The sequence below is a fragment of the Bradyrhizobium sp. SZCCHNPS1003 genome (assembly GCF_032381555.1).
In the GTDB taxonomy this organism is placed as follows: Bacteria; Pseudomonadota; Alphaproteobacteria; order Rhizobiales; family Xanthobacteraceae; genus Bradyrhizobium.
Window position 1 is genome coordinate 1 of record NZ_JAUHIU010000029.1, and the last position, 47,307, is coordinate 47,307.

Here is a 47,307-nt window from a genome sequence, read left to right on the forward strand (position 1 = left end):
GCTCTCCACCGAACCGGTCGAAAACTTTGAATCACATCCAGAAATCGCTTGGAATCGCTTTCGGGCATCCCGTAGCCGCAAGGGGGAGGGGAGCTCACCGTCTCGGGGCGAGAGATCCCGTCCCAACTACACCAATGGACCTGCCCTACCCCAGCTTCCACCCCGCCTCCTGCGCGAAGCGCTGGAAGAATTCCGGCTCGTAGGCCTGCTCCGGCGACTGGCGGACGCGCAGGTCCAGCAGCTTGGCGTCCTCGCCCACCAGAATCCGCCACTGCTCGGCCTTGACGCCGTCGAGGATGATCTTGGCGGCCTGCGCCGCCGTGGTCGGGGCGTCCTCGAGGAAGCTGCGGGCGCGCTCGCGGGCGGCAGCCTGGATGTCGGCGTCGCTCATGGCGGCGACGTCGATGCCCATGCCCTGCATGCGCTGGCGGGCCAGGATGATCTCGGTCTCGCTGAGCTCGTCGGACTCGGTGCCGCTCTGCACCTTGCGCGAGTTGGAGACGATCGAGGTGCCGATATGGCCGGGCATCACCACGGAGCATTTGATGTGCGGCGCGTTGAGGCGGAGGTCGTTGATCAGCGCTTCCGTAAAACCCTTCACCGCGAACTTCGCGGCGCTGTAGGCGGTGTGCGAGACGCCCATGCCGACCGAGGCCCAGAAGCCGTTGACGCTCGAGGTGTTGACGATATGCGCCTCGTCCGCCTTCAGCAGCATCGGCAGGAAGGTGCGGACGCCGAGATAGACGCCGCCCCAGCAGATGTTGAAGGTGCGCTCCCACTGCTCGCGGCTGTTGGTGAACAGGCTGCCGCCGCCGCCGATGCCGGCATTGTTGAACAGCAGATGGATCTTGTCGGTGGCCTGCTGCTCGGCGAGCTCGTCGCGAAAGCGTTGGAGCTGCGCTTCGATCGAGACGTCGGCGACATGGGTGGTGACGCGCAGGCCCTGCGGCAGCTTCTCGGCCTCGCACAGCCGCTTCGTTTCGGCCATCGCCTCGACCGAGACGTCGCACATCGCGACGTTGCAGCCCTCGGCCACGAGCTGGCGGGCAAGCTCGCGGCCCATGCCCGTGCCGCCTCCGGTGATCACGGCGATCCTGCCGGCGAAATCCTTCATCAGATGCTCTTCCTTCCCTGCTGCGGGCGCAGCCCTGCCGCCCGGCCACTTCCTCGTTCTCTTCGCGGAACGCGTCCCGAGCTTAGGTCGTTTCGCGGGCCTGACCAGAGGGGATGTCGGGGATTTGCGTTGCAGCGCATGCAACGAAGATTTCAGCTTGGGGTTGAACCTTTCCAAGGGGTGTCCGACTTATCCCACGGGGAGGCAGGCTCGAGGAGGTTCGCATGGCGTACCAACAGGGGCACTGGCAGGAGGAAGGCTGGTGCGACACGATGGTCGATCCCGCGGGATCGGACGACGGCGCCTATGTGACGGGCTGGACGATCAGCGGGCTCGCTGTGATCGGCACCATCGTCGCGGTCTGGCTGCTCGGGATCTGAGACCCCAGACAGTCTGCAGCAGATATGAAAAGGGCTCGCTCACCGGCGAACAGCCTGCGGAGGACGATTGCGCCACCGCTCCTCCTCACTGCGACATTCGTTCTGCCTCGCTTTGAGCTGGCGGCCGCCGCCGCGTCGCAGCCTCCGGCTCGCGGGCACGGTTGGCGCCGGTCCCACGCGGCCGAACTCATTGCATACAATTGAAGTCGATTGATTATTTTATAGGCTGAAACCGAGCAGGGAATTCGTCTGCCTAAGCTCCGATCATCTGCAAAATGGCGCCATTTCAACGACTTGGTGCGCCTGCCTGCCCGCGCGCCGCTGGCACAAAGCTTGCGATCACTCCCTTTCGAGGCTCCGCCGTGCCGGTGAAGCCGTGATGACAGCGCGGGCGGATCGACCCGCCGAGGGAGCTCACCAATGGACTTTGGCAGGATTTCACGACGGCATCTGTTGCAGGGTGGCGCGGCGCTGACGCTCGGCGCAGCCGCCGGCCTGCGGCCGGCCTTCGCGGCGGAGACGACGATCGGCTTCATCTATGTCGGCTCGCGCGACGACTACGGCTACAACCAGGCGCATGCGCAAGGTGCAGCGGCGCTGAAGAAGCTGCCTGGGCTGAAGGTCATCGAAGAGGAGAAGGTGCCGGAGACCGACGCGGTCGAGAAGACGATCGAGTCGATGATCAATCTCGACGGCGCCACGCTGCTGTTCCCGACGTCGTTCGGCTACTACAATCCGCACATGATCAAGATGGCCGCGAAGTATCCGAAGCTGCGCTTCGAGCACTGCGGCGGCCTGTGGAGCGAGAAGGACCCGAAGAACGCCGGCTCCTATTTCGGCTATATCGACGAGGCGCAATACATCGCCGGCATCGTCGCCGGTTATACGAGCAAGAGCGGCAAGCTCGGCTTCGTCGCGGCCAAGCCGATCCCGCAGGTCCTGCGCAACATCAACGCCTTCACGCTCGGCGCGCAGCTCGCGAACCCGAAGGCCACCACGCAGGTGATCTTCACCGGCGACTGGTCGATGCCGGTCAAGGAGGCCGAGGCGACCAACAGCCTGATCGACCAGGGCGTCGACGTGCTGACCTGCCATGTCGACGGCCCCAAGACGATGGTGGAGAACGCCGCGCGCCGCGGCGCCTTCGTCACCGGCTATCACGTCAACCAGTCGCCGCTGGCGCCCAAGGCGTATCTGACCGGCGCGGAATGGAATTGGGAGGCGCTGTATCCGAAATTCGTCAAGATGCTCCAGGCTGGCGAGAGCATCCCGAACTTCTATCGCGGCGGCCTCAAGGAAGAGGTCGTAAAGATCTCGCCCTATGGCGAAGCGGTGTCGGAAGCCGCCCGCAAGCACGCCGACGAGATCAAGGCGAAATTCCTTGGTGAGGGCTACACCATCTTCAAGGGCCCGATCAAGGACAACAAGGGCAACACCGTGATCACCGCCGGGACCGAGCGCGGCCAGAAGGATCCTGAGCTTGAGAAGATGGACTACCTGGTCGAGGGCGTGATCGGAGCCACGTCGTGACATCAGAGGCGGCCGATCCGGTTGATGCGGCCGCCATCGCGCCGGCCGCCGACGCAGGTTTCCTGCAACGTTACGGCGGGAGCATCGAGTACATATTGATCCCGGGCGCGGCGCTTGTCGCCGCGCTCATCGTGTTCGGCATCTTCGTCGCGCTGTTCGGCAAGAACCCGCTCGATCTCTACTGGTACATGTATTACGGCGCCTTCGGCACCTGGTTCTCCTGGCAGAACACGCTGACGCGGGCCGCTCCCTTGATCCTGACGGCGCTGTGCACCGCCCTGCCCGCGCAATTGGGCATGGTGATCATCGGCGGCGAAGGCGCGCTGCTGATCGGCGCGCTGTCGGCGACCTCGGCGGCCCTGGCGCTGCAGGGCCTGCCGCCGCTCGCGGTGCAGATCGCGATGGTGATCGCCGGCATGACCGGCGGCGGTTTGTGGATCCTGCTGTCCGGGGCCTTGCGGCAGTATCGCGGTGTCAACGAGACGATCTCGAGCCTGCTGCTGGTCTACATCGCGCTCGCGATCCTCAATCATCTCGTCGAAGGTGCGATGCGCGATCCGGCGAGCCTCAACAAGCCGTCGACGCGTGAGATCGGCGCGGCCAACATGATCGGCAGCATTCCCGGCACCGACGTGCATTGGGGCCTGGTGTTCGGCCTGATCACCGCCATCGCGGCCTATGTGCTGATCTACCACACCACCTTCGGCTTTGCCGCGCGCGTCGCCGGCGGCAACATCCGCGCCGCCAAGATCGTCGGTCTGTCGGTCGGCAAATTGATCCTCACCGTCTGCTTCCTCGCCGGCGCCTGCGCCGGGCTGGCCGGCATGGTCGAGGTCGCCGCCGTGCAGGGCCGCACCAACGCCAATCTCGCCGTCGGCTACGGCTTCACCGGCATCCTGGTCGCGTTCCTGGCGCGGCAGAATCCGCTCGCCATCATTCCGGTCGCGATCCTGCTCGGCGGCATCAATGCGTCGGGCGGCCTGCTGCAGCGCCGGCTCGGCCTGCCCGACGCCTCGGTGCTGGTGCTGCAGGGCATCATCTTCATCTCGGTGCTGGCAAGCGACGCGCTCTACGGCCGCATCGGTTTCCTCAAGGGAAAGTCCTGATCCATGGCTGACGGCAACATCGGACTCTGGACCGTGCCGCTCGCCGTGCTCGGCGGCGCCATCCGCGTCTCCACACCGTTCCTGTTCGTCAGTCTCGGCGAATGCATCACCGAGCGCTCGGGCCGCATCAATCTCGGCCTCGAAGGCACGCTGGTGATGGGGGCGATGAGCGCCTATGGCATCTCCTATCTCACGGGATCGCCGTGGGCAGGCGTGCTCGCCGCCGGCCTGACCGGCGCGCTGTTAGGAGCCCTGCATGCCGGCATCTGCTCGCTGCCCCGGGTCAACGACGTCGCAGTCGGAATTTCCCTGATGCTATTCGGCACCGGGCTCGCCTTCTTCCTCGGCAAGCCGCTGATCGAGCCGACAGCGGCAAGGTTGCCGGCGATCGATTTCGGCTGGTGGAGCGACGTGCCTCAAGTGCGTGCCGCGCTTCGCATCAACGTGCTGTTCCTGCTCGGCGTCATCCTGGCGCCGCTGCTGCTATGGGCGTTCAGGACCACGCGCTGGGGCCTGCTGATCCGCACCGCCGGCGAGAGCGCCGATGCAGCGCGCGCGATGGGCCACTCGGTGCTGATGATCCGGCTGCGCGCCACCATGGCCGGCGGCTTCCTCGCCGGCATCGGCGGCTCGTTCCTGTCGCTGTTCTATCCCGGCAGCTGGAATGAGGGCCTGTCGTCCGGCCAGGGCATCACCGCGGTGGCGCTGGTGATCTTCGCGCGCTGGGACCCGATGCTGTGCCTGTGGGCCTCGCTGGCGTTTGGCGGCGCCGCCGCACTCGGACCGGCGCTGCAATCGGTCGGCGTCACCTCCGGCTATCACCTGTTCAACGCCGCGCCCTACATCCTGACGCTACTGATCATGATCATCACCTGCTCGCCAAAGCGCACCCTCAGCGGCGCCCCGGCCGAATTGTCCATCACCCGCTAGTCCAGAGGCCCGCCATGACCGCGCGCACCATCCGCTCCGAGCCCTATGCCTGGCCCTACAACGGCGATCTCCGTCCAGAGAACACGGCACTGATCGTGATCGACATGCAGACCGATTTCTGCGGCGTCGGCGGCTATGTCGACAAGATGGGCTATGACCTCTCCTTGACCCGCGCCCCCATCGAGCCGATCAAGACGCTGCTGACGGTGATGCGTGCGCAGGGCTTCTGCATCATCCACACCCGGGAGGGCCACCGCACCGATCTCTCCGACCTGCCCGCCAACAAGCGCTGGCGCTCGCAGCAGATCGGCGCCGGCATTGGCGACCCCGGCCCCTGCGGCCGCATCCTGGTGCGCGGCGAGCCGGGCTGGGAGATCATTCCCGAGCTGGCGCCGCTGCCCGGCGAGATCGTGATCGACAAGCCCGGCAAGGGCTCGTTCTGCGCCACCGATCTGGAGCTGATCCTGCGCCTCAAGGGCATCCAGAACATCGTGCTGACCGGCATCACGACCGACGTCTGCGTCCACACCACGATGCGCGAGGCCAACGACCGCGGCTTCGAATGCGTGCTGCTGTCGGACTGCTGCGGCGCCACCGACAAGGGCAATCACGACCACGCGCTGAAGATGATCAAGATGCAGGGCGGCGTGTTCGGCGCAGTCGCGACATCGTCGGCGCTGATCGAGGCGCTGTCGTGATCGGCGACGATCCGACGCCTGCGGGGGCATTCGGGGTCGAAGCGATCGCGATGACGATGCGCTTCGGCGCGTTCACCGCGCTCGACAATGTCGAGCTGAAAGTGAAGCCCGGCTCGTTCCACGCGCTGCTCGGCGAGAACGGCGCCGGCAAGTCGACCTTGGTCAAATGCATCATGGGCTACTACCGCCCAACCGAGGGCGACGTGCTGATCGGTGAGCGCGAACGGGAGATCAACAATCCCAAGGACGCGCATGCGCTCGGCCTCGGCATGGTCTACCAGCACTTCACGCTGGTACCGGCGATGACGGTGGCCGAGAACCTGGTGCTGGCGCGTGACGACATACCGGCGGTGGTCAACTGGGCCAAGGAGAGGAAGGAGCTGGAGGCCTTCTTGGCGCGCATGCCGTTCCGCGTGCCGCTCGACGCCAAGGTGTCGGACATCTCCGCCGGCGAGCGGCAGAAATGCGAGATCCTCAAGCAGCTCTATCTCAAGCGGCGCTTCCTGATCCTGGACGAGCCGACCTCGGTGCTGACGCCGGGCGAGGCGGATGAAGTCCTGGGCATGCTGCGCAAGATGGTCGAGGCCGGCGAGCTGACCATTTTGATGATCACCCACACATTCCGCGAGGTGATGGCGTTCGCCGATGAGGTCACGATCCTCAGGCGCGGCAAGCTCGCCGGCCGCGGCAAGGTGTCGGAGCTGACACCGGACGACATGGCGCGGATGATGATCGGCGCCGAGCAGCTCACCGTACAGCCGGCGCGCTCCGGCGAGGCCGGCGTGGTCAGGCTCGAGGTCGACAAGCTGGTGGCACGCGACGATGCCGGCGGAGTGGCCGTGCATGATCTGTCGCTGACCGTGCGCGCCGGCGAGATCGTCGGCATCGCCGGCGTCTCCGGCAACGGCCAGCGCCAGCTGGTCGAGGTGCTTGCCGGCCAGCGTGAGGCCGAGAGCGGCGCTGTCCGTGTCTCCGGCCAATCCTATTCCGCGAGCCGCGAGGAGATGCGGCGCCACAAGATGTCGCTGCTGCCCGAGGAGCCGCTGAGGAACGCCTGCGTCGGCGGCATGAGCGTCGCCGACAACATCGCGCTGCGCGAGTTCGACCGCGCTCCGTTCGCCCGCGGCGGCTGGTGGCTGAACAAGTCCGCCTTCCGAAAGGACGCGACCGCCAAGATCAACCGCTACAAGATCAAGACCCGCACGCCGGATACGCCGATCTCGGCACTGTCGGGCGGCAACGTGCAGCGCGCCGTCCTGGCGCGCGAGCTCGGCCACGACGTCGAAGTACTGATCGCCGCCAATCCGTGCTTCGGCCTCGACTTCGCGGCGGTGGCGCAGATCCATGCCGAGATCATGGCCGCCCGCAACCGCGGCGCCGCGGTGCTGCTGGTCAGCGAGGATCTCGACGAGCTGCTCGAACTCTCCGACCGCCTGGTCGTGATTTTCCACGGCCAGCTCGTCTACGAGACCCGCGTCGGCGAAGCCGACCTGACCGAGATCGGCCGCCACATGGCGGGACATTGAGCCGCACGCGGATAAACGACCTCAACGTGTTGACGACTAATTCATCCCGCCGCGGTAACATGACCCTCGGCGGGTTTTTTTCGGCTTTTGATACGCCGCGCCTGTCGGCATTTTCGTTATTGTGTTTCAAACCCTTGGATGGCAGGTCGATCTCATGAAGACCTATTTCATCGGCGGCGGCATCGGCTCGCTCTCGGGCGCAGCATTCATGATCCGCGACGGCGGCATCCCCGGTCAGGACATCACCATTTTCGAGAAGCGCCTGCCCTATGGCGGCAGCCTCGACGGCACCAGGCTTGCCGACGGCTCCTACTCCATGCGCGGCGGACGCATGCTGACGACCGAACAATACGAATGCACCTGGGACCTGCTGTCGACGATTCCCAGCTACTCACGGCCCGAGGAGAACATCCTCGGCGAAACCGTCGCCTTCAACGAGCTCCACGTCACGCACGCGCAGGCGCGGCTGGTCGATGCCAACCGGCACAAGATCGACGTCTCCACCATGGGATTCTCGATGCAGGATCGCATCGAGCTGACGAGGCTCACGGAGACTTCCGAGGAGAAGCTCGGCAATTCGCTGATCTCGGACTGGCTGTCGCCGCCGTTCTTCACCACCAATTTCTGGTACATGTGGCAGACGACCTTCGCCTTCCAGACCTGGCACAGCGCCGTCGAGTTCAGGCGCTATCTGCGGCGCTTCATGAACGAATTCCCGATGATGAATACGCTCGGCGGCGTCAAGCGGACCGTCTACAACCAGTATGACTCGATCGTGCTGCCGCTGGTGCGCTGGCTCGAGGGTCGCGGCGTCAACTTCGTCGGCGGCGCCGACGTCGAGGACATCGAGATCGTCACCACGGACGGCCGCCACCGCGCGAGCCGGCTCGTGCTCAATCAGGACGGCGCACGCCGCAGCATCGATCTCGCGAGCGACGATCTCGTGTTCTACACCGCGGGCTCGATGACCGACGCGACCAGCCTCGGCAGCCATGACAGCGCGCCGAAGCCGCTTACCAAAGCCGACAGCCATGGCTGGACCTTGTGGGAGAAGCTCGCGGCCGGCCGGCCCGAGTTCGGCAATCCCGCCGTGTTCAACGCGTGCATTCCGGAGTCGAGCTTCGAATCCTTCACGGTGACCTGCCGCAATCCACGTTTCTTCGACGCGATGCAGGCCTTCAGCGGCAACGTCGCCGGCACCGGCGGGCTCGTGACCTTCACCGACTCGAACTGGCGCATGTCGATCGTGCTCTATACCCAGCCGTACTTTCCGAATCAGCCTGACGACATCCAGATCTTCTGGGGCTACGGCCTGTTTCCCGATCGCGTCGGCAATTTCGTGCCCAGGCCGATGTCCGAGTGCAGCGGCGCCGAGATCCTGAAAGAACTATGCGGGCACCTGCGCTTTCCGCTCTCGGTGTTCGCCGACGCGAGCTGCGTGCCGTGCTGGATGCCGTACATCATGAGCATGTTCATGCCGCGCAGCTATGGCGACCGGCCGCTGCCCGTGCCGCTCACCTCGCAGAATCTCGCCTTCATCGGCCAATATGTCGAGCTGCCCGAAGACGCCGTTTTCACGATCGAATATTCGGTGCGCGCGGCCATGCATGCGGTCTATCAGCTCTTGAAGATCGACCGTGCCATTCCGCCAGTCACGCCGTATGACAAATCGCTGAAGGTTTTGCTGCAATCGGTGGTGAAATCATTCGCCTGACCGCACGCGCGCGATCGTGATCTCCGCACGCGTCTGCAGTTGATCTGAATCAGTTCCGCCAGGGAATACAGCGGCTAAGCCCCGGATCGCAACAGACGATCCGGGTGAACCATCATGAAGGCGTATTTCATCGGCAGCGGCATCGGCGCATTGGCCGGCGCGGCATTCCTGATCCGTGACGGCGGCGTCGCGGGACACGACATCACCATCTACGAGAAACATCTGCCCTATGGCGGCAGTCTCGATGGCGCGCGGCTGCCCGACGGTTCCTATTCGCTGCGCGGCGGCCGCATGCTGACGACCGATCACTACGAATGCACCTGGGACCTGCTCTCCACCATCCCCAATGCCGGCGATCCCGGCCGCACCGTGCGCGACGAGACGCTCGCCTTCAACGAGGCCCATGTCGCGCATTCGCAGGCGCGCCTCGTCGATCGCAACCGGCACAAGGTCGACGTCTCCACCATGGGCTTTACGATGCAGGATCGGCTCGAGCTCGTCAGGCTGACCGAGGCCTCCGAGGACAAGCTCGGCAACTCCCGCATCACCGACTGGCTGTCGCCGCCGTTCTTCACCACGAATTTCTGGTTCATGTGGCAGACGACGTTCGCATTCCAGCCCTGGCACAGCGCGGTCGAGTTCAAGCGCTATCTGCATCGCTTCATGAACGAGTTTCCGCGCATCGAGACGCTGGCCGGCGTCAAGCGCACCGTGTTCAATCAGTACGACGCGATCGTGGTGCCGCTCGTCAAATGGCTGGAGGGCCATGACGTGAATTTCGCCGGCGGCGTCGATGTCACCGACATCGAGATCGCGACGGAAGCCGGCAAGCACGTCGTCAAGCGCTTGACCCTCGATCGCAACGGCAAGCCGGAGACGGTCGTGGTAGCAACCGACGATCTGGTCTTCCTGCAAAACGGCTCGATGACGGATGCGACCAGCCTGGGCACGCAGGATGCGCCGCCGCCGCGGCTCACCAAGCAGGACAGCCAGGGCTGGACGCTGTGGGAGAAGATCGCAAGGGGACGCCCGGAGTTCGGCAATCCCGCCGCGTTCAACTCATCGATCCCCGAATCCTGCTGGGAATCCTTCACCGTCACCTGCCGCAATCCGCGCTTCTTCGACGCGATGGAAGCGTTCACCGGCAATGTCGCCGGCACCGGCGGGCTCGTTACCTTCACCGAGTCCAACTGGCTGATGTCGCTCGTGCTGTATCACCAGCCGCATTTCGCCGGCCAGCCTGCGGACGTGCAGGTGTTCTGGGGCTACGCGCTGCATCCCGACCGCATCGGCAACTTCGTGCCGAAGGCGATGGCCGATTGCGGCGGCGCCGACATTCTCAAGGAACTGTGCGGCCATCTCAACTTCGACCTTTCGGTGTTCGACAACGCGACCTGCGTGCCATGCCGCCTGCCCTACATCACCAGCATGTTCATGCCGCGCAACACCAGCGACCGCCCGCTGCCGGTGCCGGCGAATTCGAAGAATCTCGCCTTCGTCAGCCAGTTCGTCGAGATTCCCGACGACGTCGTGTTCACGGTGGAATATTCGGTGCGCGCGGCGCAGATGGCGGTCTATCAGCTGCTCGGCATCACCCGGGCGATTCCGCCGATCACCCGCCACGACAAGTCATTCCGCGTGCTGATCGAGACGGTGGAAAAGGCCTTCGCATAGCGCTGTGGCCCTTCGCATCTGCAAAAACGCGCGCCCGGATCAGGCTCGATCCGGGCGCTTTCCATCTCGCGAGGCAGAGTGCGCCTCTATGCTTGCGTGAGCTATCAGTAGCCGAGCAGTGCGAGACCGACCCAGCTGACGGCAAACAGCGACACCACCGAGGTTGCAGCGGCGAAAACGGACAGCGAAACTTTCAAAGTCCTGAGGACCATACGCGCCTCCTTCAACGACAATGAACAGCACATCGAGGTGAACCCCGATGTCAGCCTGAAATTTCCTGAAACCCGACTCCGCGACGAGCCGAACACAGGATTGGTGCGCGCGTGCGCGCAAAGGTTCAATGTCAGGGTGTGTGCCCCGACTGAGCTGCTTGATCGTTAACGACATGGCCGGATCGCGGTTCCCCGACGAGAACTGGAACCGCTCCAAGGTCGGCCCGCTCCCCCGAGCTCTGCATCCGGGACTCGAGGGTTGAGATGGCTCTTGGCTACACGTTTTAGGAAGGGGCAGGCCGTCAGGGGCTATTTGAGCGGCAGGAACAGGTCCGCAGCCGTCTCGTGCTCGGGAACCTCCGGGAAGAAGTTCAGCCGCTGGCAATAGATCGGGAAGTCACGCGCCTCCTCGCCGCTGGCCGGAAGCCAGTCGCGATAGAGAAACAGCGCGGCCGGCTCCAGATTGTGGGTGTTGCCGACGACGCGCAGCACGGCGCAGCGTCCGCCGGGGATCTCGCCGATCCTGATTGTCGCGTCATCGGTCTCGACCGGCTGATCGGTCCCGACACAGAGATCCACGCTGTAATCGGCAGGCGACGCAGGGCGCCGCTCGGAGCGCCAGACCGTGAAGGTCGGATTGGTCCTGGGGTGCAGGCCGGCAGCCTTGCGCCAGGCGATGAAGCGCTGGATCGTGGCGCCGAGCGTCGCCGGGTCGCCGCGATGCTCCATGATCGCCACCGGCGTGGTCGGCACCTCGCGAATCGTCACGTCGTCAGGGGTATAGGTCGTCCGCATCAGCTTGCTCCTTGCTTCGTCGAAAGGCCCGAAGGCCGCAAGCCACGGCTCCCAGTCGGGAGATTTCCGGAACGATGACGGCGATTGCCCGAACCGTTGCCGAAAGGCGCGGGCGAAGGCGTCCGGTGCATCGTAGCCGGCATCCATCGCGACCTCCGTGACGGTTTGGGCATCGCTGTAGGCCAGCTGATAGGACGCCCGCTTCATGCGGGCGAGCTGGATGTAGCGATGCACGGACAGCCCGAACGTCGCCGTGAACTGCCGGTGGAAATGATATTTCGAGTAGGCCGCGATGCTGCTCAGCGCGTCCAGGTCCAGATCATCGTCCAGATGCCGGTCGATGTGATCCAGGACCCGCTGCATCCGGGCATGGTAGTTCTGCAGCGCCGCCTTCATCGTTCAGTACTCCGTGGCCGCAGCAGCTAAGCGCGCTCAACGCTGACGCGCTCGACCGATCTTGCGGCTTTGTCACGGGGGCAAAACCAGCACGAAGGATCGGGTCACCTCTTGTCGGCCTGGTCCTTTCTGCTCGCGCATATCTTCACGAAGACTGGATAAGCGGCGCCTGTTCCATGCTCATACAAATTGAAAATGTAGCGGCCCGGCTTGTCCGTGTAGATGATCCGATCATCCGCCTCGCGGTAGCCATCCTTGAGGAAACCATCAGGACCGTTCACCCAGACCTGCGCGCCACTATAGACAACCGCCTCCATCCCACCTTTCTCGTTCAATTGCTGCTCGACAATCCCGACGGTCAGAGCTTGGCCGCCGGCAAAGTTGCCGTAAAATCGCGTATCCAATCCTTGGTAGGACCAGCATTGTGAGCCTGGCTGCATATTGATTTGAACGTCGGCCTTCGCCGCCGACAGGAAGCCGACCAACACTGCACCGGCTGAGAGCAGTCTCGTCATCTTGCACATCTCGAAACGCGTTCTTTCTATCGCATATGCGCTGTCGCAAGTTCCGCGCTCGCATAGATGGCGCCGCGCTTGAGCTCCGGCGCGGCCGTCGCATTACGGATCGACCGCTGTCACGATCCAGAACGATGCCGGCACCACGACGCGCGGCCCCTTGGCGTAGCGCGCCAGCGCCTTCCTCACGGCAGCGATCGCGGCCTCCGTGGCCTCGGACGGCTGCCCGGCCACGGCGCGGCCGGCGGGCCCGATCGTGAGCGCCGTCTGCACCGCGCTGTCGAGGCCGGCGCCTGCGCCGAAGTCGAGCGCGATGTCGTGGCGTTCCAGCCGAATGCGCCGCAGCCCGGCATCGGTCATGACCTTCTCGATCCACTCGGCGGCTCCGAACGCGAAATCGTCCGGCGCGTGCGGCGGCAATCCCGGCAACTTCGGCACGTGGTCATAGGCCGCCTGCAGCGGCTCCAGCGCCCACGGGTTGTCGCGCAGCTCGCCCCAGCAGGCGAAGGCGACGCGCCCCTCCGAGTGCAGCGCATTGCGGATGTTGAGCACGGCGCGCACCGGATTGGCGAAGTACATGACGCCGAGGCGCGAGATCATGAGATCGGCGCTCGCGGCCTTGAAGTGATGCACCATGGCGTCGCCCTGCACGAAGCTCACCGGCGCATCGGCGGGGGCGAACTCGTGGGCCGCGGTCAGCATGGCTGCGGACACGTCGAGGCCAAGCACGCTGCCGCCGGGGCCGACCTTCTCGGCCGCCGCGATCAAGGTCGCCCCGCAACCGCAGCCGATGTCGAGCACCCGCTCGCCCGCCTGGATCGCCGCACGCTCCAGCAGCGCCTCCTGCACCGGCGCCAGTAGCGCATCGATCTCGGCGCGGCGCGCGACCCAGCGCCCGCCGCCCGCACCGTTCCAGAAGGCGATCTGCTCGGCGTTCTCGAAATGCCCAAAGGAGATGTCGGCGACGGCGGCGTCCATGACGGAAGTCTCGGCAACAAAGTTCACAAATGAAACGAGCCGGATCGAACAGCGTCCAGCGGCCCAATTCGGGAGTTTAGGGGGCGGTCTGCGGCTTGAAAAGCCAGTCTCACGGACGAAGCGGCCGCGGCAGGGCCACGCTGAAACGCATCGGCCGATGTCAAATGTGGCGATTCGAGAAAATGGTCGGAGCGGCGGGATTCGAACCCACGACCCCTAGTCCCCCAGACTAGTGCGCTAACCGGGCTGCGCCACGCTCCGATGGCCGATCGTGTAGCCGTGATCGGGATGGGATGCAAGGCACGGCGGACGGGTTTCGTTGGCGCGCTGGATAGAGCGGAGGTCGGGGACCCCCACCCCCAACCCCTCCCCACAAGGGGGAGGGGAGCGCAGCCGACTCGTGGCGCCGCTGCGGCTCCGAACTGGCAAATGGCTTGGCGCCGTCGGCTCATCCTGTGTTTAGGGCAGCAGGCGCCCCTCACACCTCTTTCATGGCGCGATCGAGCAGCGCGCGGCAGTCGAGCAGCTCCTTGAGCACGCCCTGGAGCTTGTCGCGCTCCTCCGGCTTCATGCCGGCGCGGGCGGGCGGGCCGACCCGGAAGGTGTCGAGGATGTCGTCCTCGGTATCGACGAAGCGGAAGTCGATACCCTCCTCGTCGGAGGCCTCCTCCTCGTCCTCCGATTCGACCTCGGCCTCGCCGATCGGCTCCTCCTCCATGAGGGCCTGGCCGAGCGTCTCCTCCATCGCCCCGAACGAGACCGCGGCAGAGCTGTCGGCCAGTCCCTGGACCGACTTGACGCCGTGCTCCTTCAGGATCCGCTGCACCCCCTTGATGGTGTAGCCTTCGCCATAGAGCAGGCGCCGGATGCCCTTGAGCAGGTCGACGTCGTCGGGCCGGTAATAGCGCCGGCCCCCGCTCCGCTTCATCGGCTTGATCTGGGCGAACCGGGTCTCCCAAAACCGCAGCACGTGCTGCGGAATGTCGAGCTCCTGCGCGACCTCGCTGATCGTCCGAAACGCATCCGGCGCCTTGTCCAAATGCCCGTTCCCCTTCGATCGTGCTGACAAGAAAGTGGCAGACTACGCTGAATAGATTGGACGAACTGTACGCGGAACGAACGATACGCGTTTGTCACGGCCCTGCCGACAATGCGGCGGGGCGACGGCCCCGGCCCTATTCCGGCTCGGCGCCGAACTCGGCGCTGGCCTCGCCGTTCATCTTGCCGCTGCCCTGTTGGCCGTTGATGCGCTGCTTCAGGATCGCGGACGGCTTGAACACCATGACTCGCCGCGGCGAGATCGGCACTTCCGTGCCGGTCTTGGGGTTTCGTCCGATGCGCTGCCCCTTCTTGCGCACCATGAACGACCCGAAGGACGATAGCTTGACCGTCTCGCCGCGCTCAAGGCAGTCGGTGATCTCTTTCAAGACCAGCTCGACGAATGCAGACGACTCCGTCCGCGACAGCCCCACCTTCTGGTAGACTGCCTCGCAGAGATCGACGCGTGTGACTGTTTTTCCGGTTCCCGCCATCGCCTGCCCCAAACTCACGGCGAATAATTCGCTCCGGAAATTAAGAGGTTAAGCGGCGGTGGTCAACAGCAGCGTGAATAGAAGTACAGGCCGTAGTGCCGATCTCTGGGCGTAATCCCGCCGCACGGCAGGCTCACCAGCGCACCAGGGCCGAGCCCCAGGTGAAGCCGCCGCCCATCGCCTCCAGCAAAACCACGTCGCCCTTCTTGATGCGGCCGTCCTTGACGGCCACGTCCAGCGCCAGCGGGATCGAGGCAGCGGAGGTATTTCCATGCAGATCGACCGTCAAGACCACCTTCTCCGGCGCGATGTGCAGCTTGTGCGCCGAAGCGTCGATGATTCGCTTGTTGGCCTGGTGCGGCACGAACCAGTCGATGGTCTCGGCCGACAGGCCGGTGGCATCGAAGGCGTCGACGATCACGTCGGTGATCATGCCGACCGCGTGCTTGAACACCTCGCGGCCCTCCATCCGCAGATGCCCGACGGTCTGGGTCGAGGACGGACCGCCGTCGACATAGAGCTTGGCCTTGTGGCGACCGTCGGAGCGCAGATGCGTGGTCAATACGCCGCGATCGGCCGACGTGCCGCCCTGCTCCTGGGCGTCCAGGATCAACGCGCCCGCGCCGTCACCGAACAGCACGCAGGTGGTGCGGTCGTTCCAGTCGAGGATGCGCGAGAAGGTCTCGGCGCCGATCACGAGCGCACGCTTGAACGAGCGGCTGCGGAGGAAATTGTCGGCGGTGGCGAGCGCAAAGACGAAGCCCGAGCAGACCGCCTGCAGGTCGAACGCCGCGCCATGGTGGATGCCGAGTTCGTTCTGGACCGCGACCGCGGTCGCCGGAAAGGTGTTGTCCGGCGTCGAGGTGCCGAGCACGATCAGGTCGATCGACTGCGGATCGACGTCGGCCGCCGCAAGGGCGGCCCGGGCCGCGTTGATCGCCAGATGTGAGGTGAACTCGCCGTCGGCTGCGACATGGCGCTCACGGATGCCGGTGCGCTGGACGATCCACTCGTCCGAGGTCTCGATGCGGCTTGCCAGCTCGGCATTGGTCACGACCCGCTGCGGGAGGTAGGAGCCACAGCCGAGCACGACCGAACGAATTGTCACGAGACAGCCTCCTGGGCGACGGGTTCGGACGCCGGCGCGCCTCCGTCGGGATTGAGTGTTTGATTGATCTTGGTCAGGAGATCGTAGCGGGCCATCTCATAGCCAACCCTGACCGCCGAGGCAAAGCCCTCGGCATCGGTTCCGCCGTGGCTCTTGACCACCATGCCCTTGAGGCCGAGCACCACGCTGCCGTTGGATTTGCGCGGGTCGAGCCGGGCCCGCAAAGCGGCAAAGGCGCCGCGGGCCAACAGATAGCCGATCCGGGCAAGCCAGCTCGCCTGGATCGCGCCGCGCAGGAAATCCGTGACCTGGCGGACGGTGCCCTCGGCCGTCTTCAAAGCGATGTTGCCGCTGAAGCCCTCGGTCACGACCACGTCGGCCGCACCCTTGCCAATGCCGTCGCCCTCGACGAAGCCGATATAGTCGAGCTGCGGCAGGTTCATCGCGCGCAGCTGCTCGGCCGCCTCGCGGATCTCCTCATGGCCCTTGATCTCCTCGACGCCGATGTTGAGAAGGCCGACGGTCGGCCGCGGCTTGTTGAACAGCACGCTCGCCAGCGCGCCGCCCATCACGGCCAGCGCGACGAGATGGTGGGCATCGCCGCCGATCGTCGCACCGAGGTCGAGCACGACCGATTCGCCGCGCGCGGTCGGCCAGATCGCGGCCAGAGCCGGCCGGTCGATCCCGTCCAGCGTGCGCAGGCAGAAGCGCGCCATCGCCACCAGCGCGCCGGTGTTGCCGGCGGATACGGCGACGTCGGCCTCCCCCTTCTTGACTGCCTCGAGCGCGAGCCACATCGACGAGGTCTTTCGGCCGCGCCGGAGCGCCTGGCTCGGCTTGTCCTCCATGCTGACGGCGACGTCGGTGTGGATGACCCGCGAGACGGCCTTCAGCCGCGGATGCCGGTCGAGTTCGGGTACGATCTTGGCGCTATCGCCGAACAGCAGAAACTCCGCATCCGGATGGCGGCTCAGTGCGATCGCAGCACCGGGAATGACGATGGCCGCGCCGAAATCCCCGCCCATGGCGTCCAGCGCGATTCGAACCTTTTGAGGCATGACGTCCCGGAAACCTGATCTCGAGCTTTGTCTCGTCTTGGCCGTGACTTGGTTGGCCGTGTTTGGCGGTCGTTCAGAGGCATTGCGCGGCCGATGGACCGGCCAGAGGCCGTCCGGGCCTTTTCGTCGCACCCCGACCCGGGCGCGACAATAGCGTCTCTCCGTGTCGAAACAACCTCCCGGGGGCAATGCAATTTGCAACCGCCACGCGGTCCGGGGCCAGCACGGACCCGTCTTTGCCATCGAAATCAGCAGCTTGAGAGGATTTCGAGAGGCTTTGTGACAGGATCGACCGCTTCCGGCCTGCACAACGGCGCGTCAATCCTCACCCGTTTTCTTCGCTTTGACGGCGCCCGGGGCGGCGGCATCTGCCGATTTCAGCGCCTTCAGCGCCGCGAAGGGATGGTCCTCCGGCTCGGCGGCTGCCGCCGTCGGCTGCTCGAACACGGCACCCGGCTTGCGCGGATAGGGATCGATCCCCAGGAACAGCGCGTCGGCGGCAAGCCGGCCGAGGTCGATCTGCCCGCCAATGATCGGCTCCGGCGGATCAGCCGTCTCCACCTCGCTGTTGGGATCGTCCTCGACCAGATCGGCAAGCTCGGGAATCTGCTCCGGCGGGGCGAACATCTGGTCGATCGGCTCGTCGATCTCGATCTCGATCGGATCGAGCGTGACGACGCAGGTCTGACCGATCCGGGCCCGCACCCGGCCCTCGACATGCACCTTGCCGTCGCGCTTCTGGACGACGTCGAACGAGGCATGGGCCGAGATGACCTCGCGCAGCTCGGCAAGCGCGGCGAGCGCGCGGCGCGTGGCTTCGTCGGCCTCGATCTCGCGATGCAGGCCGGCCTCCGGAATCTGCGCCACGATCACCGGCGGCGCCCGCCAGGGATCCTTCGCCGGATCTCGCCCCGTCTGTCGCGATGTGTCTGTGTCTCTGCTCATCTCGCTAGTCCTGCTGCACCGGCTGCGGGAAGCTCCAGCCGGCGCCGAGCAGCCTGTTGTCGTCGAGAGCGGCGAGGTGCGCGGCCACCCGCGCCGCATAGGCGGCAAGTCCGGCTGCGCTGTCCGGATGCTCCCCGTTCAAGATATTCTTCTGCAGCGCCTCCGCCAGCCGGGCCTCGCTCTCGGACCAGGCGAGGTCATAGGCGGCGGTGCGGCCATAGAATGCCTCGCCGAACTTCTGCATCCGCTTCGGCACGGTGAGATCCCCCACCCCCATCTCGCGCAGATTGTCGTCCATGTCGTCGCAGAAGCGGTCGAATAGCGCCTGCGATAGCTCCGACCCCACCCCGCGCAGCCGCCGCAGCACCAGCCAGAGGTGCAGAATCAGCAGATCGAGCCGTCCCTCGACCGTGTCGGGGACATTCAAGTGTCTATAAAACAACGGGTCTCGGGTTTGTGCCACGATCGTGCCATAGATCGGCTCGATGGTCCCGCGCGGGGACGGTCGGGATTTGCTGAGAAGGTTGAATGGCCAGAGCATGACGGTTCCGCGGTCGAGTTTCCCTGACCCTGTTCGGGGGCATGTTGCAATCCGCAAGTTTGCCCGGTACGTCAACGCCCTGCCCGACGCAAGGGGACGGGATCCGATCTGAAGAAGATGACCCAGACAATGCGAACGACTGCCCGCCTGCTCTCCCGCGGCCTGAGCACCCGACTGCGCACCGCCGGCGCGATCGCGCTGACCTGCCTAGCGCTGGCCGCCTGCACCGGCGAGCAGTTCCAGAAGGGCTACATCATGCCCCCCGGCGCGCTGGAGCAGATCCCGATCGGCGCCAGCCAGGACCAGGTGCTGATCGTGATGGGCACGCCGTCGACGGTGGCGACGCTCGAGGGCGAGGTATTCTACTACATCTCCCAGCGCGCCGAGCGCCCTGTCGCCTTCATGAACCAGAAGGTGGTCGATCAGCGCGTCATCGCGATCTATTTCGACAAGAACCGCCAGGTCCGGCGGCTCGCCAATTACGGCATGAAGGACGGCAAGATCTTCGACTTCGTCAGCCGCACCACGCCGACCTCCGGCCAGGAGCTCAGCTACCTGACACCGCTGTTCAAGCTGCTCAGCTTCAACTGATCCCGACACGATCGCCGCAGCCCGGAATGTGATTCCGGGCCACGGCACAAAGCCGGACCGCTGCGCTGAATTGCGCAGCTCGCGCGCAATTGGCCTGCTTGCTCTGGCGCTGCAATCTTCCCTACCCTGCTGCAAAACAAGAGCAGGGAGGAATCATTGGCTCATTGCATCGCGCTGTCGCGCCGCAGGCTTCTGTCCGGAGCCGCAGCGCTGTCGACCGCCGCCATTCTGCCGCGCACGAGTCTCGCCGACTGGCGTCCGACCGAGACGATCAAGCTGATCGTGCCCGCCGCGCCCGGCGGCAGCACCGACGTGATGGGACGGCTGCTGGCCGCGCATCTGCAGACGGTTTGGGGACAATCGGCGGTGGTCGAGAATCGCTCCGGCGGTGGCGGCACGATCGGCACCGCCGAGGTCGCGCGTAACACCAAGGGGGACGGGTACACGATCCTGATCGGCAATCCCGGTCCCAACGCGATCGCCTATTCGATCTTCCGCAACCTCGCCTACAAGCCGGATCAGCTGCAGGCGGTGTCCAACATGATCCGCATCCCGAACATCGTCTCGGCGCATCCGTCGACCGGGATCAAGTCGATCCCCGAGCTGATCGCCTACCTCAAGGCCAATCCCGACAAGCTCAACTACGGCTCGTCAGGCGTCGGCCAGAGCCCGCATCTCACCGGCGCCTGGTTCCTGCAGCTCACCGGGTTGAAGATGACGCACATCCCGTTCCGCGGCGCCGGCCCCGCGCTGCAGGCCGCGCTCGCCGGCGACATCCAGATCCTGTTCGACAATCTGTTTCCGTCGCTGCCGCAGGTGCAGGACGGCAAGCTGACCGGCCTGTGCGTGACGACGCCGGAGCGCAGCGCCAATGCGCCCGACCTGCCGACGATGCGCGAAAGCGCGCCGGAGCTGGCCAAGTTCGACGTGTCGTCCTGGTTCGGCGTGTTCCTGCCCAAGGCCTGCCCGCCGGAGATCGTCAGCACGCTCAACCTGCAGGTCAAGGCGATGCTGGAGCGCGAGGACATCGCTAAGAACATCGCGGCCATGGGCGCCCGCGCCGACTACGGCACGCCGCAGCAGTTCGGCGACTTCGTCCAGGCCGAGACAGCCAAGTTCGCGTCGATCATCCAGAAGGAAGGCCTGCAGATGGACGTGAAGTAGCCCCTGGGCCCGGCGGCGCCGCGTCTCGGTGGAGCATTGGAATAGGGTTCGTGGTGTAACGGCACCTTAAGCGGGATGGTGCGATAGATGGCGGCCGCGCGTCCTTGATCTGGTTGCGAGATACCATCAGCCGATGCCGGGCCGACGACCTCGCGTGGATGCGGTCCGATCACCGTCCGAGGGGCAGGCGCCGGCGATGTCCATCGCATGAGCCGTGCCTTGCCCAACAGCGTTCTCCACCAGCTCGAAGACATTCTCGCCAGCCGATACGTGTCGCGGCGCGCCGAGATCCTGGAGCGCGTCACCGACCTGTTCGTCGTGGGCTCGGGCAAGTTCACCGAAGAACATGTCGATCTGTTCGACCACGTGCTGTTCAAGCTGCTCGACAACGTCGCCATTGCGGCGCGGGCGCAGCTCGGCAGCCGGCTCGCGATGCTGCCTGACGCACCGCCGCGGCTGCTCCGTCTGCTCGCCAGCGACGAGACGATCGCGGTGGCAGGTTCCGTGCTGCGCCAGAGCGAACGGCTCGACGACGAGACCCTGGTCGCGACCGCGCAGACCCGGGGCCAGGAGCATCTGCTCGCGATCTCCGACCGCAAGATCCTCACGGAATCCGTCACCGACGTTCTGGTCGATCGCGGCAATCAGGCCGTCGTTTCGAACACCGCCAACAATGGCGGCGCGCGCTTCTCCGATCACGGCTTCTCCGGCCTGGTGACGAAGGCATCCGAAGATCCCGGCCTCGCCTTGAAGCTCTGGAGCCGACCCGACAGCCCACGCGAGGTGCTTGGTCCGGCTGTTCGTCGAAGCCTCCGACGCGGTGCGCAGCCAGCTCGCCAGCGCTGATGCGGCGCGGGCCGAGATCGTCGAGCTCGCCGTGGCGCAGGCTTCGGATCATCTGCAGGCCGCCGCGCGGACGCGCTCGGCCGATTTCGTCACCGCCAAGGACTATGTCGAGCTGCTGCACGCGACCGGCCAGCTCCACGAGGCGCAGCTGCACGGCTTCGCCAAGGAAGGCAGCTTCGACAAGGTCACGCTGGCGCTGTCCCTGATGTGCAAGCTGCCGCTCGACGTGGTCGAGCGCGCCTTCGTGCGCAACCAGCCAGATCAGCTCCTGGTGCTCGCCAAGGCGTTCGACCTGTCCTGGGTCACCACCACGACGCTGCTGTTCATGCAGGCGCATGCCAGCGGCAGCGCACGCCCACAGCTCGACCAGCATCTGGCGAGCTTCTCGCAAATGCAGCCGCGAACCGCGCAGAGCACGCTGCAGTCGTATCGGACGCGGCAGCGCGCGGCGGAATAGATGGCGTCACGACACAACGAGAGACAATGAAAGACCCCGCGGCTCGCGCCGCGGGGTTTTTATTGGTCAGGACATCGCCCCGCTCAGTGCGCGAGGATCGCCAGCAGCAGCAGGGCCACGATGTTGGTGATCTTGATCATCGGGTTCACCGCGGGGCCGGCCGTGTCCTTGTAGGGGTCGCCGACAGTGTCACCCGTCACCGCCGCCTTGTGAGCATCCGACCCCTTGCCGCCGTAGTGGCCGTCCTCGATGTACTTCTTGGCGTTGTCCCAGGCGCCGCCGCCCGAGGTCATCGAGATCGCGACGAACAGGCCGGTGACGATGACGCCGAGCAGCATGGCGCCGACGGCCGAGAACGCCGCCGACTTGCCGGCTGCGCCGCCGCCCGCGATGGCGTAGATCAGGAAGTACACGACGATTGGCGACAGCACCGGCAGCAGCGAGGGGATGATCATCTCCTTGATCGCCGCCTTGGTCAGCAGGTCAACCGCCTTACCGTAGTCAGGCTTGTCGGTGCCCTGCATGATGCCCGGCTTCTCGCGGAACTGACGCCGCACCTCCTCGACGATCGCGCCGGCCGCACGGCCGACCGCGGTCATGCCCATCGCGCCGAACAGATACGGCAGCAGGCCGCCGAACAGCAGACCAACCACGACATAAGGGTTGTTCAGCGAGAAGTCCGGCTTGATCCCCGCGAAATAGGGATGGTGCGCCGAATCCGCGATGAAGAACTGGAGGTCCTGGTTATAGGCCGCGAACAGCACCAGCGCGCCGAGACCGGCCGAGCCGATCGCGTAGCCCTTGGTGACCGCCTTGGTAGTGTTGCCGACCGCGTCGAGCGCGTCGGTCGACTTGCGGACCTCCTTCGGCAGACCGGCCATCTCGGCGATGCCGCCGGCATTGTCGGTGACCGGGCCGAAGGCGTCGAGCGCGACGATCATGCCGGCCAAAGCGAGCATGGTCGTGGTGGCGATCGCGATGCCGAACAGGCCGGCCAGGCTATAAGTGACCAGGATGCCGGCGATGATGACGATCGCGGGCAGCGCGGTCGATTCCATCGAGATGGCGAGACCCTGGATGACGTTGGTGCCGTGACCGGTCACCGAGGCCGCCGCAATCGACTTCACCGGGCGGAAGTCGGTGCCGGTGTAGTATTCGGTGATCCAGATGATGAGGCCGGTGACGACCAGGCCGACCACGCCGCACATGAACAGCGCCGTGCCGGTGTAGTCGACGCCGTCGAGCTTGCCGAAGCCGATCAGCCAGGCGATGGCCAGCGCCACGCCACCGAGCGAGAGGACGCCGGTCGCAATCAGGCCCTTGTAGAGCGCGCCCATGATCGACTGGCTGGCGCCGAGCTTGACGAAGAAGGTGCCTGCGATCGAGGTGATGATGCAGATGCCGCCGATGGCGAGCGGCAGGGTCATCATGTTGGTCAACAGCGACGACTTGGCGAAGAAGATGGCCGCCAGGACCATGGTGGCGACCGCGGTCACCGCGTAGGTCTCGAACAGGTCGGCGGCCATGCCGGCGCAGTCACCGACGTTGTCGCCGACGTTGTCGGCGATGGTCGCGGGGTTGCGCGGATCGTCCTCCGGGATGCCGGCTTCGACCTTGCCGACGAGATCACCGCCGACGTCGGCGCCCTTGGTGAAGATGCCGCCGCCGAGACGGGCGAAGATCGAGATCAGCGAGGCACCGAAGCCGAGCGCGACCAGCGCGTCGATCACGGTGCGGCTGTCCGGCGCGAGCTTCATGAAGCCGGTCAGGATGCCGAAATAGATGGTGACACCGAGCAGCGCGAGACCGGCCACGAGCAGACCGGTGATGGCGCCGGCCTTGAAGGCGAGTTCGAGGCCGCCGGCGAGCGAGGTGATGGCCGCCTGTGCCGTGCGGACGTTGGCGCGCACCGACACGTTCATGCCGATGAAGCCGGCCGCGCCGGAGAGGATCGCGCCGATCGCAAAGCCGATCGCGACGAGCATTCCGAGGAAATACGCAAGGAGCACGAAGATCACGACACCGACGATTCCGATCGTCATGTATTGGCGGCGAAGATAGGCCTGCGCGCCCTCACGCACGGCCGCCGCGATTTCCTGCATGCGCGCATTGCCGGCGTCCGCGCTGAGCACCGATTGTGTGGCCCAGATCGCATAGACGATCGACAGCGCTCCGCAGAGCACGATCACCCATAAAGCTGACATTTAGTTTCCTCGGCTCTTTGCTTTTTCTAACTACGTCACGCCGCGATGGTGCGACGCACGCCCCCTGTCAGGCCGCCCCGGGCGGAGCCGCCTCGAACATCATGAAGCTTGCCAAAATCGCCATGATGACGCAACGCCGCGACGCCTGAACCGCTCCAAATTCAGACGCTTCTTTGGTCGCATTGTGCGGTGCAAATAGGTGTCAGAAGTGGCTGAAGGACAAGCGCGTCAGTGTGACGGGACGGCCCTGCCCGTCCAGGAAGCGCGGGGCTCGCGTTCCTTCGACCATGGCGCCGATGTCGGTAACGGCTACGCCCGCCGTCTCGGCTGCAGCACGGAACGCTGCGCATTGCGCTGCGGGAACAGTGCAGAGGATCTCGTAATCGTCGCCGCCGGAGATCATGCTTTCAAGCTGCGCGGCCCCGACAGCGAGCAGCTTCGCCGCTGCCGGCGATCGTGGAATGTGTGACAGCGCGATGTCGGCGCTCACGGAAGAGGCGGCGCAGAGCTTGATCAGGTCGCCCGCGAGGCCATCGGAGACGTCCATCGAGGCGGTCGCGTAGTCTCTCACGGCCGCGGCCAGCGCATTGCGTGGCTGCGGCGTGCGATAACGACCGATCAGCATATCCCGCGCGGCGGGATCGTCGGCCAGCGCCGCGGCCTCCGCTGTGCCCGTCAGGATGCGCAGGCCGAGCGCGGCATCACCGATCGTTCCCGTGACCATCACCCGGTCGCCGGGACGCGCCCCGAAGCGATGCACCATCCGGCCCCTAGGCACCCGCCCCCAGGCTGCGATCGAGATCATCACGGGACCCGGCGTCGACACGGTGTCGCCACCGAGCAGCGGACAGCCGAACGCAGCCGCGTCCTCGCCGAGGCCACGCGCGAACTCCGACAGCCACGCCTCGTCCTTCTCGCGCAGCGCCAGCGTCAGGACGAAGCCGGTGGGCACGGCGCCCTTGGCGGCGAGATCGGACAGGTTCACCCGCAGCGCCTTGCGCGCGATGGTGTCGGGGGGATCGTTGGCGAGATAATGGACGCCTTCGACGATGGCGTCGGTCTTGACGACGATGTCGTCACCATTGGCCGGAATGATCGCGGCATCGTCGATGAGGCCGAAGGCGCCGGGGTCGGTCGCCAGCGGCTTGAAATAGCGAGCGATCAGGGAGTCTTCGCCGGAGGGGTTGTGGGTCACGCGCTCGTCCCCCACACTTTGCACACTCTGCTGTCATCGCCCGGCTCGCCGCCTTCGCTAAAGCTGCGGCGCGCCCTCGCATCAGTCGCTGCGTCGAAGCCGTAAGGCGAAGACGGGACCGGGCGATCCAGTACGCCGCAGCCCTTCCGTATCCCTTGAACGTCTCTGGAATACGGGATCACCCGCCGTCGCGGGTGATGACAGTCGAGGAAAGAGACTGGCATCGCGCCGGTTCGCAGCGATCGTGCTCCGGCGCCCCCCATCGCTACTTCGGCCCCATCTCGTCGGCTCGGTATTGCCGGGCGAGTTGCTCCAGCACGGCGTTGACCATGCCGGTCTCGTCGCGCTCGACGAAGGCATGGGCGATGTCGACATATTCGGACACGACGACCCGCGCCGGAATGTCCTTGCGCCGCTCCAGCTCATAGGCGCCGGCACGCAGCACCGCGCGCAAGATCGCCTCGATCCGCTGCAGCGGCCAGCCGCGCTCCAGCGCCGTATCGAGCACGGGATCGATCTTGGTCTGGTCGCGCACCACGCCGGAGACGATGTCGCGGAAGAAGGCGGCCTCGGCCGGCAGATACTGCTCGCCCTCGACCTCGTTGCCGAGCCAGTGGCTCTCGAACTCGGCCAGCACGTCGTTGATGCCGGCGCCGGCGATGTCCATCTGGTAGAGCGCCTGCACGGCGGCAAGCCGCGCCGCGCCGCGCCGGTTGGCCTTCCGATCGTTTGCTCTGACCGGGCCCTTGAACGGTTTGTTGCTGCTCTCGGCCATCTCAGCCTCGCGCCAGACGGCGTTTGATGCGCAGCACGGCGAGCGCGGCCCGCGCAGCATCGCCGCCCTTGTTCATTTCCGAGACGCGGGCGCGCGCCCAGGCCTGGTCCTCGGTGTTGACCGTCAGGATGCCGTTGCCGAGCGGTAGGCCGCGCGCCACCGACAGGTCCATCAGCGCCCGCGAGGACTCCTGCGACACGATCTCGAAATGGATGGTGTCGCCGCGGATGACGCAACCGAGCGCGATCGCCGCATCATAGGGCTTGCCGTTCTTGGCGGCCGCATCGAGCGCAATGGCAATGGTCGCCGGAATCTCCAACGATCCGGTGACCGTGAGAACATCATAGCCCACGCCCGCCGCCTTCAGCTCGGCGGTGGCGCCCTCCAGCAGGGCATCCTGAAGGTCGTCGTAGAAGCGGGCCTCGACGATCAGCGCCCGGGCGCCGGAGATGTCGGTCTGGTCTTTGAGCGGCGCGCGCCGTGCGTCTGCCATGGTTCTGTTTCCATTGTCTTCAGGTGCCTCGTCCCAAGGGAGCGGCCATCCGGCCGCCTCGCGAAGGGCGAGATGAAATCGGCCTCATGCAGCGAGACGACACATCAGCGCCTCCTCGCAATCAGGGCTGGCCTTGTAGGCGCCAGCGCCCGCAAAGCCAAGACGGAAAGCCCCCTTCGAGGCTACTTCATTTCCGTAAGGCGCGCGGCATAGCGCGCCATCAGGTCGACCTCGATATTGACCTCGCTGCCGGCCTGCCAGGACGACAGCGTGGTGACCGACAGCGTATGCGGAATGATCAGCACCGAGAAGGCCAGTTCGTCGACGGTGTTGACCGTGAGCGAGACGCCGTCGAGGGTGACTGAGCCCTTGGTGGCGATGAAGCGCGCCAGATCCCGCGTTGTCTTCAGCACGAACCGCGCCATATCAGGCAGGTCGTCGCGGCTGACGATGGTCGCGATGCCGTCGACATGACCCGAGACGATGTGACCGCCGAGTTCGTCGCCGATCTTCAGCGCCCGCTCCAGGTTCAGCTTCGTTCCGACGCGCCAGTGCTTGGCCGTGGTCAGCGCCAGCGTCTCCGCGGCGGCATCGACCTCGAACCAGGTCTTGCCGTCGGTGAGGCCCGACTGCACGACCGTGAGGCAGACGCCGTTGTTGGCGATGGACGCGCCATCGGCGATCGTGGCCTGGTCGTAGCTGCAGGCGATGCGCAGCCGGTGCAGCTTGCCCTCGGTCCGCGGCGTCAGGCTGACGATCTCGCCGATGTCGGTGACGATGCCGGTAAACATTACGCGCGCTCGTAAATCGTAAGGGTGTCGGGATCGAGCGTTTCGCTAGCACGAACGCGATAGGCCGGCGACTGCGTGATTGCGGTCAGCGGCAATGCATCCAGCGCAGCGATCCCGTCCGCTCCGATCTCCCCGGGACCACGCAGCAGCCAGATTTCATCGACCAGGCCACTTGCCATGAAAGATGATGCGACGCGGCTGCCGCCTTCGATCATCAAACGGGTGATGCCCTTCTCGGCGAGCGCCTTGAGCACGGCGGGTGGCTCCAGTGCCGACGGTGCGACCTGCGGCGGCAGGCGGATCACCTGCGCGCCGGCGGCCCCCAGCTTGGTCGCTGCGGCGGGCTCCGCCACCTCAGAGGCAACGAGCCAAAGCGGCGTCGTCCGCGCTGACTGCACCAGACGGCTGGCGGTCGGGAGGCGCAGGACGGGGTCGAGCACGACACGGACCGGCGAGCGGGATTCCATGCCGGGCAGCCGGCAGGTCAGCAGCGGATCGTCGGCGATCGCGGTGCGCACGCCGATCAGGATCGCGTCGCTCTGGGCACGCAACACATGCACGCGCGTCCGCGCCGCTTCGCCGGTGATCGCGACCGGCGTGTTGCCCGCGGCTGCAATCTTGTCGTCGGCCGAGACGGCAAGCTTCAGGATCACATGCGGCCGCCCGTCGCGGATGCGTCGGAAATGACCCGAATGGTCGCGCTTGGCGTCCGCCGAGCAGAGGCCGACCTCGACCTGGATGCCGGCAGCGCGGAGCTTCGCATGTCCCTGCCCTGCGACCTCCGGATTGGGATCCTCGATCGCCGAGACGACGCGGCTGATTCCGGCTGCGATAACCGCGTCCACGCAAGGCGGCGACTTGCCGACATGCGAGCACGGCTCCAGCGTCACGTAGAGCGTGGCGCCTTTGGCTGCCTCCCCGGCACGGCGCAGCGCCTCGGGCTCGCCATGAGGACGTCCACCGGGCTGGGTCCAGCCGCGGCCGACGATCACGCCGTCCTTGACCACCACGGCACCGACGGCGGGATTGGGCCAGGTCCGCCCCAACCCGCGGCGGCCGAGCGTCAGCGCCAGCTGCATGAAGCGGCGGTCGGCGTCTTTCTGAGCCTTCAGCTTCTCGCCGACCTGATCGACCAGAACCCGGAAGATCATTTGCGGACCGGCGCGAGGCGCGGTGCTTCGTCCTCCGCCGAGAGCTCGCCGAGCACGGCCTCGAAATCCTTGGCCTCGCGGAAATTGCGGTAGACCGAGGCGAAGCGGACATAGGCCACGTCGTCGAGATCGCGCAGATGCTCCATCACGATCTCGCCGATCGCCTCCGAGGACACCTCCGACTCACCGCCGCTCTCGAGCTCGCGCACGATCGCCGAGACCATCTTCTCGACCCGCTCCGGATCGACCGAGCGCTTGCGCAAGGAGATCTGCACCGAGCGCATCAGCTTGTCGCGGTCGAACGGCACGCGGCGGCCGTTGCGCTTGATCACGGTCAGTTCGCGCAGCTGCACCCGCTCGAAGGTCGTGAAGCGGAAATTGCAGGTGACGCAGACCCGCCGCCGCCGGATCACCGAGGAATCCTCGGTGGGGCGGGAGTCCTTCACCTGCGTATCGAGGCTGTTGCAGCTCGGGCAGCGCATTGTGGCTTCAAGCCTTACTGATAGATCGGGAACCGGTCGGTCAGCGCCTTGACCTTCTCCTTGACCGCAGCTTCCACCAGCGGCGCGCTGCCGTCCGGGGCCTGCGCGATCGCGTTGAGCACCTCGGCGATCAGGCTGCCGACCTGCTGGAATTCGGCGACGCCGAAGCCGCGGGTGGTCGCCGCGGGGGTGCCGAGGCGCAGGCCCGAGGTGACGAACGGCTTCTCGGGGTCGAACGGGATGCCGTTCTTGTTGCAGGTGATGCCGGCGCGGACCAGCGCCTTCTCCGAAACGTTGCCCTTCAGGGCCTTGGGCCGGAGGTCGACCAGCATCAAATGGTTGTCGGTGCCGCCGGAGACGATGTCGAAGCCGTGCGCGCGCAGCGATTCCGCCAGCGCCTTCGCGTTCTCGACGATGTTCTTCGCGTAAGTCTTGAACTCCGGCCGCAGCGCCTCGGCGAAGGCCACCGCCTTGGCCGCGATCACATGCATCAGCGGACCGCCCTGCAGGCCCGGGAAGATCGCCGAGTTCAGCTTCTTGGTCAGCGCCTCGTCGTTCCAGAGGATCAGGCCGCCGCGCGGGCCACGCAGCGATTTGTGGGTCGTGGTCGTCGTGACGTGGGCATGCGGCACCGGCGAGGCATGTACGCCGCCGGCGACGAGACCGGCGAAGTGCGCCATGTCGACCAGGAGGTAGGCTCCGACGTGGTCTGCGATCTCGCGGAAGCGCTTGAAGTCCCACGGGCGCGAGTAGGCGCTGCCACCGGCGATGATCAGCTTCGGCTTGACCTCCTCGGCCTGCTTGGCGACCGCATCCATGTCGATCAGATGATCGTCGCGGCGGACCGTGTAGTGCGCGGCCTTGAACCACTTGCCGGACATGTTGACCGGCGAGCCGTGGGTGAGATGGCCGCCGGCGGCGAGGTCGAGGCCCATGAAGGTGTCGCCGGGCTGCAGGAGCGCCAGGAACACGGCCTGGTTCATCTGGCTGCCGGAGTTCGGCTGGACATTGGCGAAATTGGCGCCGAACAGCTTCTTGGCGCGGTCGATCGCGAGGTTCTCGGCGACGTCGACCCATTCGCAGCCGCCATAATAGCGCGCGCCCGGATACCCTTCCGCGTACTTGTTGGTCATCACCGAGCCCTGGGCCTCCAGGACCGCCCGGCTGACGATGTTTTCCGAGGCGATCAGCTCGATCTCGTGCCGTTGCCGACCGAGTTCACCCTTGATGGCGGCGGCGATTTCGGGATCGGCCTCGGCCAGGGTGGCGGAGAAGAAGGAATCGACTGACGAGGCGGGCTTGGCGCTGGAAGCGGTCATCGGCGGAATATCTCCACGTCCGCAAGGCCTTAGGTGGCCTGCGGTCGGTTCAGTGAAGTCGGTCGGAAAAGACCCCTGCCCTTACCATATGGGCGGCGGCAGGCCAAGGGACAGGCCAAGCGGTTGCGGGTCAAACCGGATATTTGCGCCAGATATGGTGGACGAGGTCCGGTGCAAGCCCTGCTCAAGCCCCGCCGCAGGAGTGCCAGCTTTCCGACATCTGCCACGTTTCCTTGGTCCGGAGATTGGTCGCCTTGTAGACTTGCCCCCGATCATCGCCGGGCGGGCATTGCTTCGGCTTCCAGACGGTGCAGAGACGCACGGGATCGCCCAGTTTGGAATGGGCCACGGCGGCGTTCCACTCTGCGTCGATCTGCTCGGCACCGCTCTGGTACAGCACGTGCCTCCCCGGATCCATAATGGGATCACCATACTTGCCGCGCTTCTCGCCGCGCTTGAACGGGGTAGGCGACAGCGGCTCATCAAACCGATCAGCAATTTTCGTGATCGTCGTCGCTGCGCAGGCGCCTATTGTGGCCAGTGCTTCTCGACTGTTCGGTCCCTTCTGGGGTTAAACCGTCTCAGCCATACTCTTCGTGGGCAGGCTCAGCTCACCGCACGCGAAGGCCAAGATTCCTGCCACGACAATGACTCGGGACACCAAATGCATCGCCCCCCAAATACAAACAACCTGCATGAAACCGGACGGTCTCATACAGGTTGTGAGGCAAGCGCGCGGCGAGCAATGCCGCACCGAAAGACATCAGAGGCCGGTGTAGCCCGCCTTCACCGGATCGACGCGGCCATCGAGCTGACGCAGATAGGTCAGGCCGCATACCGTCAGGCGGTGCGGATCGCGCTCGCCGGCTTCGAACAAGGTCTGGATATAGGCGCTCACCTTGCGGCGCGCCTCGTCGCTCGCCGCGGCGGTGCGGTTCGCCAGCAGGTCGTAAGTGTGCATGATGCGATCGATGGCGGCTTCCATATCATCCCCTCTTGAACGTCAGGCCGTCAGGCAGACTTGAACATCGAGATCGCCTTGTTGGCGAGCTTGAGCTTGTTGAATTCTCCGCGGTGAATCAGCTGAACGATGATGTCGACAAGTCTCTCGTTCGGCGCGAACTCCTCTGGCAGCTCGCCGGAGAGACGCAGATAGTTGGAGGCGATGGCATAGGCATCCCCAACCATCGCCACGTTCATGACTTGCATTCCGGCATCGTGCAGCATGGTCCGACCTCCGGTCCAGGGACATAAGCCCAGGAGCCTCGATTGGTTCCAATTCGGACCGGGGTTTTTGCCAAGGTTTTTGCCAAGGCGAACAAGAAAACGCCGGCCCGAAGGGGCCGGCGCAAGAACGACTTCCAGACGATCAACGGCTGTCCGGTTTTGGCTCTCGATGTCTGAGGCCGGCTCAGCCGAAACGGTGAGACCGGCTCAGAGGCGATACAGGATCTGGTCGGTCCAGAACCGCTCGAGACGATGCAGCGACTTGTTGAGCGTGGAGAACTCCTCGCTCGAAATACCGCCGACCTGCTCCACGGTCTTGACGTGCTTCTGATACAGCGAGTCGACGATGCGGCGGATCTCCTGCCCCTGCGGGGTCAGGCGGATGCGGACCGAGCGGCGATCGACGCGCGAGCGCTGGTGATCGAGGAAGCCGAGCTCGACCAGCTTCTTCAGGTTGTAGGAGACGTTGGAGCCGAGATAGTAGCCGCGCGTGCGCAGCTCGCCCGCGGTCAGCTCCTTGTCGCCGATGTTATAGAGCAGCAGCGCCTGGACCGAATTGATATCGGAACGACCACGGCGGTCGAACTCGTCCTTGATGACGTCGAGCAGACGGCGATGCAGCCGCTCCACCAGCGTCAGTGCTTCCAGATAGAGCGACTGCACGGTGCCGCCCTGGCCCGGCGCAGCAGTCTCCACGGCCGTCGCAACGGCTTTCATCATGACACTTCCCCTGTCGTCGTTTTTGTCGACTTATTCGACGAAACTTTTGTCCCGTCTGATAGAACGAACTTAAGGGGCGTGCTTTGAAGATCGCCTTAAATAAGAGCATAAAGAGAGAATGAATCGCGGAGAGTGAATCCTCTTTTAATTCAGTAATTACAGAGGCTTTTGCAAGAGTCCGTTGACGGTCGAGGGGCGATGTTCGCGGTTCGTTTCACCCACCTGTCGCATTACAAAACACGCTTGGGTAGCGCTGCTAAGGTCTCTGTAACAGCTGTGGCGGACGCTCTTAAGGTGTTCGAAACATTACTTGCATCGCGCTGAAAAGATTTACAGCGTGCAACGAATTTTCCGCACGACCTATGGTGGCCGCTCCCGGGCCGCCATCCAGGCCAGTACGAGGTAGGCGGCGAGCATGACCGCCTCGCCCGCGACCACCAGCAGATTGCCGCCATAGATGCCCGGGAACATGAGCTCGATGACCGCCATCGAGACGACCGTGGTGAGCCACACCACCGCGCCCCACGGCGTGGCCAGCCACAGGCCCACGGCGGCGACGAGCTCGATCACCGCGAAATAGACCGTCGCGGCCTGCCAGGCCATCGCCTGGTTCTCGAACGCGTCGTCCTCGCCGCCGATGAAGCCGGTCACCTGGGCCCAATGGTAAAGGCCCTTGGCGATCGAGAGCATGGCCATGACCCGCAGGAACAGCACGAGCCGCCGCGTCCAGACATTGTCGTCGCTCTCGCGCCGATCCGAGGACATGGCGGCAATCGACATGGCGGCGTTGTCACGCGCCAGATCTCGCGCCGAGGGAATCTCAGCCATGGCAGCTCGAGCAGAACAGGCGGGTCGTCATTGGGGCCTCTCAAGACCAGGAGCATGGCGATTCTTGGCCGGCCGGCACCGTGAAATCAACCGGGCCGGAAATCAACCGGGCCGCTTGCGTCAGGTCAAGTGACGGGCGACAGGCAAAGTGCTACAGATTGTTGGAATTACAACAAGTCAAAATCCGGCTCGCCGGTCAGCAAGGAGCCAGCCCTCATGGCGATCAAATTCGGGCGCCCGATCGACCTGCGCGACACCGCGCGCAATCCGGCCACTGGACTGACGCCGGCGCTCGACCTCACCATCCGTCCCCGCCGCAACCGCAAAGCTGAATGGGCCCGCCGGCTGGTGCGCGAGAACGTGCTCACGACGGACGATCTGATCTGGCCCCTGTTCGTGGTGCAGGGCGACCGGACCCGCAGCACCGTCGCCTCGATGCCCGGGGTGGAGCGGCTGAGCGTGGACGAGATCGTCCGCGATGCCGAGCGTGCCGCCAAGCTGGACATCCCCTGCATTGCGCTGTTCCCCTATACCGAGCCGTCGCTGCGCGACGAGCACGGCTCCGAGGCCTGCAACCCGGACAATTTGGTCTGCCAGGCGGTGCGTGCGATCAAGAAGGAGTTCCCGGAGATCGGCGTGCTCTGCGACGTCGCGCTCGATCCGTTCACCAGCCACGGCCATGACGGCCTGATCCGGGACGGCCGCATCCTCAACGACGAGACGGTCGCCGTGCTGGTGCGCCAGGCCCTGGTCCAGGCCGAGGCCGGCTGCGACATCATCGCGCCGTCGGACATGATGGACGGCCGGGTCGGCGCGATCCGCCAGGCCCTGGACCAGGCCGGCTTCCTCGACGTGCAGATCATGGCCTATGCGGCCAAATATGCCTCCGCCTTCTACGGCCCGTTCCGCGACGCGATCGGCTCGGCCAAGACGCTGACCGGCGACAAGCGCACCTATCAGATGGACAGCGCCAACTCCGACGAGGCGCTGCGCGAGGTCGAGCTCGACATCGCCGAGGGCGCCGACATGGTGATGGTGAAGCCGGGCATGCCCTATCTCGACGTCGTCAGGCGCGTGAAGGACACGTTCAGCATGCCGACCTTCGCCTATCAGGTGTCGGGCGAATACGCGATGATCACGGCCGCCGCCAACAATGGCTGGATCGACGGCGACCGGGCGATGATGGAAAGCCTGCTGGCGTTCAAGCGCGCCGGCGCCGACGGCGTGCTCACCTATTTCGCCCCGCAAGCTGCCGAGCAGCTGCGGCAGCAGCGCTGAGGAGGCGCCAGGATCTTTCCGAGACCCCCACGCTCCTTGAGCTCGCCGCTCCTTTCGCCTGCGCGGGCCGCCGGCTCGCGAAGTTCTGGCTTACAAGTCGCGAAATAGCCGGAAATTTGCCGCGTCCCATGCACGAACGGCCCTTGCAAGCGCAAGAGGGGTTCCCATGTCCTGGGTGCCAATCCGGAGGGCTTATTCATGGCGTATATGGGTTCAGGCGATAGCAATGGCGGTCCCGGTGCTCGGCCACACGCCTACGATCCCTATCAGCAGCCGGAATTGTTTCGCGGCGTGCTGACGCGGCGGATGATTGCGTTCCTGATCGATCTCCTGGTGCTCTCGGTCCCGGTGATCCTGGCGGTGATCTTCATTGCCGTGTTCGGCGTGGTCACGCTGGGTCTCGGCTGGGCGTTGTTCTGGCTGGTGTCGCCGGCTGCGGTGATCTGGGCCATCGTCTACTACGGCGCAACGATCGGCGGGCCGAACTCGGCGACGATCGGCATGCGGGTGATGGATCTGGAGGTACGGACCTGGTACGGCGCGCCGGGCTATTTCGTGCTCGGTGCCGTGCACGCGGTCTGCTTCTGGGTCTCGGTCTCGGCGTTGTCGCCGTTCGTGCTGCTGATTGGACTGTTCAACAGCCGCCGCCGGCTGCTGCACGATTTCGTGCTCGGTACCGTCGTGATCAACACGTCCGTGCGCTCGCAACTGACTGAACCGGCTCGCACCTGATGAGACGTCCGGTGGCACTGCAAAAGCGATTGACCGGCCGCCTCCGGAGCGCAATTCTGTTGATGATCGCCTCGGAGGCTCACGACGTTCCTTGACCCAGCATTCGCGTGACACCCCGCAATTCTACCTGACCGCGCCCTCGCCCTGCCCCTATCTGCCGGGGCGGCAGGAACGCAAGGTGTTCACGCATCTGGTCGGCGACAAGGCGACCGATCTCAACGACCTCCTGACCCATGGCGGCTTCCGCCGCAGCCAGTCGATCGCTTACCGGCCGGCCTGCGACCAATGCCGGGCCTGCGTGTCCGTCCGCGTGATCGCCAACGAATTCCGCCCCTCGCGCAACTTCCGCAAGGTGCTCGCGCGCAATTCCGATCTGGTCGGCGAGCAGCGCAGCGCCGTGCCGACCTCCGAGCAATATTCGATCTTCCGCAGCTATCTCGATCAGCGCCATCGTCATGGCGGCATGGCCGACATGACGGTGCTCGATTACGCCATGATGGTCGAGGACAGCCATGTCGAGACGCGAATCATCGAGTACCGCCGCCGCAATCTGAGCAACGGTCCGAATGCCCGCAGCAGCGAACTGGTCGCAGTGGCGCTGACGGACGTGCTCAGCGACGGCCTGTCGATGGTGTACTCGTTCTTCGACCCCTCGGAGACCACCCGCTCGCTCGGCACCTTCATGATCCTCGACCACATCGCCCGGGCGCGGCGCCAGGGCCTGCCCTACGTCTATCTGGGCTACTGGATCGAGGGTTCGAAGAAGATGGACTACAAGAGTCGCTATCTGCCGCAACAACGCCTCGCGGCTGCCGGCTGGCTGCGCGTGGATGCCGAAGGCGACACCGCGCCCGAGCCGCAGGACTAGAGGAGGCGAATAGCGAAGGGGAGTAGCGAATAGAGCGCTTCGAACGTCCCTATTCGCTTTTCCCCTTCGCTATTCGCCTCTCCTCATCATCCCGTGGCCAGATCCCACACCAGCTTGGTATTGAGCGCGATGATCACCACCGCGATCAAGGTCGCGAGCGCCGTCAGCCAGCGCGGCGCCACGAACTGCCCCATCTTGGCCCGGCTCGCGGTGAGCAGCACCAGCGGCACGATCGCGAACGGCAGTTGCAGGCTGAGCACGACCTGACTGAGGATCAGGAGCTGCCCGGTCGCCTTCTCGCCGGCCCAGATCGTCACCACCACGGCCGGCACGATTGCGATCATGCGGGTGATCAGCCGGCGCAGCCAGGGCGCGATCCGCCAGTGAAGAAAGCCTTCCATCACGATCTGACCGGACAGGGTCGCGGTGATCGTCGAATTCAGGCCGCAGCACAAAAGCGCGATCGCAAACAGCGTCGGTGCCAGCGTCGACCCGAGCAGCGGCGCCAGGAAGGAATGCGCCTGATCAAGCTCGGCGACGTCGCGTTGTCCGGTCCGGTGGAACGTCGCCGCCGCCAGGATCAGGATCGAGGCGTTGATGGTCAGCGCAAGGCACAGCGCGATGGTCGAATCGATCGTGGAGAGCGTGATCGCCTCGCGCTTGTCCTCTGGGCTGTCGCCGTAGCCGCGGGTCTGGACCAGACCGGAGTGGAGATACAAATTGTGCGGCATCACGGTGGCGCCGAGAATGCCGAGCGCCAGATAGAGCATCTCCGGGTTGGCGACCAGCTGTCCGCTGGGGACGAAGCCCTTCACCACCTCGGCCCAGTCCGGCTGCGCCATCGCGATCTGGATCGCGAAGCACAGCGCGATGATGCCGAGCAGCGCGACCACGAACGCCTCGATCCAACGGAAGCCGAAGGCCTGCAGCGCCAGGATCAGGAAGACATCGAGCGCGGTGACGCAGACGCCGATCGACAGCGGCAGCCCGAACAGCAGGCTGAGACCGATCGCAGTACCGATCACCTCGGCGAGGTCGGTGGCCGTGATCGCGATCTCCGCCGACAGCCACAGCGGCAACGAGACCCAGCGCGGCGTCGAATCGCGGCACGCCTGGGCCAGGTCGCGGCCGGTGGCGACGCCGAGCCGGGTGCATAGCGACTGCAGCACGATCGCCATCAGGTTGGACAGCAGCGCGACCGACAATAGCACGTAGCCGAACTTGGCACCGCCGGCGAGCGAGGTCGCCCAATTGCCGGGGTCCATGTAGCCGACCGCGACCAGATAGCCGGGTCCGAGAAAGGCGAGCAGCTTTCGCCAGAGCGACCCCTTGGTTGCGGTTCGCACCGTCGCGAACATGTCGCCGAGAGAGGGCTCACCGCGCTCACCGCGCCAGCCGGAGCGGCTGTCGCTGGGCTGAACCAAGGCTTGCAGTTGCGAAAGATCTGACGGTTTTGCGTCCATTCCGCTATCCTGAACGAAACCGACCTTTAATGCAACTGATTTGCAAGTAGAGGAGCGCTGCAGGCTGGTGCCCGCGAGCGTTGGTATTAATCCAATACCATTCCATCATGGCAGCTGCTCGCCCTTGCCGATTCGCGAGAGCGCCTGAAGCACACACGAATCGGCGCGGCCGGGTCCCCGTCTCCCCACTGACCGGATCCAACATGTCTGCCCACCTTGGCCTCCGACCGATCTCCAACGCGCCTGTTCCTTGCAAGATCTGCGACGGTCCTGCCGACCTCTACGGCGTCGTCGACATGAACCGCCCATGCCAGACGGCGCATGCGTATCGCGCGCCGCTCTCGGGTGTGCCCATCTATTACCGGCGCTGCGCGGACTGCGGCTTTCTGTTCACCGACGCCTTCGACGACTGGAGCATCGAGCAGTTCAAGACCCACATCTACAACGACGGCTACGAAGCCGTGGATCCCGACTATCGGGTCAAGCGCCCGACCGACAATGCGGCGGCCGTCGCCCGCTTCTGGGCGCCACACAAGGCCGGCATGCGGGTGCTCGACTTCGGCGGCGGCAACGACGTGTTCTGCACCGGCCTGCGTGCTCAAGGCTTTGCGGAAGCGGTCACCTATGATCCGATGGTGGCCGAGCACGCCACCCGCCCCGATCGCAAGTTCGATCTCGTCACCTGCTTCGAGACGCTGGAGCACGTGCCCGATCCGCTGGCGACGATCGGAGCCATGGCGGCCTGCGTGGCCGAACCGGGCGCGGTGTTCTACTCGACGTTGACCCAGCCGGACGACTTCGACAGCCAGGGCATGTCCTGGTGGTACATCGCGCCGCGCAACGGCCACATCTCGATCTACACCCAGCATGCGCTGGCGCTGGCCTGGCACCGGTTCGGATTCAAGACGGCGCCGCTGAATGCCGGCACCCATCTGGCGTTCCGCACGCTGCCCCCGGAATGGGGATTGGCCGAGGCACCGACCGCGGCATAGGCCGTCCGCAGCACGACGGCCGATACCGGAGATCAGGAAGCGGGTGGGCGCAAGGAGGCGGCGTGGTGATGATGGCCGCATCATCACATCAGGTTCCTCTTCATGCCTCCTTCTCCCGCCCTGCCCGCCGGCTTCCACCGCCTCGCCTGGTCGAACCTCACCGCGCAATCGGCCGAGCAGATCGCGCTCGCCGCAGCACCGATCGTCGCGGTGCTCGCACTCGGCGTTGGCGAGGGCGCGACCGGCCTGCTGCAGACGGCGCTGACCGCTCCCTTCGTGCTGTTCGCGATCCCTGCGGGGCTGCTCGCCGACCGGATGTCGCGACGGCTGCTGATGGCCCTGGCAGAGACGCTTCGCGCGCTCGCGCTGCTCGCGATCCTCATCGCCTTCGCGTCCGGCGCGCTCACGCTGCCGCTGCTGGCGGCGCTCGGATTCGCGGCGGTGTGCGGCACGGTCGTGTTCAGCGTCGCAGCGCCTGCCCTGGTGCCGAGCCTCGTCGCCCCGGCCCAGTTGGCGTCCGCGAATGCGCGCATCGAGCTTGCCCGCACCATCGCCTTTGCCACCGGGCCCGCGCTGGGCGGCATGCTGGTCGGCTGGATCGGCGGCGCTCCGGCCTTCGGCTGCGCCGCGGCGCTCTCGCTGATCGCAGCCATGTGCCTGGCCGGCATCGCCGAGCCCGCCCGTGCGCCGGTGCCGCGCCGCCATCCGCTCGCCGACATCCGCGAAGGCGCCGCCTTCGTGCTGCATCATCCGCTGCTGCGGCCGGTGTTCGTCACCCAGTTCATCTTCAACACCGCGCATTTCCTGCTGCTCGCGGTGTTCGTGCCCTATGCGGTGCACCGGCTCGGCCTGTCGGCGGGAGGCGTCGGCACGGTGCTGTCGATGTTCGGCGTCGGCATGGTGTGCGGTGCGCTGCTGGCGACGCGCATCATGCGGCGGCTGCCGTTCGGCACCGTCATCGGGCTCGGCCCCGTCACCGGCTTCGCCGCGGCGCTCATCATGGCACTGACCACGTTCGTCCCCTCGCCCTACCTTGCCGCCCTCAGCTTCTTCCTGCTCGGCGCTGGGCCGATCCTCTGGGTGATCTCGACCACGACGCTGCGGCAGTCGGTGACGCCGGCGGGCCTGCTCGGGCGGGTGTCGGCCATCAACATCCTGAGCTATGGCGCCCGTCCGCTGGGCTCGCTGCTCGGCGCGGTCGTCGGCGGCCGTTACGGCGCCGACATGTGTCTCTACCTCGTCGCCGCCATCTTCGGCCTGCAGGCGCTCGTCATCCTCGCCTCGCCGGTCGTCGCGATCGCGCGCCAGCCGGAGCCGCAGCCCGCCTAGCGATAGACCAGGATCGGCACGGTCGAATGCGTCAGCACCTTCAAGGTCTCGCTGCCCAGGATCGCCGAGACGCCGCGCAGCCCATGCGAGGCCATCAGCACCAGATCGCAATGCTGCTTGCGCGCGGTCTCGACGATCGCCTCATAGGGCTTGTCGTGCTCGACGCAGAGCGTGGCGCAGGCGACGCCGGCCTGCTCCGCGTCGTCCTTCACATGATCGAGGTATTTCGCGGTCTGATCGGCCACCAGCGACTTGTATTGCGCAAGCGCCTTGGTCGCAGCGTGGGGATCGACGACCAGCGAATGCAGCGGCGTCGACACCACCAGCGCCGTGACCCTGGCCCCGGTCGCCTTGGCGAGCGCGATACCGTGCTTGATTGCGGCCTTGGAAAGGTCGGACCCATCGGTCGGCAGCAGAATATGTTTGTACATGAGCTTTCACCTCCCGGCAGAGGATGCTGGGCAGACTCGCTTCTGCGGGGCATTGACGTGGGTCAAGGGTGCGACATCTCGTCCGCCAGGTAGTTCTCGTAGGCCCGCGTGGCCGATGCGCTGCCGGCAAGTTCCGGATCGAGCGTGAAGAGATCCTGCGCGCGGCCGATGCCGCGCAGCGCGTAGCGTCCGGTCGACACCAGATAGCGGCGACCTTCGTCGTCGAGCCCCTCGCAGAACTCGGAGGATGCCAACAGTTCGCGATCGACCGAGCGGCACATCGAGGCGATGCGGCTGACCTCGTTGACGGCCGGTCCCACGACGGTGAAGTCGAGCCGGTCCTCGCTGCCGATATTGCCGTAGAACACCTCGCCGACATGCAGGCCGACATAGGCCGAGGTGACGGGCCGTCCCTCGCCGGCGCGCCGCGCGTTCAGCTTCATGATGTTCAGCCGAAAGCGATGCTCGGCGCGCAGCGCAGCGTGACGGGCCGAGGCCATGTCGCCGCCGGTGAAGATCGCCAGCACGCCGTCGCCGATCAGCTTCAGCACGTCGCCGCCCGACTCGTAGATCGCGTCGATCGATGCCTCCGCATAGTCGTTGAGCAGCGGGATGATCTCGTCCGGCGAGATGCTCTCGCTGATCGCGGTCGAACTGCGCAGGTCGGAGAACCACAGCACCGCATTGATGCGCTCGGTGACACCGCGGGAGATCCGGCCGCGCAGCACCTGCTCCGACGCATCGCGGCCGAGATAGACGCGGCCAAGGGTTCGCACGATATCGACCTGCTGCGCGGATTTGATCGTCAGCGCGAGCAGCGGGACCAGGTCGCGCAATGCGCCGACCTGCGTGTCGGTGAAGCCGCCGTCACGTCGCGTCAGCCAGTTGGAATAGAAGCAGTCCATCTGGCCGAGCGTGCCGGCTTCCCCGAACCGGTGCACGAAGGCGAGATAGTGCCGATGTCCCTGGGCGGAAAGCTCCTCGATGACCGGAAAATCGAGATGCGCACAATTCGTGAAGTCGATGCTGAACTCGTCATGGCCGTTCTCCAGCATGTGGTGGAAGACCGAGCGCCGCCAATTCTGTGCCGCCTCTCCCTCATTGCTGGAGCCATATTCAAAGCTGTCGGCTTCGTTCGTGTCGAAATCGTTCCAGCGGAAGCCACGCCCCTCGAAAATCGGATGCAGCGTATCGATGATCGCAAGGCTGCGCGACAATTCAAGCCCGGCCACGCGGCAGCGCTCGCAGAAGCCGCGCAGGATCTCATTTTCCGGCATGCCGGTCAGGCTCTGAGCCACGAGCCAGTTCGCCACTTCGAGACGGGTCGCCGTATCCATGGTTTCAGCTCACCAACGCGTCACGATCCGGAAAGCTTCAGGCAGGCCGGCTCACCACCTCGCCGTCCTCCTTGGTGAAGGAGGAGACGGGATGATCGAGCAGGTCGAGCACAAGCTCGGACGGGCGGCAAAGCCGCGCGCCCTTGCTGGTCACCACGATCGGCCGGTTGATCAGGATCGGATGCGCGAGCATCGCCTCGATCAGCTGGTCGTCGGCCCATTTGGAATCGCCCAGCCCAAGCTCGGCATAGGGCGTGCCCTTTTCGCGCAGCACGTCGCGCACCTTGACGCCCATCGCGTTGATCAGCGCAATCAGTTGCTCGCGGCTCGGCGGGCTTTTCAGATATTCGATCACCTCAGGCTCCTCACCCGAGGCGCGGATCATCGCGAGCGTGTTGCGCGACGTGCCGCAGGCCGGATTGTGAAAGATCGTCACGGGCATGGGCTGTCCAGTCGTTGCGTTCCAAAGGCACATTCCCGTGCCATGCGTCTCACCCCACGCATCGTGTCCCTGATGGTGCGGCCGCGATGCGGGAAATGGTCACTGTTATCACGGCGCCGCCGCCGGCCGGAATGGGAACTCCGCCGGTCGAGGGAAATCGCCGGCGCGCTGTGCAGACTGGCTGGCGGGAGCTGACCCATCGCGGCTCACACCACGTCGGCAGGAGCGAGCTTGCAGGCGCAGCCATCGGCCTCGATCTGCAGGGTCGGATGCTGGATGTTGAAGCGATGTGACAGCTCGGCGCAGACGCGATGCAGGAATGCATCATCCGTTCCGCCTGCCCGTACCAGATGCGCCGTCAGCGCGGTCTCGTTGGTGCTCATCGCCCAGATGTGGAGGTCGTGCACCTCGCTGACGCCGTCGAGGGAGGCGAGATATTCGCGCACCTCCGGAAGCGCGATGTCGCGCGGCACGGCGTCGAGCGCCAGATTGACGCTGTCGCGGGCGAGATCCCAGCCGCTCAGGAGCACGACGAGCGCGATGACCAGGCTGACCACCGGATCGATCCACAGCCACCCCGTCCAGATCGTGACCAGCGCCGCCACCACCACGCCGAACGACACGGCGGCATCGGCGGCCATGTGCAGGTAGGCGCCGCGAATGTTGAGGTCGGTGTCGCGGCCGCGCATGAACATCATCGCGGTGGCGCCGTTGATGGCGATGCCGAGCGCGGCGACCCACAGCACGGTGGTGCCGGCCACCTCGCCCGGATTGCGCAGGCGATCGAGCGCCTCGACGGCGATGCCGCCGACCACCACCAGCAGCAGCCCCGCATTGATCAGCGCCGCCAGGATCGAGGCGCGGCGATAGCCGTAGGTATGGCGGTCGGTCGGCCGCCGGCCCGCCAGCCATAGGGCGCCCCAGGCCAGGAGCAGCGACATCACGTCGGACAGATTGTGGACGGCGTCCGAGATCAGTGCCAGCGAATGCGCGGCATAGCCGAACACAAGCTCCGCGATGACGAAGGCCGTGTTGAGCGACACGCCGATCGCAAAGGCCGAACCAAAGCTCACCGGCGCATGGCTGTGGCCGGCATGGCCGTGGGTATGTGAGAGGCCATGATCATGGGAATGGTCATCGCCGTGATGATGAGAATGCGAGTGCGCCATCCAACGTGCCCCCGGGCGATCGCGCGCCTCGCGATCGCCCGCTGTCTGATATAGACGGCCGCTCGACGGATACTATTACGTCGCTACTCGATCGGCCGGTTGAACTTGTTCGACTTCGGCAGCCCCTGCGCGATGCGCCCGGCATCGGCGCGGTTACCGCGGTAGTCGGCGAGCTCCTTCCAGCTCAGCCCCTGGTCGCGGCCGGCGGAATCCTTCCAGGCCAGTCCCTGCTTCTGCTCGAAGGTGGTGACGTCGGAGAGCTGCGCGCTGGTGTATTTCTGCAGCCGGACGCCGCGGCCGCGCGCCATCTCCGGCACCTGGTCGAGCCCAAACACCACCATCTTGTGGTTGGTGCCGATGACCGCGACCTGATCGCCCGCGACCGTCGTGATCGCGCGCGCTTCCGCCGGCGCGGTCACGTTGAGCACCTGCTTGCCCTTGCGGGTGTTGCTGACGCAATCCTCCTCCTTGACCACGAAGCCCTGACCGTCCGAGGCGGCAATGAGGAACTTGCGCTCCCCCTTGTTGACGAACATCGACACGATCGAAGCGTCCTGGTCGAGATCGATGAACATGCGGATCGGCTCGCCGTGGCCGCGCCCGCCGGGCAGCTTGCCGACGTCCAGCGAGTAGAACTTGCCGTTGCTGGCGAACAGCAGCACCTTGGAGGTGTTCTCGGCGAAGAACGCCTGGCCGAGCTGGTCGTCGGTCTTGAACTGCAGGTTCGACAGGTCGGCGACGTGGCCCTTCAAGGTGCGCACCCAGCCCTTGTCGGAGACGACGACGGTGACCGGCTCGCGCTCGATGAAGGCTTCTTCAATAGCGGCGAGATCGTGCTCGGGCGCGTCGGCGAAATTGGTGCGGCGCTTGCCGAGCGGCGTCTTCGGCCCGAACATGTCGCGGACCGTCTTGACCTGCTCGCCGACCTTGGCCCATTGCAGCTCCTCGGATCCGAGCAGCGCATTGATGCCCTTCAGCTCGCCGCGCAGATTCTTGTCCTCGGTGCGGATCTCCATTTCCTCGAGCTTGCGCAAGCTACGCAGGCGCATGTTGAGGATGGCCTCGGCCTGCACCTCGGTGAGCTTGAACGTCTTCATCAGCACCGGCTTGGGCTCGTCCTCGGTGCGGATGATCCTGATCACCTCGTCGATGTTGAGGTAGGCGATCAAATAGCCACCGAGAATCTCCAGCCGGTTCTCGATCTGCTTCTTGCGGTAGTTCGAGCGCCGCAGCAGCACGTCGCGCAGATGGTCGAGCCATTCGCGCAGGCACTCGGCCAGGCCCACCACCTTGGGGATGCGGCCTTTGATCAGCACGTTGAGGTTCAGCGGAATCTTGCTCTCGAGATCGGTGAGCCGGAACAGCGATTCCATCATCAGCGCCGGATCGACGTTCTTCGACTTCGGCTCGATCACGAGCCGCACGTCCTCGGCCGACTCGTCACGGACGTCGCCGACCAGCGGCAGCTTCTTCTCGTTGAGCAGCTCTGCGATCTTCTCGACCAGCCGTGACTTCTGCACGAGATAGGGAATCTCGGTGATGACGACGATCCAGGTGCCGCGGTTGCCCTCCTCCTGCTTCCACTTGGCGCGGACACGGAACGAGCCGCGGCCGGTGGTGTAGGCCTCGATGATCGACTCCTTGGAATCGATCACGGTGCCGCCGGTCGGGAAGTCCGGCCCCTTCACCCAGCGCAGCAGCGCGCGCGACTTGGCGTCAGGCTTCTCGATCAGATGCAGCGCGGCGTCGCAGAGCTCCGCGGCATTGTGCGGCGGAATCGAGGTCGCCATGCCTACCGCGATGCCCTGGGCGCCGTTGGCCAGCAGGTTCGGGAAGCCGCCGGGCAGTACGACCGGCTCCTTCGACTGGCCGTCATAGTTCGGCCGGAACTCGACGCCGTCCTCGTCGATGCCTTCCAGCAGCAGCCGCGCGACATCGGTCATGCGCGCTTCGGTGTAGCGGTAGGCTGCCGGATTATCGCCGTCGATGTTGCCGAAATTGCCCTGGCCGTCGACCAGCGGATAGCGCGAGGAAAAATCCTGCGCGAGGCGCACCATCGCGTCGTAGATCGCCTGGTCGCCATGCGGATGGAACGAGCCCATCACGTCGCCGACGATCTTGGCGGATTTCTTGAACGCCGTGCCCGGGTCGAGCCGCAGCAGCCGCATGCCGTAGAGGATGCGCCGGTGCACGGGCTTGAGGCCGTCGCGCGCGTCCGGCAGTGCGCGGTGCATGATGGTCGAGAGCGCGTAGGCGAGATAGCGCTCTTCCAGCGCATCCCGGAGCGTCACCTCGTGAATCTCGGCTGGTTCCGGCGGAATCAGTGATTTTCCCATTCGCGTTGAGCTTTCAGTGGGTTAGCCCTTGAGCCTGAGCTAGCGTGAACGATTTGGGAACAGGCTTTATGCGATGATGCGCTGGGGCGCAATGTCGGCCCTGCCCGGTTCCCCGAGGAAAAAGCCGGGACTTCGGCCGCGGAACCGCAACCCGGCCCGAAAATCATGCAGTTCACCTGACGCCGACGCATGTCGCAACGCTCACGGATTGAGCAGCCGACCCGCGTCCCGTTGAGGTGCAACGATGTCGCACACGAGTCTGTGTAGCTGAGATCGTCACCCGCCGTCGCTAAGGTGACGGCGCTCATCCTCGCCGGCGCAACAGCCCTGCGAGGAGAGCCATCGCGCCGCGCCTTGAACGCGGCAGATCCCATCCAGTGAGAAAGGCAGATGCTCCATGGGCTCAGGATTCGTGACGACATCGGACGGCACGCAGATCTTCTACAAGGACTGGGGATCGGGCCAGCCCATCGTCTTCCACCACGGCTGGCCGCTGTCGTCCGACGATTGGGACGCGCAGATGCTGTTCTTCCTCGACAAGGGTTTTCGCGTCATCGCGCACGACCGGCGCGGTCACGGCCGCTCCAGCCAGACGGAGACCGGCAATGAAATGGACACCTACGCCGCCGATGTCGCTGCGCTTGCCGCGAAGCTCGACCTGCGAGACGCGATCCATGTCGGCCACTCCACCGGCGGCGGCGAGGTCGCGCGCTACGTCGCCAAGCACGGCAAGGGCCGCGTCGCCAAGGCCGCGTTGCTCGGCGCGGTACCACCGATCATGCTGAAGACGGCGAGCAATCCCGGCGGACTGCCGATCGAGGTGTTCGACGGCTTCCGCACGGCGCTCGCCGCCAACCGCGCGCAATTCTTCCTCGATATTCCGACCGGCCCGTTCTACGGCTTCAACCGCGACGGTGCCAAGGTCTCCGAAGGCGTGATCCGCAACTGGTGGCGCCAGGGCATGATGGGCGGCACCAAGGCCCATTACGATTGCATCAAGGCGTTCTCGGAGACCGACTTCACCGAGGACCTGAAGGCGATCGACGTGCCGGTGCTGCTGATGCACGGCGAGGACGACCAGATCGTCCCGATCGACGATTCCGCGCGCATCAGCATCAAGCTGTTGAGGCATGGGACCTTGAAGGCCTATCCGGGCTTTCCGCACGGTATGGCGACCACGCATGCCGACGTGATCAATGCCGACCTGCTGGCCTTCATCAAGGGGTAGCTCGATCATTGCACTTCGCCGAATGCGCATTCCGATGCCGATGAAGCGATAGATCTCAAATCTTGCTCGTCGTGCCCGGGCTTGTCCCGGCCATCCACGCAGCACTGCACACGCCGAACGACGTGGATGGCCGGGACAAGCCCGGGCACGACGAGTTCGGGGCTACCATTGATCCACTATCTCAATTTCCGCGTTGGAGACGTCGTCCTGCCTTCTCGCGACGCGATCCGCGCCCGAGCTATCAAGATCGATTACCCTCTTCGAACAGAGGGCACAGGGAAGGCCGGACCTCGACTGAGGCCCGTGGCCCGCCTGCGAAAAAAAATGCAGGCGGCAGGTACCACAGGTCAGCCGGACGACCCGGCCCTCCCTGTGCGATGGGCTTACGAGTTATACGCAGTCTCCCCGGTGTCCGGCTTGTGAGCCACCGTCGCCCCTGGGATCATCACCCACGGACTTGGCGCCAGCATCGGGGCGCCAGGACGCTGCGATTTCCTCGTCCTGCCGGACACGTTCGTCCGCGCGCACATGCACGCTGCGATCCGACAGGCCACCGCTCCCCGCTTCCTACGTCTCGTGACGATCGCGATGCGCCCCTCATGTGGCGGCGGGATGCCGGGAAACATCGTCCTGATTTGCCCGACGAGGCTGGGCAAGAACTCAGTGTTCACGGTAAGATTTGGGGGCATGACGAATCGGCCGTTCAA

The 47,307-nt window shown here is 65.4% G+C and carries 47 protein-coding genes and 1 tRNA gene; 18 read left to right on the forward strand and 30 right to left on the reverse strand.

What is annotated here, in order from left to right:
- Nucleotides 1–145 precede the first annotated feature (145 nt).
- On the reverse strand, nt 146–1,114 hold the full coding sequence (locus tag QX126_RS31525) for an SDR family NAD(P)-dependent oxidoreductase (RefSeq protein WP_315774235.1): 969 nt from the start codon (nt 1,112–1,114) through the stop codon (nt 146–148).
- A gap of 224 nt (nt 1,115–1,338) precedes the next feature.
- Between QX126_RS31525 and QX126_RS31530 the strand changes: the two genes are divergently transcribed.
- From QX126_RS31530 to QX126_RS31565, 8 genes are all read left to right on the forward strand, one after another.
- The gene (locus QX126_RS31530) at nt 1,339–1,494 is read left to right on the forward strand and encodes a hypothetical protein (protein WP_315786289.1); all 156 of its coding nucleotides are present in this window, start codon (nt 1,339–1,341) and stop codon (nt 1,492–1,494) included.
- Nucleotides 1,495–1,914: 420 nt separating this feature from the next.
- Complete coding sequence (locus tag QX126_RS31535; protein ID WP_315758551.1) at nt 1,915–3,024, forward strand: BMP family ABC transporter substrate-binding protein; 1,110 nt, start codon at nt 1,915–1,917, stop codon at nt 3,022–3,024.
- Nucleotides 3,021–4,130, forward strand: coding sequence for an ABC transporter permease (locus QX126_RS31540; protein WP_315786291.1), 1,110 nt, complete (start codon nt 3,021–3,023; stop codon nt 4,128–4,130). The genes QX126_RS31535 and QX126_RS31540 overlap by 4 nt, the downstream gene beginning before the upstream one ends.
- 3 nt (nt 4,131–4,133) lie before the next feature.
- Nucleotides 4,134–5,060, forward strand: coding sequence for an ABC transporter permease (locus QX126_RS31545; protein WP_315786292.1), 927 nt, complete (start codon nt 4,134–4,136; stop codon nt 5,058–5,060).
- A gap of 14 nt (nt 5,061–5,074) precedes the next feature.
- Entirely contained in the window at nt 5,075–5,758 is a 684-nt protein-coding gene (locus tag QX126_RS31550) for an isochorismatase family cysteine hydrolase (RefSeq protein ID WP_315740203.1), read from the forward strand.
- Nucleotides 5,759–5,808: 50 nt separating this feature from the next.
- Nucleotides 5,809–7,284, forward strand: a complete 1,476-nt coding sequence (locus QX126_RS31555) for an ABC transporter ATP-binding protein (RefSeq protein ID WP_315786337.1) — start codon at nt 5,809–5,811, stop codon at nt 7,282–7,284.
- A gap of 154 nt (nt 7,285–7,438) precedes the next feature.
- Entirely contained in the window at nt 7,439–8,998 is a 1,560-nt protein-coding gene (locus QX126_RS31560) for an oleate hydratase (RefSeq protein ID WP_315786294.1), read from the forward strand.
- Between the two features lie 114 nt (nt 8,999–9,112).
- Entirely contained in the window at nt 9,113–10,672 is a 1,560-nt protein-coding gene (locus QX126_RS31565) for an oleate hydratase (protein WP_315786296.1), read from the forward strand.
- 521 nt (nt 10,673–11,193) lie between these two features.
- Here the strand turns inward: QX126_RS31565 and QX126_RS31570 are convergent.
- The 10 genes from QX126_RS31570 to QX126_RS31615 form a co-directional block, all read right to left on the reverse strand.
- The gene (locus QX126_RS31570; protein ID WP_315786298.1) at nt 11,194–12,075 is read right to left on the reverse strand and encodes an AraC family transcriptional regulator; all 882 of its coding nucleotides are present in this window, start codon (nt 12,073–12,075) and stop codon (nt 11,194–11,196) included.
- Nucleotides 12,076–12,179: 104 nt separating this feature from the next.
- Complete coding sequence (locus tag QX126_RS31575; protein ID WP_315786299.1) at nt 12,180–12,590, reverse strand: hypothetical protein; 411 nt, start codon at nt 12,588–12,590, stop codon at nt 12,180–12,182.
- A 102-nt stretch (nt 12,591–12,692) separates the two neighbouring features.
- On the reverse strand, nt 12,693–13,568 hold the full coding sequence (locus QX126_RS31580) for a class I SAM-dependent methyltransferase (protein WP_315786301.1): 876 nt from the start codon (nt 13,566–13,568) through the stop codon (nt 12,693–12,695).
- A gap of 183 nt (nt 13,569–13,751) precedes the next feature.
- A tRNA-Pro gene (locus QX126_RS31585) sits at nt 13,752–13,829 on the reverse strand.
- Between the two features lie 217 nt (nt 13,830–14,046).
- Nucleotides 14,047–14,607, reverse strand: coding sequence for a MerR family transcriptional regulator (locus QX126_RS31590; protein ID WP_315786302.1), 561 nt, complete (start codon nt 14,605–14,607; stop codon nt 14,047–14,049).
- 136 nt (nt 14,608–14,743) lie between these two features.
- Nucleotides 14,744–15,100 (reverse strand): integration host factor subunit alpha, encoded by a 357-nt coding sequence (locus QX126_RS31595; protein WP_315758632.1) that lies wholly within the window; start codon nt 15,098–15,100, stop codon nt 14,744–14,746.
- A gap of 133 nt (nt 15,101–15,233) precedes the next feature.
- Nucleotides 15,234–16,208, reverse strand: a complete 975-nt coding sequence (locus QX126_RS31600) for a beta-ketoacyl-ACP synthase III (RefSeq protein WP_315786303.1) — start codon at nt 16,206–16,208, stop codon at nt 15,234–15,236.
- Nucleotides 16,205–17,266, reverse strand: coding sequence for a phosphate acyltransferase PlsX (plsX, locus tag QX126_RS31605; RefSeq protein ID WP_315775148.1), 1,062 nt, complete (start codon nt 17,264–17,266; stop codon nt 16,205–16,207). The genes QX126_RS31600 and plsX overlap by 4 nt, the downstream gene beginning before the upstream one ends.
- Nucleotides 17,267–17,584: 318 nt before the next feature.
- A complete protein-coding gene (locus QX126_RS31610) occupies nt 17,585–18,211 on the reverse strand; it encodes a DUF177 domain-containing protein (protein ID WP_315786305.1) in 627 nt (208 codons plus the stop codon).
- A gap of 4 nt (nt 18,212–18,215) precedes the next feature.
- Nucleotides 18,216–18,752, reverse strand: coding sequence for a ubiquinol-cytochrome C chaperone family protein (locus QX126_RS31615; protein WP_315740215.1), 537 nt, complete (start codon nt 18,750–18,752; stop codon nt 18,216–18,218).
- 129 nt (nt 18,753–18,881) lie between these two features.
- Here QX126_RS31615 and QX126_RS31620 point away from each other — a divergent pair, with 129 nt between their 5' ends.
- The 4 genes from QX126_RS31620 to QX126_RS31635 all read left to right on the forward strand — a co-directional run bounded on the left by QX126_RS31620 (nt 18,882) and on the right by QX126_RS31635 (nt 21,810).
- A complete protein-coding gene (locus QX126_RS31620; RefSeq protein ID WP_315786307.1) occupies nt 18,882–19,343 on the forward strand; it encodes an outer membrane protein assembly factor BamE in 462 nt (153 codons plus the stop codon).
- Between the two features lie 156 nt (nt 19,344–19,499).
- On the forward strand, nt 19,500–20,507 hold the full coding sequence (locus tag QX126_RS31625; RefSeq protein ID WP_315740217.1) for a tripartite tricarboxylate transporter substrate binding protein: 1,008 nt from the start codon (nt 19,500–19,502) through the stop codon (nt 20,505–20,507).
- A gap of 207 nt (nt 20,508–20,714) precedes the next feature.
- A complete protein-coding gene (locus QX126_RS31630; protein ID WP_315786308.1) occupies nt 20,715–21,353 on the forward strand; it encodes a DUF2336 domain-containing protein in 639 nt (212 codons plus the stop codon).
- Nucleotides 21,295–21,810: a DUF2336 domain-containing protein gene (locus QX126_RS31635; RefSeq protein ID WP_315786310.1), complete on the forward strand. Its 516-nt coding sequence runs from the start codon at nt 21,295–21,297 to the stop codon at nt 21,808–21,810. The genes QX126_RS31630 and QX126_RS31635 overlap by 59 nt, the downstream gene beginning before the upstream one ends.
- An 83-nt stretch (nt 21,811–21,893) precedes the next feature.
- On the opposite strand, the gene QX126_RS31640 is transcribed toward QX126_RS31635, so the two are convergent.
- From QX126_RS31640 to QX126_RS31700, 13 genes are all read right to left on the reverse strand, one after another.
- Nucleotides 21,894–24,014 carry a sodium-translocating pyrophosphatase gene (locus QX126_RS31640; RefSeq protein ID WP_315740218.1) on the reverse strand — a complete coding sequence of 707 codons (2,121 nt, stop codon included), beginning with the start codon at nt 24,012–24,014 and terminating at the stop codon, nt 21,894–21,896.
- Nucleotides 24,015–24,216: 202 nt separating this feature from the next.
- Entirely contained in the window at nt 24,217–25,209 is a 993-nt protein-coding gene (thiL, locus tag QX126_RS31645) for a thiamine-phosphate kinase (RefSeq protein WP_315786312.1), read from the reverse strand.
- Between the two features lie 265 nt (nt 25,210–25,474).
- Nucleotides 25,475–25,984 carry a transcription antitermination factor NusB gene (gene nusB / locus QX126_RS31650; protein ID WP_315740220.1) on the reverse strand — a complete coding sequence of 170 codons (510 nt, stop codon included), beginning with the start codon at nt 25,982–25,984 and terminating at the stop codon, nt 25,475–25,477.
- Nucleotide 25,985: 1 nt separating this feature from the next.
- Nucleotides 25,986–26,477 (reverse strand): 6,7-dimethyl-8-ribityllumazine synthase, encoded by a 492-nt coding sequence (gene ribH, locus QX126_RS31655; protein WP_315740221.1) that lies wholly within the window; start codon nt 26,475–26,477, stop codon nt 25,986–25,988.
- A 182-nt stretch (nt 26,478–26,659) separates the two neighbouring features.
- The gene (locus tag QX126_RS31660; RefSeq protein WP_315773144.1) at nt 26,660–27,268 is read right to left on the reverse strand and encodes a riboflavin synthase; all 609 of its coding nucleotides are present in this window, start codon (nt 27,266–27,268) and stop codon (nt 26,660–26,662) included.
- Nucleotides 27,268–28,419, reverse strand: a complete 1,152-nt coding sequence (gene ribD, locus QX126_RS31665) for a bifunctional diaminohydroxyphosphoribosylaminopyrimidine deaminase/5-amino-6-(5-phosphoribosylamino)uracil reductase RibD (protein WP_315773142.1) — start codon at nt 28,417–28,419, stop codon at nt 27,268–27,270. The genes QX126_RS31660 and ribD overlap by 1 nt, the downstream gene beginning before the upstream one ends.
- Nucleotides 28,416–28,901, reverse strand: coding sequence for a transcriptional regulator NrdR (gene nrdR, locus QX126_RS31670; RefSeq protein WP_006612773.1), 486 nt, complete (start codon nt 28,899–28,901; stop codon nt 28,416–28,418). Before nrdR ends, ribD begins: the two co-directional genes overlap by 4 nt.
- Before the next feature lie 14 nt (nt 28,902–28,915).
- Nucleotides 28,916–30,220, reverse strand: coding sequence for a serine hydroxymethyltransferase (gene glyA, locus QX126_RS31675; RefSeq protein ID WP_315740224.1), 1,305 nt, complete (start codon nt 30,218–30,220; stop codon nt 28,916–28,918).
- 184 nt (nt 30,221–30,404) lie between these two features.
- Complete coding sequence (locus QX126_RS31680) at nt 30,405–30,620, reverse strand: hypothetical protein (protein WP_315786314.1); 216 nt, start codon at nt 30,618–30,620, stop codon at nt 30,405–30,407.
- A gap of 363 nt (nt 30,621–30,983) precedes the next feature.
- Complete coding sequence (locus tag QX126_RS31685; RefSeq protein ID WP_315711437.1) at nt 30,984–31,205, reverse strand: hypothetical protein; 222 nt, start codon at nt 31,203–31,205, stop codon at nt 30,984–30,986.
- 26 nt (nt 31,206–31,231) lie between these two features.
- Nucleotides 31,232–31,447 (reverse strand): hypothetical protein, encoded by a 216-nt coding sequence (locus QX126_RS31690; protein ID WP_315740226.1) that lies wholly within the window; start codon nt 31,445–31,447, stop codon nt 31,232–31,234.
- 207 nt (nt 31,448–31,654) lie between these two features.
- Nucleotides 31,655–32,167: a transcriptional regulator LdtR gene (ldtR, locus tag QX126_RS31695; protein WP_008962376.1), complete on the reverse strand. Its 513-nt coding sequence runs from the start codon at nt 32,165–32,167 to the stop codon at nt 31,655–31,657.
- A gap of 360 nt (nt 32,168–32,527) precedes the next feature.
- Nucleotides 32,528–32,995 carry a DUF6163 family protein gene (locus tag QX126_RS31700; RefSeq protein ID WP_315740227.1) on the reverse strand — a complete coding sequence of 156 codons (468 nt, stop codon included), beginning with the start codon at nt 32,993–32,995 and terminating at the stop codon, nt 32,528–32,530.
- 216 nt (nt 32,996–33,211) lie between these two features.
- Here QX126_RS31700 and hemB point away from each other — a divergent pair, with 216 nt between their 5' ends.
- The 3 genes from hemB to QX126_RS31715 all read left to right on the forward strand — a co-directional run bounded on the left by hemB (nt 33,212) and on the right by QX126_RS31715 (nt 35,873).
- Nucleotides 33,212–34,273: a porphobilinogen synthase gene (gene hemB / locus QX126_RS31705; protein ID WP_315786317.1), complete on the forward strand. Its 1,062-nt coding sequence runs from the start codon at nt 33,212–33,214 to the stop codon at nt 34,271–34,273.
- 198 nt (nt 34,274–34,471) lie between these two features.
- On the forward strand, nt 34,472–35,005 hold the full coding sequence (locus tag QX126_RS31710; RefSeq protein ID WP_315740229.1) for an RDD family protein: 534 nt from the start codon (nt 34,472–34,474) through the stop codon (nt 35,003–35,005).
- A gap of 91 nt (nt 35,006–35,096) precedes the next feature.
- On the forward strand, nt 35,097–35,873 hold the full coding sequence (locus QX126_RS31715) for an arginyltransferase (RefSeq protein WP_315786319.1): 777 nt from the start codon (nt 35,097–35,099) through the stop codon (nt 35,871–35,873).
- Nucleotides 35,874–35,959: 86 nt separating this feature from the next.
- Here QX126_RS31715 and QX126_RS31720 read toward each other — a convergent pair whose 3' ends face one another.
- Complete coding sequence (locus tag QX126_RS31720) at nt 35,960–37,336, reverse strand: Nramp family divalent metal transporter (RefSeq protein WP_315786322.1); 1,377 nt, start codon at nt 37,334–37,336, stop codon at nt 35,960–35,962.
- Nucleotides 37,337–37,539: 203 nt separating this feature from the next.
- Between QX126_RS31720 and QX126_RS31725 the strand changes: the two genes are divergently transcribed.
- Nucleotides 37,540–38,328: a class I SAM-dependent methyltransferase gene (locus QX126_RS31725; RefSeq protein WP_315775170.1), complete on the forward strand. Its 789-nt coding sequence runs from the start codon at nt 37,540–37,542 to the stop codon at nt 38,326–38,328.
- 102 nt (nt 38,329–38,430) lie between these two features.
- Nucleotides 38,431–39,657 (forward strand): MFS transporter, encoded by a 1,227-nt coding sequence (locus QX126_RS31730; RefSeq protein ID WP_315740233.1) that lies wholly within the window; start codon nt 38,431–38,433, stop codon nt 39,655–39,657.
- On the opposite strand, the gene QX126_RS31735 is transcribed toward QX126_RS31730, so the two are convergent.
- From QX126_RS31735 to parC, 5 genes are all read right to left on the reverse strand, one after another.
- A complete protein-coding gene (locus tag QX126_RS31735) occupies nt 39,654–40,088 on the reverse strand; it encodes a universal stress protein (protein WP_315740234.1) in 435 nt (144 codons plus the stop codon). The two genes, QX126_RS31730 and QX126_RS31735, sit on opposite strands and share 4 nt — an antisense overlap.
- A gap of 62 nt (nt 40,089–40,150) precedes the next feature.
- On the reverse strand, nt 40,151–41,425 hold the full coding sequence (locus QX126_RS31740) for an adenylate/guanylate cyclase domain-containing protein (protein WP_315786325.1): 1,275 nt from the start codon (nt 41,423–41,425) through the stop codon (nt 40,151–40,153).
- Nucleotides 41,426–41,462: 37 nt separating this feature from the next.
- Nucleotides 41,463–41,867, reverse strand: coding sequence for an arsenate reductase (glutaredoxin) (arsC, locus tag QX126_RS31745; RefSeq protein ID WP_315786327.1), 405 nt, complete (start codon nt 41,865–41,867; stop codon nt 41,463–41,465).
- Between the two features lie 206 nt (nt 41,868–42,073).
- Nucleotides 42,074–43,036 (reverse strand): cation diffusion facilitator family transporter, encoded by a 963-nt coding sequence (locus QX126_RS31750; RefSeq protein ID WP_315786330.1) that lies wholly within the window; start codon nt 43,034–43,036, stop codon nt 42,074–42,076.
- 83 nt (nt 43,037–43,119) lie between these two features.
- Nucleotides 43,120–45,372 carry a DNA topoisomerase IV subunit A gene (parC, locus tag QX126_RS31755; protein ID WP_315740238.1) on the reverse strand — a complete coding sequence of 751 codons (2,253 nt, stop codon included), beginning with the start codon at nt 45,370–45,372 and terminating at the stop codon, nt 43,120–43,122.
- A 397-nt stretch (nt 45,373–45,769) separates the two neighbouring features.
- On the opposite strand from parC, the gene QX126_RS31760 reads away from it, so the two are divergent.
- On the forward strand, nt 45,770–46,600 hold the full coding sequence (locus QX126_RS31760) for an alpha/beta hydrolase (RefSeq protein ID WP_315786334.1): 831 nt from the start codon (nt 45,770–45,772) through the stop codon (nt 46,598–46,600).
- Nucleotides 46,601–47,307 lie beyond the last annotated feature (707 nt).

Bases quoted from the DNA above. Each gene is read 5' to 3' on its own strand.
- QX126_RS31595 (WP_315758632.1), bottom strand. From the start codon at position 15,100: ATGGCGGGAACCGGAAAAACAGTCACACGCGTCGATCTCTGCGAGGCA.
- QX126_RS31550 (WP_315740203.1), top strand. From the start codon at position 5,075: ATGACCGCGCGCACCATCCGCTCCGAGCCCTATGCCTGGCCCTACAAC.
- QX126_RS31535 (WP_315758551.1), top strand. From the start codon at position 1,915: ATGGACTTTGGCAGGATTTCACGACGGCATCTGTTGCAGGGTGGCGCG.
- QX126_RS31710 (WP_315740229.1), top strand. From the start codon at position 34,472: ATGGCGTATATGGGTTCAGGCGATAGCAATGGCGGTCCCGGTGCTCGG.
- QX126_RS31620 (WP_315786307.1), top strand. From the start codon at position 18,882: ATGCGAACGACTGCCCGCCTGCTCTCCCGCGGCCTGAGCACCCGACTG.
- QX126_RS31700 (WP_315740227.1), bottom strand. From the start codon at position 32,995: ATGGCTGAGATTCCCTCGGCGCGAGATCTGGCGCGTGACAACGCCGCC.
- QX126_RS31690 (WP_315740226.1), bottom strand. From the start codon at position 31,447: ATGCTGCACGATGCCGGAATGCAAGTCATGAACGTGGCGATGGTTGGG.
- QX126_RS31740 (WP_315786325.1), bottom strand. From the start codon at position 41,425: ATGGATACGGCGACCCGTCTCGAAGTGGCGAACTGGCTCGTGGCTCAG.
- ribH (WP_315740221.1), bottom strand. From the start codon at position 26,477: ATGGCAGACGCACGGCGCGCGCCGCTCAAAGACCAGACCGACATCTCC.
- QX126_RS31615 (WP_315740215.1), bottom strand. From the start codon at position 18,752: ATGCTCTGGCCATTCAACCTTCTCAGCAAATCCCGACCGTCCCCGCGC.
- QX126_RS31685 (WP_315711437.1), bottom strand. From the start codon at position 31,205: ATGGAAGCCGCCATCGATCGCATCATGCACACTTACGACCTGCTGGCG.
- QX126_RS31565 (WP_315786296.1), top strand. From the start codon at position 9,113: ATGAAGGCGTATTTCATCGGCAGCGGCATCGGCGCATTGGCCGGCGCG.
- QX126_RS31580 (WP_315786301.1), bottom strand. From the start codon at position 13,568: ATGGACGCCGCCGTCGCCGACATCTCCTTTGGGCATTTCGAGAACGCC.
- parC (WP_315740238.1), bottom strand. From the start codon at position 45,372: ATGGGAAAATCACTGATTCCGCCGGAACCAGCCGAGATTCACGAGGTG.
- nusB (WP_315740220.1), bottom strand. From the start codon at position 25,984: ATGGCCGAGAGCAGCAACAAACCGTTCAAGGGCCCGGTCAGAGCAAAC.
- hemB (WP_315786317.1), top strand. From the start codon at position 33,212: ATGGCGATCAAATTCGGGCGCCCGATCGACCTGCGCGACACCGCGCGC.
- ribD (WP_315773142.1), bottom strand. From the start codon at position 28,419: ATGATCTTCCGGGTTCTGGTCGATCAGGTCGGCGAGAAGCTGAAGGCT.
- QX126_RS31640 (WP_315740218.1), bottom strand. From the start codon at position 24,014: ATGTCAGCTTTATGGGTGATCGTGCTCTGCGGAGCGCTGTCGATCGTC.
- nrdR (WP_006612773.1), bottom strand. From the start codon at position 28,901: ATGCGCTGCCCGAGCTGCAACAGCCTCGATACGCAGGTGAAGGACTCC.
- ldtR (WP_008962376.1), bottom strand. From the start codon at position 32,167: ATGATGAAAGCCGTTGCGACGGCCGTGGAGACTGCTGCGCCGGGCCAG.
- QX126_RS31720 (WP_315786322.1), bottom strand. From the start codon at position 37,336: ATGGACGCAAAACCGTCAGATCTTTCGCAACTGCAAGCCTTGGTTCAG.
- QX126_RS31575 (WP_315786299.1), bottom strand. From the start codon at position 12,590: ATGACGAGACTGCTCTCAGCCGGTGCAGTGTTGGTCGGCTTCCTGTCG.
- QX126_RS31660 (WP_315773144.1), bottom strand. From the start codon at position 27,268: ATGTTTACCGGCATCGTCACCGACATCGGCGAGATCGTCAGCCTGACG.
- QX126_RS31530 (WP_315786289.1), top strand. From the start codon at position 1,339: ATGGCGTACCAACAGGGGCACTGGCAGGAGGAAGGCTGGTGCGACACG.
- QX126_RS31750 (WP_315786330.1), bottom strand. From the start codon at position 43,036: ATGGCGCACTCGCATTCTCATCATCACGGCGATGACCATTCCCATGAT.
- glyA (WP_315740224.1), bottom strand. From the start codon at position 30,220: ATGACCGCTTCCAGCGCCAAGCCCGCCTCGTCAGTCGATTCCTTCTTC.
- QX126_RS31545 (WP_315786292.1), top strand. From the start codon at position 4,134: ATGGCTGACGGCAACATCGGACTCTGGACCGTGCCGCTCGCCGTGCTC.
- QX126_RS31735 (WP_315740234.1), bottom strand. From the start codon at position 40,088: ATGTACAAACATATTCTGCTGCCGACCGATGGGTCCGACCTTTCCAAG.
- QX126_RS31630 (WP_315786308.1), top strand. From the start codon at position 20,715: ATGAGCCGTGCCTTGCCCAACAGCGTTCTCCACCAGCTCGAAGACATT.
- QX126_RS31760 (WP_315786334.1), top strand. From the start codon at position 45,770: ATGGGCTCAGGATTCGTGACGACATCGGACGGCACGCAGATCTTCTAC.
- QX126_RS31525 (WP_315774235.1), bottom strand. From the start codon at position 1,114: ATGAAGGATTTCGCCGGCAGGATCGCCGTGATCACCGGAGGCGGCACG.
- QX126_RS31560 (WP_315786294.1), top strand. From the start codon at position 7,439: ATGAAGACCTATTTCATCGGCGGCGGCATCGGCTCGCTCTCGGGCGCA.
- QX126_RS31610 (WP_315786305.1), bottom strand. From the start codon at position 18,211: ATGAGCAGAGACACAGACACATCGCGACAGACGGGGCGAGATCCGGCG.
- QX126_RS31555 (WP_315786337.1), top strand. From the start codon at position 5,809: ATGACGATGCGCTTCGGCGCGTTCACCGCGCTCGACAATGTCGAGCTG.
- QX126_RS31725 (WP_315775170.1), top strand. From the start codon at position 37,540: ATGTCTGCCCACCTTGGCCTCCGACCGATCTCCAACGCGCCTGTTCCT.
- QX126_RS31730 (WP_315740233.1), top strand. From the start codon at position 38,431: ATGCCTCCTTCTCCCGCCCTGCCCGCCGGCTTCCACCGCCTCGCCTGG.
- plsX (WP_315775148.1), bottom strand. From the start codon at position 17,266: ATGCCTCAAAAGGTTCGAATCGCGCTGGACGCCATGGGCGGGGATTTC.
- arsC (WP_315786327.1), bottom strand. From the start codon at position 41,867: ATGCCCGTGACGATCTTTCACAATCCGGCCTGCGGCACGTCGCGCAAC.
- QX126_RS31570 (WP_315786298.1), bottom strand. From the start codon at position 12,075: ATGAAGGCGGCGCTGCAGAACTACCATGCCCGGATGCAGCGGGTCCTG.